51 protein-coding genes, 7 tRNA genes and 1 CRISPR repeat array (1 of these 59 running past the window's edge) are annotated in these 57,671 nt (G+C 50.3%); of the genes, 49 read left to right on the plus strand and 9 right to left on the minus strand.

The window, feature by feature from the left end:
• Positions 1–803 precede the first annotated feature (803 nt).
• The 8 genes from QW71_RS08720 to QW71_RS08755 all read left to right on the plus strand — a co-directional run bounded on the left by QW71_RS08720 (position 804) and on the right by QW71_RS08755 (position 11,281).
• Positions 804–3,125, plus strand: coding sequence for a CRISPR-associated helicase/endonuclease Cas3 (locus QW71_RS08720; protein WP_047013691.1), 2,322 nt, complete (start codon positions 804–806; stop codon positions 3,123–3,125).
• Between the two features lie 22 nt (positions 3,126–3,147).
• Positions 3,148–3,813, plus strand: coding sequence for a type I-C CRISPR-associated protein Cas5c (gene cas5c, locus QW71_RS08725; RefSeq protein WP_039296294.1), 666 nt, complete (start codon positions 3,148–3,150; stop codon positions 3,811–3,813).
• A 1-nt stretch (position 3,814) separates the two neighbouring features.
• The gene (gene cas8c / locus QW71_RS08730) at positions 3,815–5,713 is read left to right on the plus strand and encodes a type I-C CRISPR-associated protein Cas8c/Csd1 (protein ID WP_052769938.1); all 1,899 of its coding nucleotides are present in this window, start codon (positions 3,815–3,817) and stop codon (positions 5,711–5,713) included.
• Positions 5,710–6,573, plus strand: coding sequence for a type I-C CRISPR-associated protein Cas7/Csd2 (gene cas7c, locus QW71_RS08735; protein ID WP_039296296.1), 864 nt, complete (start codon positions 5,710–5,712; stop codon positions 6,571–6,573). Before cas8c ends, cas7c begins: the two co-directional genes overlap by 4 nt.
• An 11-nt stretch (positions 6,574–6,584) precedes the next feature.
• Entirely contained in the window at positions 6,585–7,259 is a 675-nt protein-coding gene (gene cas4 / locus QW71_RS08740) for a CRISPR-associated protein Cas4 (protein WP_083442474.1), read from the plus strand.
• Between the two features lie 8 nt (positions 7,260–7,267).
• The gene (gene cas1c, locus QW71_RS08745; RefSeq protein WP_039296299.1) at positions 7,268–8,296 is read left to right on the plus strand and encodes a type I-C CRISPR-associated endonuclease Cas1c; all 1,029 of its coding nucleotides are present in this window, start codon (positions 7,268–7,270) and stop codon (positions 8,294–8,296) included.
• 16 nt (positions 8,297–8,312) lie between these two features.
• Positions 8,313–8,603: a CRISPR-associated endonuclease Cas2 gene (gene cas2, locus QW71_RS08750; protein ID WP_039296300.1), complete on the plus strand. Its 291-nt coding sequence runs from the start codon at positions 8,313–8,315 to the stop codon at positions 8,601–8,603.
• A gap of 171 nt (positions 8,604–8,774) precedes the next feature.
• A CRISPR array of direct repeats spans positions 8,775–9,867; the repeat unit is 32 nt; unit sequence GTCACTCCCCGTGCGGGAGTGTGGGTTGAAAC.
• 280 nt (positions 9,868–10,147) lie between these two features.
• Positions 10,148–11,281, plus strand: a complete 1,134-nt coding sequence (locus QW71_RS08755) for a diguanylate cyclase (protein WP_235441427.1) — start codon at positions 10,148–10,150, stop codon at positions 11,279–11,281.
• Positions 11,282–11,284: 3 nt separating this feature from the next.
• Here the strand turns inward: QW71_RS08755 and QW71_RS08760 are convergent, their stop codons facing one another.
• A complete protein-coding gene (locus tag QW71_RS08760; protein WP_039296304.1) occupies positions 11,285–11,860 on the minus strand; it encodes a CGNR zinc finger domain-containing protein in 576 nt (191 codons plus the stop codon).
• Positions 11,861–12,131: 271 nt separating this feature from the next.
• Here QW71_RS08760 and QW71_RS08765 point away from each other — a divergent pair, with 271 nt between their 5' ends.
• Positions 12,132–12,626: a DinB family protein gene (locus QW71_RS08765; protein WP_039296306.1), complete on the plus strand. Its 495-nt coding sequence runs from the start codon at positions 12,132–12,134 to the stop codon at positions 12,624–12,626.
• Positions 12,627–12,750: 124 nt separating this feature from the next.
• Positions 12,751–12,918, plus strand: coding sequence for a hypothetical protein (locus QW71_RS40890; RefSeq protein ID WP_197074337.1), 168 nt, complete (start codon positions 12,751–12,753; stop codon positions 12,916–12,918).
• 113 nt (positions 12,919–13,031) lie between these two features.
• Here the strand turns inward: QW71_RS40890 and cmpA are convergent, their stop codons facing one another.
• Positions 13,032–13,169, minus strand: a complete 138-nt coding sequence (cmpA, locus tag QW71_RS39750) for a cortex morphogenetic protein CmpA (protein ID WP_099052445.1) — start codon at positions 13,167–13,169, stop codon at positions 13,032–13,034.
• 127 nt (positions 13,170–13,296) lie between these two features.
• Positions 13,297–13,656, minus strand: coding sequence for a hypothetical protein (locus QW71_RS08770; RefSeq protein ID WP_039296308.1), 360 nt, complete (start codon positions 13,654–13,656; stop codon positions 13,297–13,299).
• A 121-nt stretch (positions 13,657–13,777) separates the two neighbouring features.
• Here QW71_RS08770 and QW71_RS08775 point away from each other — a divergent pair, with 121 nt between their 5' ends.
• Positions 13,778–14,263, plus strand: coding sequence for a SprT family protein (locus QW71_RS08775; RefSeq protein ID WP_047013692.1), 486 nt, complete (start codon positions 13,778–13,780; stop codon positions 14,261–14,263).
• Here QW71_RS08775 and QW71_RS08780 read toward each other — a convergent pair.
• Positions 14,260–14,901: a pentapeptide repeat-containing protein gene (locus QW71_RS08780; RefSeq protein WP_039296312.1), complete on the minus strand. Its 642-nt coding sequence runs from the start codon at positions 14,899–14,901 to the stop codon at positions 14,260–14,262. The two genes, QW71_RS08775 and QW71_RS08780, sit on opposite strands and share 4 nt — an antisense overlap.
• A gap of 227 nt (positions 14,902–15,128) precedes the next feature.
• On the opposite strand from QW71_RS08780, the gene QW71_RS37855 reads away from it, so the two are divergent.
• Positions 15,129–22,121: an S-layer homology domain-containing protein gene (locus QW71_RS37855; protein WP_052769939.1), complete on the plus strand. Its 6,993-nt coding sequence runs from the start codon at positions 15,129–15,131 to the stop codon at positions 22,119–22,121.
• 1,083 nt (positions 22,122–23,204) lie between these two features.
• On the opposite strand, the gene QW71_RS08795 is transcribed toward QW71_RS37855, so the two are convergent.
• Entirely contained in the window at positions 23,205–23,633 is a 429-nt protein-coding gene (locus QW71_RS08795; RefSeq protein WP_039296316.1) for an Lrp/AsnC family transcriptional regulator, read from the minus strand.
• A 133-nt stretch (positions 23,634–23,766) separates the two neighbouring features.
• Between QW71_RS08795 and QW71_RS08800 the strand changes: the two genes are divergently transcribed.
• From QW71_RS08800 to QW71_RS08880, 16 genes are all read left to right on the plus strand, one after another.
• Complete coding sequence (locus tag QW71_RS08800) at positions 23,767–24,519, plus strand: MBL fold metallo-hydrolase (protein WP_039296317.1); 753 nt, start codon at positions 23,767–23,769, stop codon at positions 24,517–24,519.
• Positions 24,520–24,623: 104 nt separating this feature from the next.
• Positions 24,624–24,699 (plus strand) — tRNA-Asn (locus QW71_RS08805).
• A 142-nt stretch (positions 24,700–24,841) separates the two neighbouring features.
• A tRNA-Ser gene (locus tag QW71_RS08810) sits at positions 24,842–24,930 on the plus strand.
• A 442-nt stretch (positions 24,931–25,372) separates the two neighbouring features.
• Positions 25,373–26,377, plus strand: coding sequence for a Gfo/Idh/MocA family protein (locus QW71_RS08815; protein WP_039296319.1), 1,005 nt, complete (start codon positions 25,373–25,375; stop codon positions 26,375–26,377).
• Between the two features lie 42 nt (positions 26,378–26,419).
• Positions 26,420–27,337 carry a helix-turn-helix domain-containing protein gene (locus QW71_RS08820; protein WP_039296322.1) on the plus strand — a complete coding sequence of 306 codons (918 nt, stop codon included), beginning with the start codon at positions 26,420–26,422 and terminating at the stop codon, positions 27,335–27,337.
• A gap of 18 nt (positions 27,338–27,355) precedes the next feature.
• Positions 27,356–28,438, plus strand: a complete 1,083-nt coding sequence (locus QW71_RS08825) for a Gfo/Idh/MocA family protein (RefSeq protein WP_039296325.1) — start codon at positions 27,356–27,358, stop codon at positions 28,436–28,438.
• A 473-nt stretch (positions 28,439–28,911) separates the two neighbouring features.
• On the plus strand, positions 28,912–29,817 hold the full coding sequence (locus tag QW71_RS08830) for a branched-chain amino acid ABC transporter permease (RefSeq protein ID WP_039296535.1): 906 nt from the start codon (positions 28,912–28,914) through the stop codon (positions 29,815–29,817).
• A gap of 39 nt (positions 29,818–29,856) precedes the next feature.
• Complete coding sequence (locus QW71_RS08835; RefSeq protein WP_039296538.1) at positions 29,857–30,798, plus strand: branched-chain amino acid ABC transporter permease; 942 nt, start codon at positions 29,857–29,859, stop codon at positions 30,796–30,798.
• Positions 30,767–31,549, plus strand: a complete 783-nt coding sequence (locus QW71_RS08840; protein WP_039296327.1) for an ABC transporter ATP-binding protein — start codon at positions 30,767–30,769, stop codon at positions 31,547–31,549. The genes QW71_RS08835 and QW71_RS08840 overlap by 32 nt, the downstream gene beginning before the upstream one ends.
• A gap of 4 nt (positions 31,550–31,553) precedes the next feature.
• Positions 31,554–32,255, plus strand: a complete 702-nt coding sequence (locus QW71_RS08845; protein WP_039296330.1) for an ABC transporter ATP-binding protein — start codon at positions 31,554–31,556, stop codon at positions 32,253–32,255.
• Positions 32,256–32,330: 75 nt separating this feature from the next.
• Positions 32,331–33,527: an ABC transporter substrate-binding protein gene (locus QW71_RS08850; protein ID WP_039296333.1), complete on the plus strand. Its 1,197-nt coding sequence runs from the start codon at positions 32,331–32,333 to the stop codon at positions 33,525–33,527.
• A 231-nt stretch (positions 33,528–33,758) separates the two neighbouring features.
• Positions 33,759–34,895: an alanine dehydrogenase gene (gene ald, locus QW71_RS08855; protein WP_047013693.1), complete on the plus strand. Its 1,137-nt coding sequence runs from the start codon at positions 33,759–33,761 to the stop codon at positions 34,893–34,895.
• Between the two features lie 169 nt (positions 34,896–35,064).
• Positions 35,065–35,139: transfer RNA gene (locus tag QW71_RS08860), tRNA-Glu, on the plus strand.
• A 4-nt stretch (positions 35,140–35,143) separates the two neighbouring features.
• Positions 35,144–35,226 (plus strand) — tRNA-Leu (locus tag QW71_RS08865).
• A gap of 118 nt (positions 35,227–35,344) precedes the next feature.
• Positions 35,345–35,427, plus strand: a tRNA-Leu gene (locus QW71_RS08875).
• Between the two features lie 131 nt (positions 35,428–35,558).
• Positions 35,559–35,996 carry a DUF3788 domain-containing protein gene (locus tag QW71_RS08880; protein WP_039296336.1) on the plus strand — a complete coding sequence of 146 codons (438 nt, stop codon included), beginning with the start codon at positions 35,559–35,561 and terminating at the stop codon, positions 35,994–35,996.
• Positions 35,997–36,013: 17 nt separating this feature from the next.
• Here the strand turns inward: QW71_RS08880 and QW71_RS37860 are convergent, their stop codons facing one another.
• On the minus strand, positions 36,014–36,658 hold the full coding sequence (locus tag QW71_RS37860; RefSeq protein WP_052769940.1) for a hypothetical protein: 645 nt from the start codon (positions 36,656–36,658) through the stop codon (positions 36,014–36,016).
• A 36-nt stretch (positions 36,659–36,694) separates the two neighbouring features.
• On the minus strand, positions 36,695–36,892 hold the full coding sequence (locus tag QW71_RS41255; RefSeq protein WP_076242814.1) for a Rha family transcriptional regulator: 198 nt from the start codon (positions 36,890–36,892) through the stop codon (positions 36,695–36,697).
• 149 nt (positions 36,893–37,041) lie between these two features.
• On the opposite strand from QW71_RS41255, the gene QW71_RS08890 reads away from it, so the two are divergent.
• The 11 genes from QW71_RS08890 to QW71_RS08940 all read left to right on the plus strand — a co-directional run bounded on the left by QW71_RS08890 (position 37,042) and on the right by QW71_RS08940 (position 47,464).
• Positions 37,042–37,410: a helix-turn-helix domain-containing protein gene (locus QW71_RS08890; RefSeq protein ID WP_039296338.1), complete on the plus strand. Its 369-nt coding sequence runs from the start codon at positions 37,042–37,044 to the stop codon at positions 37,408–37,410.
• A gap of 119 nt (positions 37,411–37,529) precedes the next feature.
• Positions 37,530–37,612 (plus strand) — tRNA-Leu (locus QW71_RS08895).
• A 40-nt stretch (positions 37,613–37,652) separates the two neighbouring features.
• Positions 37,653–37,735, plus strand: a tRNA-Leu gene (locus tag QW71_RS08900).
• Between the two features lie 1,096 nt (positions 37,736–38,831).
• Positions 38,832–39,494, plus strand: a complete 663-nt coding sequence (locus tag QW71_RS08905; protein ID WP_039296546.1) for a GntR family transcriptional regulator — start codon at positions 38,832–38,834, stop codon at positions 39,492–39,494.
• 74 nt (positions 39,495–39,568) lie between these two features.
• Complete coding sequence (locus QW71_RS08910) at positions 39,569–40,906, plus strand: extracellular solute-binding protein (RefSeq protein ID WP_039296341.1); 1,338 nt, start codon at positions 39,569–39,571, stop codon at positions 40,904–40,906.
• A 75-nt stretch (positions 40,907–40,981) separates the two neighbouring features.
• The gene (locus QW71_RS08915; protein ID WP_039296344.1) at positions 40,982–41,881 is read left to right on the plus strand and encodes a carbohydrate ABC transporter permease; all 900 of its coding nucleotides are present in this window, start codon (positions 40,982–40,984) and stop codon (positions 41,879–41,881) included.
• Positions 41,881–42,750, plus strand: a complete 870-nt coding sequence (locus QW71_RS08920) for a carbohydrate ABC transporter permease (protein WP_047013694.1) — start codon at positions 41,881–41,883, stop codon at positions 42,748–42,750. Before QW71_RS08915 ends, QW71_RS08920 begins: the two co-directional genes overlap by 1 nt.
• A gap of 42 nt (positions 42,751–42,792) precedes the next feature.
• A complete protein-coding gene (locus QW71_RS08925) occupies positions 42,793–43,848 on the plus strand; it encodes a DUF6282 family protein (RefSeq protein ID WP_039296347.1) in 1,056 nt (351 codons plus the stop codon).
• Between the two features lie 50 nt (positions 43,849–43,898).
• On the plus strand, positions 43,899–45,299 hold the full coding sequence (gene allB / locus QW71_RS08930) for an allantoinase AllB (protein ID WP_039296350.1): 1,401 nt from the start codon (positions 43,899–43,901) through the stop codon (positions 45,297–45,299).
• Between the two features lie 47 nt (positions 45,300–45,346).
• Positions 45,347–45,688: a CdaR family transcriptional regulator gene (locus QW71_RS08935; RefSeq protein ID WP_039296352.1), complete on the plus strand. Its 342-nt coding sequence runs from the start codon at positions 45,347–45,349 to the stop codon at positions 45,686–45,688.
• Between the two features lie 882 nt (positions 45,689–46,570).
• Complete coding sequence (locus tag QW71_RS08940; RefSeq protein WP_160311789.1) at positions 46,571–47,464, plus strand: polysaccharide deacetylase family protein; 894 nt, start codon at positions 46,571–46,573, stop codon at positions 47,462–47,464.
• A 135-nt stretch (positions 47,465–47,599) separates the two neighbouring features.
• Here the strand turns inward: QW71_RS08940 and QW71_RS08945 are convergent, their stop codons facing one another.
• Positions 47,600–48,079, minus strand: coding sequence for a glutathione peroxidase (locus QW71_RS08945; RefSeq protein ID WP_039296358.1), 480 nt, complete (start codon positions 48,077–48,079; stop codon positions 47,600–47,602).
• Between the two features lie 187 nt (positions 48,080–48,266).
• On the opposite strand from QW71_RS08945, the gene QW71_RS08950 reads away from it, so the two are divergent.
• The 3 genes from QW71_RS08950 (at position 48,267) to QW71_RS08960 (ending at position 49,774) form a co-directional block, all read left to right on the plus strand.
• The gene (locus tag QW71_RS08950) at positions 48,267–48,686 is read left to right on the plus strand and encodes an organic hydroperoxide resistance protein (RefSeq protein WP_039296551.1); all 420 of its coding nucleotides are present in this window, start codon (positions 48,267–48,269) and stop codon (positions 48,684–48,686) included.
• 283 nt (positions 48,687–48,969) lie between these two features.
• Positions 48,970–49,248 (plus strand): hypothetical protein, encoded by a 279-nt coding sequence (locus QW71_RS08955; RefSeq protein ID WP_039296361.1) that lies wholly within the window; start codon positions 48,970–48,972, stop codon positions 49,246–49,248.
• Between the two features lie 127 nt (positions 49,249–49,375).
• Positions 49,376–49,774: a thiol-disulfide oxidoreductase DCC family protein gene (locus QW71_RS08960; RefSeq protein ID WP_039296554.1), complete on the plus strand. Its 399-nt coding sequence runs from the start codon at positions 49,376–49,378 to the stop codon at positions 49,772–49,774.
• Positions 49,775–49,881: 107 nt separating this feature from the next.
• On the opposite strand, the gene QW71_RS08965 is transcribed toward QW71_RS08960, so the two are convergent.
• On the minus strand, positions 49,882–51,072 hold the full coding sequence (locus QW71_RS08965; RefSeq protein WP_039296364.1) for a copper amine oxidase N-terminal domain-containing protein: 1,191 nt from the start codon (positions 51,070–51,072) through the stop codon (positions 49,882–49,884).
• A 294-nt stretch (positions 51,073–51,366) separates the two neighbouring features.
• Between QW71_RS08965 and QW71_RS08970 the strand changes: the two genes are divergently transcribed.
• From QW71_RS08970 to QW71_RS09000, 7 genes are all read left to right on the plus strand, one after another.
• Entirely contained in the window at positions 51,367–52,524 is a 1,158-nt protein-coding gene (locus QW71_RS08970; RefSeq protein ID WP_039296366.1) for a hypothetical protein, read from the plus strand.
• Positions 52,521–53,792 carry a CpaF family protein gene (locus QW71_RS08975; RefSeq protein ID WP_039296368.1) on the plus strand — a complete coding sequence of 424 codons (1,272 nt, stop codon included), beginning with the start codon at positions 52,521–52,523 and terminating at the stop codon, positions 53,790–53,792. The genes QW71_RS08970 and QW71_RS08975 overlap by 4 nt, the downstream gene beginning before the upstream one ends.
• A 62-nt stretch (positions 53,793–53,854) precedes the next feature.
• On the plus strand, positions 53,855–54,646 hold the full coding sequence (locus tag QW71_RS08980; RefSeq protein WP_039296556.1) for a type II secretion system F family protein: 792 nt from the start codon (positions 53,855–53,857) through the stop codon (positions 54,644–54,646).
• Between the two features lie 18 nt (positions 54,647–54,664).
• Positions 54,665–55,537: a type II secretion system F family protein gene (locus QW71_RS08985; RefSeq protein WP_083442478.1), complete on the plus strand. Its 873-nt coding sequence runs from the start codon at positions 54,665–54,667 to the stop codon at positions 55,535–55,537.
• Between the two features lie 13 nt (positions 55,538–55,550).
• On the plus strand, positions 55,551–55,739 hold the full coding sequence (locus QW71_RS08990) for a Flp1 family type IVb pilin (RefSeq protein WP_039296374.1): 189 nt from the start codon (positions 55,551–55,553) through the stop codon (positions 55,737–55,739).
• Entirely contained in the window at positions 55,736–56,401 is a 666-nt protein-coding gene (locus tag QW71_RS08995; RefSeq protein WP_039296377.1) for a TadE family protein, read from the plus strand. The genes QW71_RS08990 and QW71_RS08995 overlap by 4 nt, the downstream gene beginning before the upstream one ends.
• Before the next feature lie 338 nt (positions 56,402–56,739).
• Positions 56,740–57,671, plus strand: partial view of a hypothetical protein gene (locus tag QW71_RS09000; RefSeq protein ID WP_052769941.1) — the 5' portion only. The gene runs 1,144 nt beyond the window's last position; only the first 932 of its 2,076 coding nucleotides appear in the window; it begins with the start codon at positions 56,740–56,742; its stop codon lies beyond the right edge, outside the window.

Consider the following 57,671-nt stretch of genomic DNA (forward strand, 5'->3'; position numbering starts at 1 on the left):
GCCAATACAGGAGCAACGGCAGGCACATACACCGTCGCTCCCCGTGCGGGAGTGTGGATTGAAACCATGCTGTTCACCTCTTATCGTTATTAGTTTTTGTCGCTCCCCGTGCGGGAGTGTGGATTGAAACATCACATCCCGGGTCAATCCGAACCTCTCCTGGTAGTCGCTCCCCGTGCGGGAGCGTGATTTGAAACAGGTTAAAGGCCTTTTTGTCGATGCCTACTTCGAGGTAGCTCCCCATGTGGGAGTGCAAAATTTGCGCTGCACTTAATATAGAGCGTCCCCTCACTGGGCGTGAATCTAACTGCCAGTCCGTTCTAACATCCAAAGGCTGCTTTCAAAAAGGCATAAAAAAAAGCTATCCCCAGAATGAATATGGAGATAGCTTTTTTGTGCAAACCTTTAACCACAAGTTTCAATCCACGCTTCCTTACAAGAAGGGAGCGACAATAGTACTTCACTTATATTATACGGAGGGGTGAAAGGTTGCAAGAAATCACGGTATGGGATATTTCGGATTATATTGGATTTTTATGTATACACCAGATTGATAATGAGTTAAGATGAATTCGAAGATAAAAAATATTAAACTTTTAAACACAAGAAGATGTTAATTCAAAAGGCAGGATATTCTTTATTGCTTTTCAATATAATATGATTTTATTTTATTTGGCTTCTTTAGACACCACTCAACAACTTGTTCAACAAAATGATTATATTTATGGAAAATAAAGCTAGGATATTGAAAACTATTGGAGTATTAGTAAAGATAGTTCTTCTAGCATATAAGGAGGTGAATAATGTACTACGCGCATAGCACGGATACTACGGATAAGAGCGATTGGCAGTTGTTGTTAGTTCATTTGAAGGAAGTTGCAGTACTGACAGCGGAATTTGCCCAGAAGTTCGGAATGGATCAGTGGGGCTATTTAGCCGGGTATCTGCACGACCTTGGGAAATACTCTGAGGAGTTTCAGCGGAGATTGGAGGGGACGAGCAAAAAGGTAGATCATGCAACAGCAGGAGCTAAGGAAATCATGAAGTTTGGATCTAATCAACGAATGGCTACAATCTTATCCTACATCATCGCTGGTCATCACAGTGGATTGCCTGACTATGGTACGGTTTCTGGAGCGGATGCTTGTCTTTCACGCAGATTGGAGAAAAAGCTGAAGGATTATAGCGCAGCTTTTAGTGAGATCAAGATTCCGGAATTGCCGGTACAGTTTTCATTGCAACCGGGAATATCAGCATCTTTTCAGATGTTTTTTCTGACACGAATGCTCTTTTCTTGCCTAGTCGACGCGGATACCTTGAACACAGAACGCTTCGCTAGTCCCAGCCAAGCGAATAAGAGAGGAGTAGCGGCTAACTTTCCTGTCCTGCTTAAACGGTTTCATAATCATATGGCGAATCGATTCTCTAAGCCCAGCAAGCGGATAGATTATTACCGGGCAGAAATATTCAACGAATGTATGGGCAAAGCCAAACTGTCCAGAGGTTTATTCTCGTTAACCTTACCTACCGGCAGCGGCAAAACATTAGTTTCACTGGGCTTTGCTTTGGAGCATACAGTCCAACATCCGGAGTTACAGCGTATTGTGTATGTTATTCCGTATACGTCCATATTAGAGCAAAATGCTGCTATCTTCCGTGAGGTACTTGGAGAAGAAGTTGTGCTGGAACACCATTCCAATGTTCAGCATGAGACAGATGAGTCAGAAGAAGATGTAGATGACGAGAAGGCTGCTCACAGGCTACGTGACTTAAGAAGACTTTCCGAAGAGAATTGGGACATGCCGGTTATAGTAACGACAAATGTGCAGTTTTTTGAATCGCTATTTTCCCATAAGCGGTCCAAGGCCCGCAAGCTGCATAATCTTACAAACAGTGTCATCGTGCTGGATGAAGCTCAGATGATGAATGGAGCTTTTTTCAAACCTTGTATGTACGCTCTGGAAGAACTGGTACGAAATTATGGATGTACAGTGATCATGTGTACTGCTACTCAACCACCAGCCTCGGGTATCTTAAATAATTCCCGTGGGAGGCATGAAGTCAAGGTTAAGGAAATTGTGACTCAACCGGAACTGCGATTCCAGCAGTTTGAACGTGTGCGAGTATCCAGCCGGGGGATTATGAGCTTAGATAGCTTAGCAGGTGAGTTGAACAATTTATCTCAAGCGTTATGTATTGTTAATACTCGTAAGACAGCCCGTGAGCTATTCGAGACTTTGCAGCGACTACAGGACAGACCGTCAGATGCTTTTGAAGGATTGTATCATCTAAGTGCGAGAATGTGTCCTAAACACAGAATGGATATTTTAAAAGAAGTCCGCAAACGCCTTGAATCGGGCCAGCCTTGTCTGGTCATTAGCACCCAATTAATTGAAGCGGGAGTAGACGTAGACTTTCCAGAAGTGTTTCGTGAACTGGCTGGACTTGATTCGATTGCTCAGGCGGCTGGGCGATGTAACCGGAATGGAAAACTGTCTCATGGGGAAGTGCGTGTGTACGGGAAAGTGCATGTGTTTGAGCTGGAAAGGGGACTACCCAAGGGTTGGATGAGTTTAACAGGCAATTTAGCCAGAACTATTCTAAATGATAGTTTGAATAAGGGACTTGATCCACTATCCATCTCCGCAGTTAAGAGTTACTTTGCCGAGCTCTCCTCGTTTCAGCACATCGGCAGTACAGATTCTACGGATGGTAAGGAGATTATTGCCAAGATTGAAAGAGAGGGTAGGCAACTCGCTTTTCCTTTTGCTGAGATTGGCCGAGAATTTCGGATGATTGATGAGCAGTTGGAGCCAATCATAATTCCTTATAAGACTGACGAGGAAAAAGAGAAGGGCGTAGATGAAGATAAAACTGCATTCTCAATCCTGCTTAATCGTATTCGTTATGCTCCTCATTTAAGCAGAGAACTCCTGCGGCAGCTTCAGCCTTATACGGTACAACTCTATGTTTATGAGTACAATGCCTTTAAGCACGCCGGTGAATTGACAGAGATTCGTGAAGGAATCAGAGTGCTGGAACGGCCTGGAACATGGTATAGCCAACAAACCGGAGTTAAGCCTTATTCTGCTGAGTGTGCTGCGAGAGAAATTTATATTTTATAGTGGATGTAAGGAGGTGAAGGTTATGGGATATGGTATTAAGCTTCATGTGTGGGGAGATTACGCGTGCTTTACACGACCAGAAATGAAGGCAGAACGGGTCAGTTACGACGTTATCACGCCTTCGGCGGCTCGTGGTATCCTGGAAAGCCTGCACTGGAAGCCAGCTATCCGCTGGGTGATTGATCGTATCCATGTGCTGAACGAAATTAAGTTTGAATCCATTCGCCGTAACGAGACGGAATCAAAATTATCTGCCGCTACTGTAAAGTCAGCTATGAATGGCAAAACAAGCAACGTGCGTCAGATCGTGACGGAGGAACGACAGCAGCGCATGACCTTAATGTTGAAGCAGGTAGGATACATTATAGAGGCGCATTTTGAGATGACTTCTGAAGCTGGGGCTACGGACTCTCCAGAGAAACACTATAATATTTTTCTCCGGCGCGCCCGTTTAGGGCAGATGTTTCAGCAGCCGTATTTTGGCTGCCGGGAATTCCCGGCTAACTTTCAATTGATTGAAAGCGAGCAGCCGTTGCCCCCATCTGATTATGCAGGGACAGGGGAACGAGATTTACAATGGATGCTCTGGGATCTCGATTACAAAGCTAATATGGAAGCAAAGTTTTTCCGTGCTGTAATGAAAGATGGTGTTATTGAGGTGCCTAATTTGAGCAAAGGAGGGAAATGAGATGATTACCCAGTCACTGTACAAGCGCTATTTACAACTCTCCCAGGACCCGAGCTCGGATATGGCCCCACCGGGATACAGCACAGATAAGATCTCTTTTGTGCTAGAGCTTTCTGAAGATGGACAACCTCTTCGAATTCTTGATATTCGGGATAATACAGGCAAACGGCCGTTATCTATACCAATGAATGTACCAGAGCATGGAGCACGCTCCAGCGGGGTGAAACCATACTTTTTATCAGATAAAGCCGAATATATTTTGGGCCTGATTGAAAAAAGCGGAGTTCGCTCCACCTCGCTCAAGAAGTTTGAAGCCAGCCGCGAACTGCATCGTTCTCTGCTGCGTGATTGCCATTCACCTAACGGACTGGCCGTTCTGAATTTTTTTGAACGCTGGAATCCTGAAGAGCCGGAGGGGGATGAATTCTTTCAATTGGATCTGAACAATGTTCTTTCCGGTACAGACAACAACTTTATCTTCAAGCTACAAGGTAGCGATGCCTACGTTCACCAATCACCTGAGGTAGTAAGCATCTGGGCTAACTCCCGAAGAGAAGCCAAGGAAGGAACGGTATATGGGACTTGCCTGATCTCCGGTGAAGCCAATCGTCCCATTGCCCGCACTCATGAAATCAAAATCAAAGGGGTTGCGGATGCACAATCGATGGGGGCGAATCTGGTATCCTTTAATTTCCCTGCACTCCTGTCTTATGGAAAAGAGCAAAGCTATAACGCACCCGTGAGCGAAGAGGCTTCTGCGGGCTATGCCAAAGCATTGAATCATCTGCTTGCTTCCCGCGAGAACCGGCTAAGAGGTGTCGGTGATATGACTATTGTTTTCTGGGCGGACCGCCAGCCGGGGCAGGGAAAGGAATGGGCTGCTCAAGAGGAAATGTTCGGAAACTTTTTTGACAACGAGCCGGACGAGCAGCCGAGTGAAGATTCTCAAGGAACAGAACAGCTTAAGGACATTATGCTTCGTGTCCGCAACGGAATGACAGTTTCAGAAGATATGTTACCCGCTTCCCAAACATCATTTACCGTGCTTGGGCTATCACCGAATGTTGCCCGTCTGGCTGTTCGCTACTATTGGCAGGGGAGCTTTGGTTCACTCTTCGTAAAGTTAGCACAACATACTTCGGATATGGCAATGAGTCGACCTGGCGACAAACTGCCAGCACTGCCAAGTCTTTTTCGGGTAATGCGCGAAACGGTTCATGCAAATATGGATTCAGGCAAAATGAAGAGTGCAACTGCTTCAATGGCAGGGGCTTGGTTTCGTTCGGTGCTTCAAGGGAGTGCCTATCCTTACTCTGTATATGCGGCAATCATCGGACGGGTAAGGGTTGACGGAAGAATATCACCTTTCGGCGAGACTTCCGGGAGTGCATGGATTCGTGCTTCTGTCATTAAGGCGTACTTACTGCGGTATGCACGAATTAATAACAATGATGTTCTGAAAGGAGCACTGACGATGGAACTTAATGAGAATACAGAGACACAGCCGGTGGCGTATAGACTTGGTAGATTATTTGCTGTCCTGGAACGGGCACAGATCGAGGCCTCGGGGGGATACGGTAAATTAAACACGACGATTAAAGACCGGTACTTTTCTTCAGCATCTACTACTCCATTGGCCGTATTTCCGAACTTAATTCGTTTATCACAAGCACATATTTCTAATCCAAAGGCGAAATACGGGAAGTTCAGAGACCGGGATATCGGCGAGGTACTGTCCGGCGTTCCCAAGTTTCCAACCCATTTGAATCTTGAAGAACAAGGGCTGTTTATTCTTGGCTATTATCACCAGGCGCAGCATACCGGAAATAAATCAAGCGGTTCTGAAACAAGATCCATTACTATACCAGCCGAAGAAGAGAAAGGTGAGGATGAACAATGAGTACTCCTATTAACCGCCATGAATTTACGATCTTTTTTGATGTTAAGAATGGTAACCCGAACGGAGACCCTGATGCTGGAAATATGCCGAGAATTGATCCAGAGACAGGGCACGGAATCGTTACGGACGTATGCCTTAAGCGCAAAATTCGCAATTATGTAGAAGTTACAAGAAACGGACAAGAAGGCCATAATATTTATGTTTCTGAAGGTGCTGTACTCAATGAGCAGCATCGTCAGGCTTATCGTGCTTTGCGCGAAGAGGATACAGATAAATTGAAAGAGTTGAAACCTGCGGATAAAGCCGAAAGCTATAAACTTACCCGCTGGATGTGTGATAACTTTTTTGACGTTCGTACTTTCGGGGCAGTCATGACTACCAAAATCAACTGCGGACAAGTCCGTGGTCCTGTACAGTTTACCTTCGCCAGAAGCATTGACCCTGTATTTTCCCAGGAGTTAACCATAACTCGTCAGGCTGTCACTCAAGAAGGTGCCGATAAGGATCGGGAGATGGGACGCAAGCATATTATTCCCTATGGACTTTATCGTATGGATGGTTATATCTCGGGGCATTTGGCTCAACAGACAAACTTTACTTCAGAGGATCTGGAATTGCTGTGGGCTGCTATTGAGAACATGTTTGAATATGACCGTTCTGCCTCCCGTGGACAAATGGCACTTCGCAAATTGATTATTTTTGAACACAGTTCTGTTCTTGGTAACGCACCTGCTCATAAACTGTTTGAACGTATTCATGCGGAAAGTGTTCCCGGTGTACCAGCCAGAGACTATAAGGATTATCACATCACTATTGATAATGCGGATTTGCCTGAAGGCGTAAGTTTGATTGAGAAATAAGGCAGACAAGAATGAGCAATTATCCTGAAGATGAATATTTAATGCTGTCAGGCATTCAACACTTTGCCTTTTGCAGACGTCAATGGGCACTAATCCATTTGGAACAGCAGTGGCTCGATAATGTGCGAACCTACGAAGGGGATCTTCTGCATCGCAAAGCAGATAATCCATCGCTCCGTGAGACTAGAGGTAAGATTCTAATCTCAAGGGCAATGCCGCTGGTATCTCATGTTCTAGGAATTAGCGGGATTTCAGATGTAGTGGAGTTCCATGCCGAGGAGCCTTCAGATCGTTCGAACTTAGTCGCCAAGCTTCCAGGTCGAAAAGGCAAATGGAAGCCGTATCCTGTTGAATACAAACGCGGCAAGCCCAAGGCGGATGATTGGGACGAGGTGCAGTTATGTGCGCAGGCGATGTGTCTGGAAGAAATGCTTGATGTTACCGTAGAGGAAGGGGCTCTCTTCTACGGTCAACAGGAACGAAGGCGGGAAGTTGTGTTTAACGGGCAGCTAAGAGGGCGTGTGGAATATAATTTAAAGGAGATGAGGGCCTGCTTCGCTGAAGGATTAACACCTGCTCCAGAATACACCAAGGGCTGCCTCTCCTGTTCACTTTATGATATTTGTCTCCCAAAATTGAAAAGGGCTAACGTGGAACGTTATATGGGAACATTCTTTGAGGAGTAGGTGATACCATGAGAAAGTTGTTAAATACGCTGTATATCACTTCTCCCGATAGTTATTTATCCAGAGACGGAGAGAATGTGGTTATGCTTACAAATCAAAAAGAAAAGTTCCGTATTCCGGTACATAACCTTGAGGGAATCGTGACTTTCGGCTATACCGGAGCCAGTCCTAGTCTACTCCATTTATGCGCTGAGCGTGGAGTGGCATTATCATTTCTGAATGAACACGGAGGATTCAAAGCACGAATTCAAGGGAAAACCTCTGGGAACGTACTACTTCGGCGCAAACAGTATCGTTATGCTGACGGGCAGGAGGCTGTTCATATAGCCAAACGATTCATACAGGCCAAAATTATCAATTCCAGAAGTGTTGTCAACCGGGCGCTTAGAGATCATGGGGAACAGGTCAATAAAGAACTGCTATTGGATGTCTCTTCCGCTCTCAAACGATTGGCAGCATCTACTTCAAGAGTTAGTAATGCTGATCAGCTTAGAGGTGTGGAAGGGGAAGCGGCCAAGTTATATTTCAGTGCCATGAACGAGTTCATTCTGGTTGAGAAAAAAGCATTTCATATGGCAACACGAAATCGTCGTCCCCCAAAAGACCGCATTAATGCGCTGTTATCATTCTTATATACGCTGCTTCGTGTTGATGTGCAATCAGCTTTGGAGACTGTTGGATTAGATCCGGCTGTAGGTTTTCTGCATCGAGACCGCCCCGGTCGTCCTGGACTAGCTCTTGATTTAATGGAGGAATTGCGTGCTTATATGGCGGATCGACTAGCGCTGTCTCTGATCAACCGCAAGCAAATAACCGCCAAATCTTTCATCATTAAAGAAAACGGTGCGGTTATCTTGACAGAGGATGGGCGCAAGGAAGTACTTGGTGCTTGGCAAAAAAGAAAAATGGATGAAATAAAGCATCCATATCTGAATGAATCCATATCACTTGGTTTGCTCCCATATGCACAGTCTCTGCTTCTGGCAAGATACATCAGGGGTGATCTTAGCGACTATCCGCCATTTTTATTTAAATAGGAGGAAGCTGCAGCAAATGATGGTTCTAATTACGTATGATGTTCAAACCTCAACACCTGGAGGTCGCAGAAGGTTACGGCGAATCGCCAAGCATTGCCAAGATTATGGCCAGCGCATACAGAATTCCGTATTTGAGTGTGTTGTTGACCCAGTCCAGTTTAAGCAGCTAAAGCAAAAGATAGAATCAGAGATGGATAAAAGTAACGATAGCATCCGCTTCTATATGCTTGGAGCTAATTGGAAAAGAAAAGTGGAGCATATCGGAGCCAAAGAGAGTTATGATCCTGAAGGTTTTCTCCTCCTCTAAGAAAAGTGCGAACCCCAAGCGCACATGAAAATGCCGGGCGGTTCGCACCTCTTATGGGATAAGGGATTTACCTCATATTCTTAATCTTGATAAATGGTATTGGCAATTAATAAAGAGGTTCGCACTTTTGTGCCCTTTAACCCTTATGTAGCAAGGGATTATTGGGCATCTGTCACTCCCCGTGCGGGAGTGTGGGTTGAAACTCGTTCATGTCATACAGGTTATCGGCGTATTCCGCGTCACTCCCCGTGCGGGAGTGTGGGTTGAAACCTCCTGCTGTTCCGGTTGTTCCGGCTCCGCTATTGTCACTCCCCGTGCGGGAGTGTGGGTTGAAACTCTGTTATTGGCACTTCATACGATCCATAAAGCGTCACTCCCCGTGCGGGAGTGTGGGTTGAAACAAACTCTTGCTTCTCTTGTGCGGTCATTTCTTCAATGTCACTCCCCGTGCGGGAGTGTGGGTTGAAACCAGCGAAGATTTTTGAGCACACGGCCCACAAAGGTCACTCCCCGTGCGGGAGTGTGGGTTGAAACCAGCCGATTATCGACCAAAACCTTGAGAGGATTAAGTCACTCCCCGTGCGGGAGTGTGGGTTGAAACGCAGTATTGTAAATCTCATACCACGTACCTGTGCCGTCACTCCCCGTGCGGGAGTGTGGGTTGAAACCCGGCCCGGATCGGCACTGGCTAGATCCGCAGCTGTCACTCCCCGTGCGGGAGTGTGGGTTGAAACACAAACATCCTTGGAACCGGTAATAAGGTCTTCGTCACTCCCCGTGCGGGAGTGTGGGTTGAAACACCGGAACGTGCCCTTCCAGGTTCTTTTTGGCGGTTACTCCCCGTGCGGGAGTGTGGGTTGAAACATCTTTGCTCTCCAGTTGTTCCACAGTTTCCCTTGTCACTCCCCGTGCGGGAGTGTGGGTTGAAACTAGTCTAGGGCAATGATGACTTGAATGTCCCTGAGTCACTCCCTGTGTGGGAGTGTGGGTTGAAACGGTCAGGTGTTTGCTTTTAAAGCGGACAGCAAAGGGGCATTCCCTGTGCTTGAGTGTGGGTTGAAACGTATCTCATAGCCTCGTTTCTTGCTTCTGTCATAGTCACTCCCCATGTGGGAGTGTGGGTTGAAACTGCAATTGACCGCCCAAGCCATGTGTCTGGAAGAGTCACTCCCCGTGCGGGAGGTGTGGGTTGAAACACAACTATTACCAGACATTCACAGCAAAGAGGCGTGGGCACTCCCCGGCCGCCAGAGTGTGGGTGAAACAGAATCGTAAAATATTATCGGTGATGATCCCGTGTCATTCCCCTTACGAGAGAGAGCGTTAATTAAAAAGGGAGGGTAAAGGAAGGTTTTTTGATATAGTGGCGACCCTCCAAACGTAGTAAATCAATTCAACTCGAGCCCCAATCACCACGTTCCATGTGACTTGCTCAGATACCCAAAAAATCAGTACATATCCCACAAGTGAGTATCGTACCAGATCCATACATGTTAAAATAGTAGAAATGTGTTGATCAAATCTACATGCAGCGGGTGAATGGATTGAGATTAAGAGATTTCATGGGCCCCTCGGATACTTCCGCACAGCGGCAGGCCAAGTGGATCAAGCGTTTTTTGCGTACCTATTGGCTCGTGATTGCTCTGCATTTTGCTGCGCAGCTCTGGGCTTTTCTGTTTCTTTCATACCCAATGGGCCCGCATGAATTTTATTATGATGTCCTGCTGTATCCGACGCTGCTAATGAGTGCGGTTGTCGGGGCGACCCAGTTCGTTGATGCGATTGCGCCAAAATATTCCTTTGTCCTGCTGTTTGTGTCCGGGACCATTATTGCCATGATGATTATCCATCTGAATATGGATATCCGGATTATCGGGGCGCTGATGCTGCTGCCGATTTTTGCGTCGGCGATCTTTTTCCGGCTGGATCTGACCTTATTTACGTCTGCCCTGCAGGCGGCTGCGTTCTTCATTCTCTACCGCTGGGATTACTGGTTCAAATATTATCTGAATGATTTCGATCTGATTGCCATTCCGCTATTTCTGCTGGTGGGCACGCTGGTAGCCGGCATTATTATTATTAACGGGCGGGAGCTGGCGAGTGATCTGGAAGCGACACTGACCGCCAAGCAGAATCTGATGATCGAGAATGCGGTGATCCGCAAGCTGTCCACTACGGATGCACTGACCGGCCTGTACAATCATATCTCCTTCCATGAGTTCTACGACAAAGCGCTGGAGTACGGAAATCAAGGTGCGCCGTTTCATCTGGCCTTGATTGATATTGATAATTTCAAGCGGATTAACGATAAATACGGCCACCGTATCGGCGATGCAGTGCTGGCGCGGGTCGCGAAAGTGATTAAAGACAATATCTCTCCAGCGGATATTGCCTCACGTTATGGGGGCGAGGAATTTGCGATTCTGTTCTTTGAGAAGACATCCGAAGAAGCCTACGAGCTGGCAGACAGGGTACGTCAGCAACTGTCGGAGACTCTACATGAAGAGTTGGAGAATACTGCAGTGACCGTTAGTATCGGACTCAAAAGCTACTCCGAAGGAGCCACCAAAGAACAGCTGTTTGAGGAAGTGGATAAACTGCTCTATACTGCCAAAAAATCAGGCAAAAACACAACATTGACTCCCCTTCAGCAGACCCGTCATCTGCATTCTGTATAAAAGCTAGTCCGGCAGATTCCCTTCATCCTCCGCAGCCTTCTTGCGCGCCCGGAACCGTCTTACCTTCATCAGATTGCCGCACATCTTGTCATCGCAGTAGCGCTTTGAGCGGTTGCGGGTATCGTCGTAATAGACCCAGAGGCAGTCGGGATTCCCGCAGATGCGGAAGCGTGAGGATTCCTTCTCCAGTAATGCCGCGGCAAAAGAAGCGGCTATCTCCGCCATAATCTGCTCCCAGTCTGCACGCTGGGGAAGCAATGAAATACCGGCTTCGCCGCCGGTACCCCAGACTACTTTCCGCAGAACAGGCCCGTTGCTCATATATACATTCAGCTGTTCCAGCAGAGCTCTTTCCGTAGGTTGTCCCTGCACCAGCCGTTGTACCTCGTCCCATAATAATCCGCGCAGCTGCTTCAGCCGCTCCAGTTCAACCGGCAGAATCGGTGCTGCCGCAGGTAATTTCTGTGCCGCCAGCCATTCTGCCAGCCACTCCGGTTCATCCAGCCTATCCCGGTCCTTGCTCCGGTCGCCTGTCCGCCAATTCCGCCAGTAGCTGTTAATGAAATCCTCCCACAGCAAGCTGCATCTTTCCTTTCACCACGATGTTTCCTTTGATTGTAACAGTTAAAAATAAGTTTTGCTAGTTACTTGAAGCGCTCCGGCAAATATGCTACATTTCTAATGTAACCTTCATTCAGGTTGTTTAACCGTTACGGAATTCGGATTTTCTAAGCTCTGTAATCAGGGAGCGAATGCTCCGAGAAACGAAGCCGATGCTTTCGAAGCCTGCCTTACTGCGAAGAAACTCGAGGTGCATAGGCTCCGCAAAACTTTTTTAGGAGGGTGAAATATGCAAAATAAGATTAGCGATGTTCTGGTGGAGAACTGGGATTATGTGATGGATGTTGAGGATTGGCAGCCTCCGCTTAAGGACGCACTCGAAGGTGTGACTAGTGAACAGGCAAGCTGGAAGCCGGAGGGGGCAGCGGGCAATTCCATCTGGGAGACCGTCAATCATCTGACTTATTATAAGGAACGTCTGCTGCGCAAGCTTAAGGGCCTGGAGAAATTGCCTGACTTGGAGAGCAATGATGCTACGTTTACGGTAACGGAGAGCGGGGAAGAGGCGTGGAACCAGGCAGTTGCGAAGCTGAAGTCCGTTCATGCCTCTTTGCGGGAGATTATTGTAGCCCTTGAGGAAGGCGCTTATGAATGGGGCGGCTCCGGGCATGCGCCGGGCGAAGAAGTAATGAGTCTGATTCTGCATGATTCTTATCATACCGGACAGATCGTACTGGTCCGTAAGCTGCAGGGCTCCTGGCCAGGCCAACGCAGTTTTGACTAAAAGCTGATTTCCAGCAGAAACGGACGCTGTCCCTCAGGGCGGTGCCCGTTTCTTTTTGTTTCAGTCCGAAAAACCCGGGTTAATGGATGACATACAGCTAACGAACCGAGAGGAGAGATTGAAGATGGAACCGAATTACAAGGACAGAAGTGTTGAAGTAGAACGGACAGAGGTGCACAAGAAATCGGATTCCAGTCTCGTCGCATCCACCTTTATTAAATACGCCGCATATATCATCATCATTTTTGGACTGCTGTTCTTCCTGGTGAAATATGTATTCCCGATGTTCTAAGCAACAGAATCCGGCCGGGATATATATGTTAAAGGGAGTGCCCCACAGCCATGAATTCTACGGCTGCACGGGCACTCCCTTTTGGCGCTTACGGTTATAATGCGGAATAATACCTATACGTCTTTGGTGATGAATTCACGGGTTTCGGCAGAATTCCGGTAAAAGAACCAGCATTCATTCAGCAGTTTGATCTGACGGCGGTCTTTCTTGAAATAAGCCTTCATGAGCTGTTGGCAAAGCCACTGCGGCAAGGGTACCCCTCCTCTGGCATGCATCCTATGTACAGATAGCATATGGAGAAGGACGCCCAAAGGTGCGGCAGCAGCATTCATTTACATGTGGTAATTAGCCGTACAGCTCCATCCATACAACTGCCAGCTACTGCACACTTTCCTCTTCCTCTTCGTACCACTGCTCAAGCTGGGCCTGCAGCGCGCGGATTTCCGTTAATAACGAGATCAGCGGATACTCAGTCTCTTGTATAGAGGCAAAAGCATTTTCCAGACGGTTGATATATGCCAGCCCGGACTCCAGGTGATGCTCCTCACGCAGCAGCTCCAGGGAATCGCACTCGGCAATCGCCCGCGGCAGACCGGGGACATTCTCCGCAGTCAGCTTGTCAATTTCTTTATTCAGGCGAAGATTGAGGGCGCTCAGCTGGTAAGCATACTCCTCCGGCATCTCCACGAACTGCAGTTCCTGATCCTGCTGCAAAATTACATACCGCATTTTCGGCATAACTCATTCTCCCTCCGGACTTGTCTTCCTTCTTGACAGTGTAGCCTATGGGCAAGTTACAATTCAAGTAGAGATCTTATTTCCTTAAGGAGAGGAGCCGTGAAGGAGCGCTATGATAAGTATGAGCAACGAAGAGCTGCAGCAGTGGATCGAGCAGGTGTCACTGAACAGCTTCGGCGTGCCTTTCCGGCATACAGCCAGCTTTAACAGCAGACTTACGACAACGGGCGGACGATATTTTACCAAAAGCCATAATATAGAGATCAATCCCCAGCAGCTTGCCATCCACGGCCGTGAGGAAACGGAGAAAATTATTAAGCATGAGCTCTGCCATTACCATCTGCATCTGGCGAAGCGGGGATATATGCACCGGGATGCCGATTTCAAAACACTGCTCGCCCGGGTCGGGGGCAGCCGCTACTGTCAGACTCTGCCGGGAGCCAAGGCGCGGAAGCCACAGCCTTACCGGTACAAGCTGGTCTGTACAGCCTGCGCCATGGAATATCCGCGTAAGCGCAGAGCCGATCCGAAGCGTTACCGCTGCGGGAAATGTTCGGGCAAGCTGAAGCTGGTCACCCTGGAGGCAGGTGCGGGTCCGGCTACTTAATATTTAATCACCAGGCCCAGCAGTCCGGCAAAAGAAGCCGCCTGCTCCGCGGAGATTACACAGCCGTCCAGATCCTGGAGGTCAACCACGAGGCCGGTGAACTCGCAATCGCTCAGATCGATATCCTTCAGCTTGCACCCGGCCAGTGTGGCCTGATCCAGATTGCATTCCGAGAAATAGAGGCCGTTTAAGGTGGACTGATAATAATCCGCGCTGACGAGCGAGCTACGCTCGAAGGAGGCTCCTTTGAAATTAGCAAACCGGAACACCGCGAACTCCCCGATGCACCCGGTCACCGATACATTTTGAAACCTCGCTCTCGTGAAGTCCGTGCCAATCAAACGGCAATCCCTGAATGCTGTCCGGTGCATGAAGGCATCGCTGAAATCGACATTGGACAGGTCACAATGATCGAAGATGACATCGGTTAGCTCAATGCCGTGCAGAGAGGATTCAGTGATCGTCACATTTTTGAAAATAACCTTATCAAAGGACACTCTGGCAGCATCCTGGTATTCAATTAGCGCTCCGGAAATGAGGCAACGGCTGAATTCGTCCTTGGAAGACAGGGAATGAATCTGCTGCGGCAGCAAAAGCTCCGGTTCCGGGATTCGGGGTTGTTCGATCTTGTTATTCATGAATGCCTCCGTAGAATTAGTTCCATCCGTTCAAGTATGGACAACTTGGCGGCTGAATGAGTTAACTATCCTGCGAACCGGAGCTTTTGTCAATTGCAGCGGCCGCAGCCCGCCTTAAGCATGTACGTACAAATACACCTGTGGATGGATAAAATCACACATCGTTTTGTAAGCGTTACCAAATTAAGATGGAAAAGAAGTCCATTTTAGTTAGAGGGGGCGCACTTATGAAACGATTCAGGTCCGTGATCGCGGGTCTGCTGGCGCTGTTGCTTATTTTTCCGAACCTGTCTCTGGCGGGAGCCGGAGGTTCCGTCCATGCAGAGGGTACCCAGGGAACAGGCGCAGCGCAAATTCCAGCGGGTACTGTTCTGATTAAGAACAAGTGGAAGAGCAATTTTTTGTATGAGACAAGCGAAGGCGTTGTCCGCTACGGAATGACGAATCCGGCGGATACCTCTTCCCATTGGAGCGTGGTCACGGAGGGCGGCTTATCACGGATTCAGAATGTGAAGACCGGCCACTTCATTACGCTTGAAGGCAATGCGGGCAAAGAGGATTCACTCAAGGCAGCTGCTGCCCCGGGCGGGGGGAGCACCGCTGACCAATGGCTGATAGATACTTCAAACAGAGCCGGCTATATGGTCATCCGCAGTGCGACGGCTCCGGAGGGCAAGCTGGTTATTCATGAGGAGAATCAGCTGGGTTATGCCCAGGTCAGCTCGGATATTAACATTACGTATGAGAGCCCGCAGTGGGCTTTTATGAGTCTTAATGCAGCTCCTGTCCGGCTCGAAAGTGTGATGCGTCCGGGCAATGTCATGTTTGAAAGTAAAGGGAAAGTAATGCACGGTGCACAGCCGCTTAGTAATGAGGAAGCACAGTGGTTTCTGGAACCGGGTACGGATAACGGAACGCTCTTGATCCGCAACCGGGCGACCGGACACTATATCAAGCAGAATGAAGATCCTAGATATGGCGTCTTCTCTGAAGAGATGGATCCGGCCAAAGCAAATCTGAGTGAGTGGGTCCAAGAGCCGGCACCGGGTACCCCGGAGGCAGGGCTTGTAACCTTCCGCAATCAGGGTCTGACCGACGGCGGGAATTCATTATGGCTCAATCCCCAGTATGACGGTGACAGCGATGTACGCTCCAACAATTGGCCGGGCTGGGGAGGTAATCCAAGTGCCCAGTGGCGGATCGTCACGATTAGCGAGCTGCAGCCGGTGCGGATTACCACCTATACCGATGCGCAAGTAGCAACCGATTTCCTGTATGAAGCTGCAGGCGGCGAGCTCCAGCATGGGGGTATCGCTCCGGATGCAGCCGATGAGAGTAAATACCTGTGGTTTGTAGAGGACTATGACGGACATAAACGCATCCGCAATGCAGCAACAGGACATTACCTTAACTATGCGGATGGTGCCGCTGCTGCCGTAACGATGAATATAAGTCTGCCTTCCGATCAGTGGGATTTCAATGAATCGGATGATTTTGATGACTACCAGACGATTGAGAATGTAGGGACTCCTGGAAACTATCTGTCCCTGCTGGGAGGCGGACATGCCGGCGCAGGCTCTGATGCAAGCTCGCTGTCTGCCCAGTGGCAGCTGCTTGACCCGGACATCCCGACAGATGGCTCCCTTCATTATTACCGGATTCAGAATACCTGGCAGTCCTTCTACTGGTATGAGAGCAGCGACGGTGTGCTGAAATACGGCAATATGCAGGAGGACGGGTCAGACCAGTGGCTGATTGAGAAGTACAACGGCCGCAAGCTTTTTCAGAATAAAAAAACAGGCCACTACATGAATGTAGCGCAGATGCCGGATGGTCATATTTCAGTGGCTCCGCTTGGCAGTAAGGATAATGTGGACCCGGCGTACATCTGGACCGGCAGAAATACCGGCGATAGCACGTATGTGATCGCCAATGTGCTGGATAAGGAGCCGAATAAGCGTCCGCTGAAGTATATTTCTTTGCAGAATCTGACCAAATATGCCGAATATGGGGTGATCAATCCCGATTGGGGCAGTCCCAAGTGGAAGTTCATACCCGTAACCGAGAAGAAACATGATTTGTTCCGCTTCAAGCTGGATGGAGTGAACGGGGCTGATCAGTATCTTAAGGATGATGCTGTTCCTGCTCCTGTGCTGAAGGTTACGCTTCCGGTTAATGACGGTACAGTTACAGCGGATGTGTATGATCCGCAGGATCAGGCTGGCGGAGACCTGGAGGATATAGCGGAGAAGGCTGCTAAAGAGGAAGAGGCATTGCTCGCTCTGGATGCAGGTGATACTGCAACTGCCGGTGCGGGTACAGGTGCTGCGGCTGATCCCACGGTCGGTCAGGCTACGTACGGAGAGCTTATTCCCGGAGACGATTCCTTTGTCTGGCAGCTGATCGATATACCCGGCAGTAATGGTGCGGTCAAGCTGAAGAATCGAGGCACCGGAAGGTACATTTCCCTGGAGAGTCTGGCAGCGGTCATTGAACAGGAAGAGCCCGCGGGCCCCGTCCGGACGGAGCAGACGGTATATGACGTCTGGGCAAGCATCAGGTGGATAGTTGATATGCAGGAATCCGGACGTACTACCTTCAAAAGTGCCTGGGCAGGCCATTACCTGTATGGCGCCGCTGATGATAACGGCTATCCGGTAATTCGGATTAGCAAGGCTGCGGATTCCGCCACCAAAAACAGTGCGCAGTTTACTGCTGAACCTGTTTTCGAACCGGTACCGCCTCTTCCAGTCGCCCCTGTCCGGTTCAAAAATGCAGGCACCGGAGATTACCTGTACGAGAACGAACACGGCGTGGTCCTATACGGCCAGCCTGCTTCAGATAACGGCTACTCGCACTGGAGCATCGTTACGGATGAAGGGCAGCAATATATCGTGAATCGTGCCACGGGCCACTATATTACTCTAAATAGTGATTACTCATTCCTGGAGAGTACCGGCGGTGATCCGGCGGATACCGGCGCTTCAGCATGGAATGTCAGTCTCGCTGCAGATGCGAAGCATTACACCATCCGCAGTCTCTACGGTGAATATAACGATGAGTACATCAATTTGCAGAATAAGACGGGGTATGCTGAGCGCGCATTGCTGCTGGACACTGAGGCGTCATTGCAGTGGACCCTGGAAGCTGTGCCGCAGGACTTCAGCATGCCGGAAGGCGAAGCCAGAAACACGGATACGGCTACACCGGTTCAGAACGACACGAATATCATTACCATCGCACCGCAAGGAATGGACGGCACGATAGTGGCGGAAAAGGACGGCAAGCTGGTTTATGCCGATGCTTCTACAAGTCCGGCCCAGGCGCAGTGGCTGGTGCAGGATTTCAATGGCCGTAACCGGGTGATGAATGTTCAGACTGGTCATTATCTTGCGCGCGATCAAGAGGGCGCTGTTGTCCTCGTGGATTCAGGTGACAAGGAAGAGTCGCAGTGGAGTATCCAGGATAAGCTGGGATACCGGCTGCTGTTAAGTGTGGATAAGCAATCTGCGCTTATTTATGGGGACGCAGGAGTTCAGCTTGGAGCGGCTGGAGCACAGGCTGCGCTATGGAGCTTCGTTCCCGTAGCTCAGGATGCTGTGTATGCCGGGACAGAGGCTTTTCATGGGGACGGGGTGCTGCGGTTTGCCGTGAATGCTGATGTAGCGGGGGAATACGACGTTGTGCTCCGTTACCGGAATACTTCCGCCGCTACGGCTGAGCTGGAAACCCGGGTCAATGGCCTTAAGCAGAGTGAGGTAAGCCTTGCTGCCAGAGCCTCCGCTTCCGTATGGCAGACGGCTGAGCTTACGCTGGACCTGCGGACAGGAATCAATACGATTTCATTCAGTGGCGCAGAGGCGTCATGGAGCGGAATGACTATCGATAGCCTGACTGTCAAAGATAGCATCAATAAAACCTACCGCGGAGCTACGCTTCCTTATATCAGCTATGAAGCGGAGGATGCCGTTACGAATGGAACGCTGGTCACGCCTTCACGGAAATACCGCAGTCTGGCTTCGGAGGCTTCAGGACGCGAAGCAGTCCTCCTGAAGAACACCGGCGACTATGTGGAGTTTACGCTGGCCAAACCTGCGAATTCAATAGTACTCCGTTATTCCATACCGGACAGTCCGGATGGGGCGGGAGCGGAGGAAACATTGTCGCTCTTCGTGAATGGGGAACATCAGGTGCTTAACCTCACGTCAAAATACGCCTGGGAATATGGCAGCTACCCATGGTCGAATGACCCGCGTCAAGGCAGCGGACACCGCTTCTATGACGAGATTCATGCGCTGATCGGTGAGGCTCCGGCAGGAGCAGTAATCCGCCTTGAAAAGGGTGCAGAAGACACTGCCGCCTCTTATGTAATCGATCTGGCGGACATGGAGCAGGTTGCACCTGCACTGGCTCAGCCTGAGGGGTTCCTGTCTGTCACTGATTTTGGAGCCATTGCAGGGGATGATGGCGATGATACTGCCGCATTTAAGGCGGCACTTGCCGCAGCTGGAGCTCAGGATGCAGGCGTCTGGTTCCCGGAAGGCAGCTTCAATGTCGGCAGCGGACTGCTGGATCTGGACGATGCGGAGATCCGCGGCGCAGGCATGTGGTACACGACGCTGAACGGCGCCAAGTTCTACGGGCACGGCGGCAAGATCGGCGTATACGATCTGCTGATTGAGGGCGGCATTAACTTGCGCGATGATGAGGCGGTTACGAATGCTTTTCACGGCGCCTTCGGTCAAGGGTCTGTCATTCAGAATGTATGGATTGAGCATACCAAAGCAGGCTTATGGCTGACCCAGCCCAAAGGGGAGAAGGCGCGCACCAATGGCCTCTATATGGCCGGGCTGCGTATCCGCAACCTGATGGCGGACGGGATCAACTTCGCTGTAGGCACAGGGAACAGCATGATGGAGCAGAGCGATATCCGCTATCCGGGCGATGATGGTATCGCCATGTGGTCCTTCACCGATGCCGGGCTGAATGATGTCAACGGCAGCGAGCGGACGCCAAGCTTCAATAATACGGCACGCTTTAACAATGTATCTCTGCCGTGGCTGGCTGATAATATCGTCGTGTTCGGCGGCAAGGATAATAAGATCCAGGATAATATTGTGAAGGACACGGTGACGAACGGAGCGGGGATTGCCGTATCTACACGCTTCAGCGCAGAGCCGTTCCAGGGCACAACTGTTGTGGAGCGCAATACCCTGCTGCGGACCGGCAGCAATGATTCCGGCTATGGTGTGAATCTGGGGGCAATATGGCTCTACGCCGGTGAGAGCAATATTAACAGCAATGTGCTGATCCGCAATAACATCGCACTGGACAGCACCTATTCCGGGCTCATCGTCCACGGCAATCTGAATATGGAAGGAATCACCCTAACAGATAACGTGATCGATGGAGCCGGCACTAACGGAGTAGAGATTACGAAGGAAATGAGAGGCAGTCTGCTGGCCGATAACCTGATTATCCGCGGGGAGCGGATGAATCTGGTGGCGAACACCTCTTCCGCATTTACGATTCAGGAGAAGAATCAAGGCATCGCAAGCAGCGTCAAGCCATTCTCGATCAAGCTTGGGGATGGACAGACCGGACCTGTGGTATTAAAAGAAGGAACAGGCTCCAAGCTGCAGGTACTGGATCAGAAGGGTACAGATATCACTGCACAGGCAGTCATCAGTATTGCAGGCGGCAGCCTTGCCACTGTGGAAGAAGGGAAGCTGCAGGCAGTTGCTAAAGGGAACACTACCTTTACCGTGTCCGCCCTTGGCAGCACAAGAGTGTATGATCTTGTGATATCGGCTGCTGACCCCGTAGACCCTGTCGACCCCGTAGACCCCGTAGACCCCGTAGACCCTGTAGACCCTGTAGATCCGGTGGACCCGGTAGACCCGGTGGACCCAGTCGATCCGGGAACTCCAAGTCCGAATCCGACTGCGGCTCCAAGTCCGACTCCAAGTCCGACTGCGGCTCCAAGTCCGAATGCGAACCCGAACCCGAACCCGCAGGCAACTCCTGCGGCTACCCCGGCGCCCGTGATTGTGCCTGCGGCTAATAACGATGCGCAGCTCAAGAGTGTTGCCGCCGGGCAGAAGGTAATTGAAGTGGCGGCTAATGCAGAGGGTACCGCACGCTTCAGCGGGACTGCTCTGCGGGCAGCGGCAGCGGCGAGTCCAGACGCTGTGCTGGTGGTGCGGAGCGGGGACGCGTCCTACCGTCTCCCGCTGGCCCTGGCAGACAGCGTCCTGAAGGCTGCGAAGCTGCCTGATGGAACGCTGGAGTTCAAGCTCGCGCCGCAGACAGGCGCGGAGCTTGCGGGGCTGCTTGCCGCTGCAGGCAAGCAGAACTATAAGGTGAAGGGAACGCCGGCAGGCTTCACCTTGAATGTTACGGACGGTAAGACCTCAGTGCCGGCCGGAAGCTTCGGCACTGTACATGTCGAGCGTACATTCACCATTAACGAAGTAATGGACGCCAAGACAGCAGTGGCGCTGGTCTATAATGCCAAGGACGGAACCTTCCGTTACGTTCCGGCATTATTCGAATCCGGGGCAGGTGTGACCCGGATTACCGTTAAGAGCAGCTTGGCCGGAGGTGTAATGGCCGTTGCCGTGAATCCGGCAAGCTTCGGCGATATCTCCGCCCACTGGGCCAAGGATGAGATTAATCTGCTGGCCAGCAGATTGATTGTGAAAGGGCAGTCGGCCGGTGTCTTTGCGCCGCAGAGCACCGTCAGCCGGGCGGAATTCGCGTCCATGCTGGTCCGCTCGCTTGGCCTGCAGCCGAATGCTCTACCAGCTGCAGCCGTCGCTTTCCGCGATGTGCCGGCCAGCTCCTGGTACGCCGCCGATGCGGAAACCGCTGCATTGTTGGGGCTGGTTCAAGGCTACGCGGACGGTTCCTTCCGTCCGGATGCGCCGGTCACCAGAGAGCAGATGGCGGTCATGGCCGCCAGAGCCTGGAAGCTGCTTCACGCCAATGCAGCAAATAATGAAGCTGGTTCTGCGTCAGCACTGCCGGGGCCGGGTGCATTTAAGGATGCTGCCAGCATCTCTGCATGGGCTAAGGAAGCTGTGGACACATTAACCGCCACCGGCATTATGAACGGCCAATCCGGCGGACACTTTGCGCCGGGCAGCAACACCAGCCGTGCAGAAGCCGCCGTTATTCTGACCCGCCTGCTCCGCGCAGGCAAGCTGCTGAACGAGTAGCCGCTAGTCGTCACGGCTTAACGAACAACCCACAAGCCGCCGCAAAGGAACGCGGGATTTCCCCCGTCTTCCTTCGCGGCGGCTTATTTTTATCTAGGCCAAGAGGCCGTGTTTTTTAACTCGCTCGAAGTGGACTAAAGAGGAAACGGAAGCGCAGATGTGTCTTTGATATCGCTTAAAGTCGGCAGATTGGAGGGGAGGAGATGCAGAAGTGTTGTTGATCTCACTCGAGGTAGGAGATTGGAGGGACGGAGGCGCAGACGTGTCTTTGATATCGCTCAAAGTTGGCAGTTTGGAGGAACGGAGACGCAGAATTGTGTTTGAATAAGCTGAAGTCAACAGAATGGAGAAAAGGAGAGACGCAGAAGTGTGTTTGAAAATTAGCTAAAGTTGGCAGAAGGGAGTGAGGGAGGTGCAGAAGTGTGTTTAATATCGCCCAAAGTCGGCAGATTGGAGGGACAGAGAGGTGCGAGACGGCAGAAATCTTGCAGAAAATACAACAATGTACGGTTCAAAACTACCCACTTGCCAGAAATTCTGCAGAAAATACAACAATTTGAGGCTCAAAACTGCCAACCCGCCAGAATTCTTGCAAAAAGTACAACAATGTGGATTCACAACCGCCAAACCGCCAAAAATCTTGCAAAAAGTACAACAATCCCGGATCTGAAGGTAACAATTCTCCAGTAATCCCGCACATATAGGAAGAGTAGCTATAATTTCACCCAAAGTCGGCTGAGCGGGGCATACAGAGTGGAGAGTGTTTATAATTTTCATCTGCAGTTGCAAATAATATTTTCGTCGATGTTTTCGCTGAAGTTTTCGTAGGGGTCCACTGCTGGTTCCATAGCTACTCCCGCTGCCGTTCTTATGGATGATTCCATACGTTGTTTCTATTGTGAGCACATCGGTGGGTGCAACTCCTAGAGAACCAATTAATTTGCAGCCCGGATAACTTGTTTCTAACTATGACTTTAACCTCGCCCCCTATCCGCAAGGAAGGCAATCCTTACAAAAGGTTCGCTCTGTTTGCCTTCTGCTGCCCTCTGCCTACCCTATACTTGCCCTCAGCCTGCAACAGAACTACTTGATCTGGCCCATGTCCAGGTTGACCCGGTAATTGCCGTACCTCAGCAGCTCATCGAGAAAAGCGGTCAGCGCTTCCTGATTCACGGTGCGTACACGCATCCAGTAGCAGCCTTCCCCGCTGATGCGGTACAGCTCGGTAACACTCGCATGATTCTTCGCAAAGTTCTGAAAGGGCAGATGAGCGGCGTTGGTGCTGAGAAAAACCGTAATAAAAGCATGCATATTCTGCCCGATCCGGAGCGGGTTCCAGCGGATGGTGTAGCCTTCAATAATCTCAAGCTCCCGCATTCTGCGGATACGCGCGCCTACGGCTTGACCGGTCAGGTGGACCTCAGCTCCGATATCTTTGTGGCTTAATGTAGAGTTTTCAATTAGAAGCTGTAAGATACGGTAATCCGTATCATCGATGAGGTAGGGCGTCATAAGTGTAATTTCCTTTCTGGGTGAAAGTAGAACAGGCTAATCTCTTTCGCGGCACAATGTATTCTTATCTGCGGCCGATTTATAATTAATTGTAGCAGAACCCAAGCACAAGTATAAGGAAGAGGTGTTTATTATGAAAATCCAACTGATCCGCCACGCCTCATTATGGCTGGAATACGGCGGCGTAACCTTTCTGGTTGACCCGATGCTGAGTGCACAGGGAGTCAATCCGCCAATTATAAATACCACGAATGAGCTGCGGAATCCGCTGGTTCCTTTACCGGGGCCTGTAGAGCAGTGGCTGGAGCCGGATGCTGTGCTCGTGACCCACCTCCACCAGGATCACTGGGATGCAGCGGCGGCAGGGCTTTTGTCGCATGAGCTTCCGGTATTATGCCAGGAGGGAGATGGTGAGAAAATTACAGCGCAGGGCTTCGCCCAAGTTACAGAGATTAAAGACAGTACGGCAGCTTCTGTGCGTGGAGTAACCCTGACGCGTACTGATGGCCGCCATGGAACGGGAGAGATCGGGGAGAGAATGGGCAAAGTCTCCGGTTTCATATTCCAGGCGGAAGGAGAACCCGATCTGTATCTGGCGGGAGACACAATCTGGTGCGGCGAAGTCCGGCAGGTACTTGCCGAGTATCACCCGGAAGTTATCGTCGTGAACGCTGGAGGGGCAAGCTTCGTAAGCGGAGGACATATCACTATGAATGAACAGGATATTGTGGATGTATGCCATGCAGCCCCGGAAGCATCCGTGATTGCCGTTCATATGGATGCCATTAACCACTGCCACGTTACCCGTAAACTGCTGAAGCTCCGCCTTGAACAAGAGGAACTGCTTAACCGTGTCGCTGTACCATTGGACGGAGAATGGGTGTAGTCCCAAGGAAATTTGTATAGTTTGAAAACGTTCTTACAATCTCTTTCTCTAAGCTTGACTAACCTAAAGAATCATGATAAATTAATCCTTGTTCATGTTAATGTTCCCTGATAGCTCAGTTGGTAGAGCACTCGACTGTTAATCGAGTTGTCACAGGTTCGAGTCCTGTTCGGGGAGCCATTACTTGGAGAGATACCCAAGTGGCTATAAGGGGACCCTCTGCTAAGGGGTTAGACTGCGTAAGCGGTGCGAGAGTTGGTAGAGCACTCGACTGTTAATCGAGTTGTCACAGGTTCGAGTCCTGTTCGGGGAGCCATTACTTGGAGAGATACCCAAGTGGCTATAAGGGGACCCTCTGCTAAGGGGTTAGACTGCGTAAGCGGTGCGAGGGTTCGAATCCCTCTCTCTCCGTTGATTTACTTCCCTGTTAGGGATGAGAACCCTCGGTGGTTCGTTGGAGCATAAGCTTCGTAAGGGATTCTTCGCAATCTCTCGCGCAGCGAGAGTATCCCTCTCTCTCCGTAGATTTACTTCCCTGTTAGGGATGAGAACCCTCGTTGGTTCGTTGGAGCATAAGCTTCATTAGGGATTCTTCGCAATCTCTCGCGCAGCGAGAGTATCCCTCTCTCTCCGTTCCTACAACTATTCATACGTATTAATACAGAAGGAGCTCATTTTGAGCTCCTTTTTTTGCGTTCATCCAGTCAGGGCGATGTGAAGCCTTGAAGTAGGCGGGTTCCTTTTGATGTCGTAATTACATATAGTTATTGTCGCATTTATCTACTAAAAAACCTGCATATTATATGATACCTTATAGTTAATGTCAGAATAATATATATGGAGGTGCAAGAGAATGAGCATTAGGATTGGCAAAATCAGCTTTTGGCATGTGCATGCCTGGGATTATACGAAGCAGGCTCAGGAACATAGTGATACTGCAATCGCTGCGGTGTGGGACGAGGATGCGGAGCGCGGCAAGAAGGCTGCTGACAGCTTGAATGTTCCGTTTTTTGATTCTTTGGATGACCTGCTTGCGCAAAAGGATATAGATGCCGTTATTGTCGACGCGCCAACCTGTTTGCACCGGGAGATCATCATTGCGGCTGCCAAAGCCGGCAAGCACATCTTCACCGAAAAGGTTGTGGCTGCAACGTTGAGTGAGGTCAATGAAATCCTGTCAGAAGTCTCGGATCATGGGGTGAAGCTAACGGTTTCCCTCCCGCGTCTAAATGATGGTTATACTTTATCCGTTCAAGAAATTCTAAACCAGGGACTGCTTGGAGAAATAACGTATGTCAGAGTCCGCTTATCTCATAATGGTGCAACTGCAAGCTGGCTTCCCGAGCATTTCTTTAGCTTGGAGCAATGCCAGGGCGGTGCCTTAATTGACCTTGGCTGTCATCCCATGTACCTGACCAGGCTCTTTCTGGGTCAAGAGGTGACCGGTGTAAGTGCGAACTTTGGATATGTAACGGGCAAGGAAGTGGAGGACAACGCGGTGGCGACGCTCTATACCGATTCTGGGGCTATTGGTGTGGTGGAAGCCGGGTTCGTGAATAGCTACTCACCGTTTACGATCGAGGTGCATGGAACGGAAGGAACCCTTTTATACGGAACGCCTGAAGAGAAGCTGCTCGTTAGAAGTACTAAAGCGCCAGACAAAGGGGATTCCTGGATAGATATGCCTCTGCAAGGCCACCGGGAAAGTGCATTTCAACAATGGGTCACCCACATTCAGAACAACACGCTTGCTGCCGAGAATATTCAAATCGCAACTGAGCTTACAAGGTTAATGGAGGCGGCGAATCTCTCCGCGAAGGCAGGCCGTGTTATCCGGTTAGCCGAATTGAACGCCTGATCCCTCATCCATGAAGAGCTTAGCTCAAGCAGGAGGATTACAATGAGCCATTTTCCCTTCGGGATTATGTTTGAGAAGCAGGATATGCTTGAAAGACTTGATATTTCAATCCTGTGGGGACATTATGAAATTTCTGTTCTCCGGTTTCATTTGACCTCTTTTCCGCCGGGAAAGGTCATTGATTTCCATAACCATGCTGAATTTGAATTTCATTTCATTCCGCGGGGCAAGGGAAAGGTCATTCTTGGCGATCAGCGGTATCCTTTATCGGAAGGAATGCTCTACTTAACCGGACCGGGAGTGATGCATCGTCAGGAAGCGGACCCGGAAGAGGCGATGGATGAGTTGTGTCTGCATGTCAATATTGCGGAAAAGCTCAGAGAAGATGCGGATTCATGGGAGGTTGCGGAAGCCGAGGAATGCGTTGAGAAGCTGAGGAAGCTTCCCCCTGTACCTGCGCAGGATTATCACAGGGCTATGAGATGCTTTCTCGAAGCCTATGAGGCCTGCGACGGCAAGCTTACGGGATATTATACTTCTATTAAACATCTCGTGATCAGTATTTTATTGAAGGTAACCAGAGCTTATGATGCAGGCGGGATGGGAACCTCGGCACCGGTCCGGGATATGTTGGCCTACCGCTATCAATATGCCATTCAATACATGGAAGCGAATTCTTCAGCAACCGTGACCCTGGAGAATGTGGCTGAGAAGCTGAATATCAGCTCCAGGCAGCTGCAGCGAATATTTAAGCAGATTGATCCGGATAAAACCTTCAGCCGGGTTCTTGAAGATATAAGGTTAGAGGCCGTATGCAGCAAGCTTGAGGCTAGCACTCTGCCGATCGAACAGATCGCTGAGTCCGAAGGGTTCACCAATGCGACCTATCTGCATTCGGTTTTCCGCAAGCGGCTCGGGATGACCCCGGCGGCCTACCGCAAGTCCAAAAAATTAAATTAAAAGTGAGGATGAGAGGATATGAGCAAAGTGTATCGTGTTGGAGTTATCGGATGTGGAGGCATTGCGAACGGGAAGCATCTTCCGAGCTTGAGCAGACAGGATAAGGTCCAGGTGGTTGCCTTTTGCGACATTATTAAGGAACGGGCGGAGTCGGCTGCAGAACAATATGGAAACGCGGATGCTGCTGTCTATACGGATTATCTGGAATTATTGAAGGATGCTTCTATTGATATTGTCCATGTGCTTACTCCAAATGATGCGCATGCGGATATCTCCATTGCGGCATTAGAAGCGGGAAAGCATGTGATGTGTGAGAAACCAATGGCCAAAACAGCGGCAGATGCCAAGCGTATGGCCGAGGCGGCGAAACGTACAGGCAAGAAGCTGACGATCGGGTATGACAACCGGTTCAGACAAGACAGCTTGTATTTGAAAAAGATTTGCGAAGCAGGGGAGCTTGGCCATATCTATTATGCGAAAGCACATGCGATCAGACGGAGAGCGGTTCCGACCTGGGGTGTTTTCCTGGATGAGGAGAAGCAGGGCGGAGGCCCGCTTATTGATATCGGAACCCACGCGCTTGATCTGACGCTCTGGATGATGGACAATTATAAGCCGAGGGTTGTACTGGGTACCAAATACCATGAGCTTTCCCGGAAAGAAGAGGCTGCAAATGCCTGGGGACCATGGGATCCGAAAAAATTCACCGTGGAAGACTCCGCCTTCGGGATGATTGTGATGGAGAATGGCGCAACGATTACGCTGGAAGCTAGCTGGGCGCTCAATTCGCTTGATGTGGATGAAGCCAAGTGCAGCTTAAGCGGGACGGAAGCGGGTGCGGATATGAAGAATGGTCTCAGAATTAACGGGGAGAAGCATAGTAAGCTGTACACGAATGAAATTGAGCTCGATGCCGGAGGAGTAGCTTTCTATGAAGGAAAAACAGAGAAGGCTACGGATGTGGAATTGAGAAAGTGGATTGAAGCTATTGAAGAGGATAAAGATCCGGTCGTGACTCCTGAACAGGCTTATGTGGTCTCACGGATTCTGGAGGCTATCTATGAATCTGCACAGACGGGTAAGGCGGTTTATTTGGACTAAACGTTAAACGGTCTGCAGAGTATATCAGGCAAATAAGCTGGACCTCCCGGTGTAAGAGGTGCCGGCTTATTTGCTTTCCAGACAAATAACGACAAAAAGTCTGCTGGTTCAACCCGTTACCCCTTTAATAAATTGAAGGAGTGATGCTGTAAAGAGACAAATGTTATATTAATTGCGTGAAAATAAAGTATTGTATAAGAAAAGGAAACAAATCCTAAAACTATCCTGCTTTAAAATCCTCTGTTTTACTCCCGTTTTCTACGAATTTTTCGAAAACTAACAAAAACCTACCAAATACTACACATACCATGTAATGTAACATAACATTAAATCTTGAATTTTATATTAATTCACATAAAAATTAGTGACGACACCCAACCCTTGTGTTAATATAAATGACATCATAAAGAAATAAAAGAGAGGCAAGGCAGAGAAAGGGGAATTTTGATTATTATGGGGAAAAGGGGATGGCGATGGAGTACTTCATTCAGCAACTAATTAACGGGATTTCCGTAGGCAGTATCTATGCTCTGATCGCCCTTGGTTACACTATGGTTTACGGTATCATCAAACTGATCAATTTTGCGCACGGCGATGTATTTATGGTAGGTTCGTTCATCGGACTCTACAGTGCCAAATATCTGGCGAATGCCGGATTGCCGCCCATCGTTGTCCTGCTCTTGTCGCTGATCATTTCGATGACCATCAGCGCATTGCTCGGTATCACAATAGAGCGTCTGGCTTACAAGCCGCTTCGCAAGTCAACCCGGATTGCCGCGTTGATCACTGCGATTGGTGTATCCTTCCTGCTTGAATATACCGGAGTATTGATTCTTGGGCCTCAGGCTCAAGGCTTCCCGGATATTATGGAGAAGAAGCAATATCATCTGTTCGGTTCTTCCATCCAAGTGGAATCCAATCAGATAATGATTCTGCTAACAACGATTATTCTAATGCTTGTCCTGCAGTATATCGTCCGTTATACCAAAACCGGTAAAGCAATGCGGGCGGTATCATTCGATGTGGAAGCGGCGCGATTGATGGGGATCAACGTAGACCGCACCATTTCAGCTACATTCGCAATCGGTTCAGCGCTTGCTGCTGCTGCCGGAGTCATTTTTGGAATGACCTATAACTCAGTCGATCCTTTGATGGGCGTTATGCCTGGACTCAAAGCTTTCGTAGCTGCAGTGCTCGGGGGAATCGGAAGTATTCCTGGTGCCCTTGTAGGCGGATTGCTGCTGGGAACGGTAGAGACAGAGATTTCTTCACTCGGTTTCTCCTCATGGCGTGACGGCGTGGCATTCGCGGTACTGATTCTGATCCTTATCTTTAAACCATCCGGACTGTTTGGCAAGAATGTCCGGGAGAAAGTGTAGGAGGGAACTGCCGTGAAAAATATAAATAAAAAGTTCTGGATGGGCATAATTGTTGCCCTTGCGTTCTATGGAGTCGTTAAAGTTCTTCTAACAACGGGAGTACTAAGTGATGTAAACCAATCTATGCTGCTTCTAATTGGTGTTAACATCATGCTTGCCGTATCGCTCAACCTGATTACCGGGATTACCGGGCAGTTCTCCATTGGTCATGCCGGATTTATGTCCGTAGGTGCATACACTTCGGCGATCCTTACCCTTGACTACAACGTGCCATTCGTTCCAGCCATTATTGCAGGGGGACTCCTGGCAGCGGTATTCGGCGTATTGATCGGAATGCCTACCCTCCGGCTTAATGGTGACTATCTTGCCATCGCCACACTGGGGTTCGGTGAAATCATCCGGATTATCATGCTGAATACAGAATTCGTCGGCGGAGCTTCAGGGCTCAGCGGCATTCCAGCCAAAACAACGTGGACGATGTTATTCTTCTTCACCCTGATTTCTGTGGTTCTGATTAATAACTTCATTAGATCCACACACGGCCGGGCGTGTATTGCTATCCGTGAGAATGAAATTGCCGCAGAGGCTATGGGGATTAACACCACTCGTTACAAGATCATCGCTTTCACCATCGGTGCGTTGTTTGCCGGGATTGCAGGCGGGCTGTCAGCTCATACGTTCTACGTTATTACACCGGGCAGTTTCAATTTCCTGAAATCATTCGAGATTATCGTTATGGTTGTTCTCGGGGGACTTGGCAGCACGGCTGGTTCCATCGTCGGAGCGGTATTTGTTACCCTGCTCTACACGTACCTTCGGGAATTCCCGGAATGGCGCATGATTATTTACTCCATCGTACTCATCCTGATGATGATCTTCCGCCCGAGCGGCCTGCTGGGCACAACCAAATTCTCATTCGGCAAGTTCGGTAAAAAGGAGGCTAAGGCAAATGACACAATCGAAGGCAGCAGTGCTCCTTGATGTTAAGGAGGCCAGCCGATCCTTTGGCGGACTTAAGGCGGTCAGTGATGTTTCCCTTCATATTGATAAAGGTGAACTGATCGGTCTGATCGGACCCAACGGCGCCGGCAAAACAACATTATTCAATCTGCTGACCGGGGTGTACCCCCCTTCATCAGGCAACATTCTTCTAAATAACGAATCCATTGGCGGTATGAAGCCTTATAAAATTAACCATAAGGGTGCCGCCCGTACTTTCCAGAACATCCGCTTATTTACGGCTATGACTGTGCTGGAGAATGTCAAAATTGCTTTTCATCAGCATGCGAAACACTCGTTATTCTCGTCTATGCTCCGTTTGCCGAAGCATTTCAAAGGAGAGGACGAAATTACCCGGAAGGCGATGGATATTCTCAAAATATTCAATCTTGCCGATCAGAGTCAAGAGGTAGCCAGCAATCTGAGCTATGGTAACCAGCGCCGACTTGAGATTGCCCGGGCGCTTGCGGCCGGACCCAAGCTGCTGCTGCTCGATGAGCCGGCAGCCGGAATGAACCCGAATGAGACGCGTGATCTGATGAATCTGATTGCCTGGATCCGTGAGGAATTTGACCTTACCATTCTGCTGATTGAGCATGATATGTCACTGGTTATGGGTGTCTGCAACCGGATTTACGTCCTGGACCGCGGAATCCTTATCGCTGACGGAACTCCGGTGGAAATCCGGAATAATCCGAAGGTTATCGAAGCGTATTTGGGACAGGAGGCGTAGAACTATGCTTACAGTACAAGGAATCAATGTTTATTACGGAGCTATTCATGCCTTGAAGGATCTCAGCATCAACGTGAAGCAGGGAGAGATCGTTACACTGATCGGTGCCAATGGCGCCGGCAAGTCAACGCTGCTCAAGACGCTTTCGGGGCTGCTTAAACCCAAGACAGGAAGTATTGAATTCCTGGATAAATCGATTGCCAATCAAAGTGTTCAAGCGATTGTTAAGGAAGGGCTGATTCATTGTCCTGAAGGACGCCGCGTCTTCGCGAACATGTCCGTTGAGGAGAACCTGGAGCTGGGTGCTTATCTGCAGGATTCCGGCAGCCTGGCAGCTGACTTTCAGAGAGTCTACAATACTTTCCCCCGTCTGCTGGAGCGTAAGAAGCAACAGGCCGGAACGCTGTCCGGCGGGGAACAGCAGATGCTTGCCATGGGGCGGGCGATTATGGGACACCCCAAGCTGCTGCTGCTGGATGAACCGTCCATGGGGCTGGCGCCGCTGCTGGTCCAGGATATTTTCAAAATCATCAAAGAAGTCAATGACGCCGGAACCACTGTGCTGCTGGTTGAGCAGAATGCACATCAGGCGCTCAAAATCGCCGACCGTGCCTATGTTCTGGAGACAGGCAGGGTAGTACTTGAAGGAGACGCCAAGGAATTGGCCGATTCCGATGAAATCAAAATGGCTTATCTTGGTCACTAAACAGATACGCCTAACTACAGCAGCATCACAGAAACAACATATAAAAATTAATTAATCGGGAGGCTGGGAGAAACAATGAAGAAAATTGGGGCCATTATTTTGTCGACAGTACTGACTGCGGTATTAGCATCGGGCTGTGGCAACAACACAGAGAACAGCGGTAACTCTGCAAGCGGCGGAAATGCTGCCGGAGGCACAATCAAAATCGGGGCTGACCTTGAGCTCACAGGCGGTCAAGCTTCTTTCGGCGACTCCGCATCAAAGGGCGCGAAGCTGGCTGTTGACGAGATCAATGCTGCAGGCGGGATCCTGGGCAAACAGCTCGAGCTGGTCATAGCTGACAACGCTTCGAAATCTGAAGAAGCTACACAGGCGGCACAGAAGCTGATTACCAATGATAAGGTTGTTACAATCATTGGTGCTTCCACTTCTACCAATACGCTGGGTATCGTTCCGGTTGCTACCGAGAAGAAGATTCCACTCGTTGCAGTAGGTGCCACCAACCCTAAAGTTACTGTAGATGAGCGCAGTGGCAATGTGAATGAATATGTGTTCCGGGCGGCCTTTATCGATCCTTTCCAAGGTGAAGTGATGGCTAACTTTGCAATCGACTCCCTGAAAGCCAAAAAAGCAGTAATCTATACAGATACTTCGAGTGACTACTCCAAAGGTCTGCAGAAGTTCTTCGAAGAGACCTTCAAAGCTAAAGGCGGCGAAGTGCTGAGCCAGGAATCCTACCAACAGAAAGACTCTGACTTCAAAGCCGTTCTGACACGTATCAAAGCAGCTAACCCGGATGTAATTTACCTGCCGGGATACTATGAAGAGGTTGGTAAAATCGTGAAGCAGGCCCGTGAAATGGGCATCACCGTTCCATTCCTGGGCGGAGACGGATGGGATTCCCCGCAGCTGGCTGAAATCGCCGGTGCAGAAGCCTTGGAGAACACTTACATGTCCAATCACTACTCGCCTGAAGATACAGCTACTGAAGTAACCAGCTTCGTTGAAGCCTACAAAGCAGCTAACGGCGGTGCAGTTCCGGATGGTATGGCTGCCCTTGGTTACGATGCACTGAAGCTGGTGGCTGATGCCATCACCCGTGCCGGTGAAGCTGATCCGGCCAAAATTACAGAAGCTTTGGCAGCAACCAAAGATCTGCAGCTCGCTACAGGCAAAATTACCCTGAACGAAACACATGACCCGGTTAAAGCGGCTGTCGTTCTGAAATTCGTTGACGGTAAACAGACCTTCGAAACAAAGGTTAATCCTTAAGAAGGAAATCCGCATATACTAAGGTGAAGGGAATTGGGGTTCTAAACCGCAGGAGGCCGTGCGGCCTCCTGCATCACCTTAGCTGAGAAGAGAAAGGCTCAATTCTGAGCCTTTCTTTTCGCATATCACAGGAAGGCTATGCTCACCAAACTAAGCCTATGCTTCCGAAGCGAGTTTGCCGATGTTATATCAAGGAAGGTTATGCTCACAAAACTTTGAGGGGGAATCAGCATGATTGTTGGCGTACCCGCAGAAATCAAGAATAATGAGAACCGCGTCGCCATAACCCCGGCCGGGGTAGAAGCACTCCGGAAGGCGGGACATGAAGTGTTCGTCCAGGCCTCTGCCGGCACAGGCAGCGGCTTCGATGACCAAGAATACCTGGATAAAGGTGCTGAAGTTCTGGACACCGCTGCGGAAGTCTGGGGCAAGGCGGAGATGATCATTAAAGTGAAGGAGCCTCTGCCGGAGGAATATGCTTATTTCCGCAAAGGGCTGATTCTCTTCACATACCTGCATCTGGCGCCGGAGGCGGTTCTGACCAAGGCGCTTGTGGAGGGCGGGGTGACAGCGGTAGGGTATGAGACCATCCAGCTTGAAGATGGCTCCCTGCCGCTGCTTATCCCGATGAGCGAGGTTGCCGGACGGATGGCTGTGCAGATCGGTGCCGGGCTGCTGGAGAAGCCGCAGGGCGGCAAGGGCATCCTGCTGGGCGGTGTGCCGGGAGTTCAGCCTGGAGAGGTAGTGATTGTCGGCGGCGGTATTGTCGGCACCAATGCGGCGAAGATTGCCCTGGGGATGGGGGCACGCGTGACAGTCCTGGATCTGAATGCGAACCGGCTGCGGGCTTTGGATGATATTTTTGGCGGTAGGCTCATTACGGTGATGTCGGATTCTTATCATCTTGAGCAGGCTGTCCGCAAAGCCGATCTGCTGATCGGGGCTGTACTGATTCCCGGTGCCCGTGCGCCGAAGCTGGTCAAAGAGTATATGGTGCAGCAAATGGCAGAGGGTTCTGTGATCGTGGACGTGGCGATTGATCAGGGCGGCTCGATTGAGACCATCGACCGGATTACAACCCATGAGAACCCGACCTATGTGAAGCATGGCGTGGTGCACTATGCGGTGGCCAATATGCCGGGGGCGGTCGCCCGGACCTCTACACTGGCGCTGACCAATGTGACGATCCCCTATGCGCTGCAGATTGCCAATCATGGCATTCATGTGGCTGCGGTCAACAATGCGGCGCTTGCGCGCGGCCTGAATGTGGTGGCTGGACACGTAACGAATCCTGCAGTAGCGCAAAGTCTGGGCTATGAATGCGCGGATGGAATCCGCGTACTAGCTGCCGCTGGCGGACGCATTTAAGAATGAGAATATAGTTTCGGCCTCGCGGGAAGGCGGGGCTGGGATGGGGAGAAGCGGAAGCTGCACGCCCAACTCTCCCTGATATTTTCTTGATAAAATAAAGCTTGTCAAATTCATTAAGGTTTGATATACTCATTTTTGTTGTGACAAACACACAAACTTTTCATCTGGCTCGTTGGTCAAGGGGTTAAGACACCTCCCTTTCACGGAGGTAACATGGGTTCGAATCCCATACGAGTCACCAATATGCGGTAGTGGTGGAATGGCAGACACGCTATCTTGAGGGGGTAGTGGGTGTATACCCGTGGAGGTTCGAGTCCTCTCTACCGCATACATAAGTAATGAAGAACGGAAATCCTTAGCGATAAGGGTTTCCGTTTTTTTTGCAATATGACACCTCCCTTTCACGGAGGTAACATGGGTTCGAATCCCATACGAGTCACCAATATGCGGTAGTGGTGGAATGGCAGACACGCTATCTTGAGGGGGTAGTGGGTGTATACCCGTGGAGGTTCGAGTCCTCTCTACCGCATACATAAGTAATGAAGAACGGAAATCCTTAGCGATAAGGGTTTCCGTTTTTTTTGCAATATAATGCTACAATATTCATAATGACAGCCTGTTAATGCTTGCTTTGGATCATAAATTCAGGGGAGTGTAGGTATGAACAGTGACCGGTTTATCGATAAAAGCCTAATGCCAACGGAAGACGAGGTGTATTCATCGCTTGGCAGTGAAGCGAAGGATGCCTGGGCCGGGTTAATGAGCTTTGCAGCGGAGAATTACGACCATGCAGCAGAATGGAACTACGGCGGGAAGAATTACGGCTGGAACGTTAGGTACCGTAAAAGCGGAAAAACTCTATTTTGCATGTTCCCCGAAAAAAAAGGCTTTACCGTCCTGCTTGTCCTTGGAAAAAAGGAGATTGAAGTATATCGGGACAGATGTGCAGAGTTCGGCGGCTCTTTCCGTTCAGTGTTTGATACTGCAGCCCAGTTTCATGACGGAAGATGGTTATGGATAAGGGTCGAAAATGCCCTCCAGCTTGAAGATATTCAAAGAATGATCCTGATTAAGAGGAAAGCGAAGATACGCCAATGAATTGGAGGGGGAACGTGTCACCACTTCAGAGCCGCGGCGTATTTCGGGTACAGCTCGCGGATGCAGTCCGGGCAGATATCATGGGTGAACTGTAAAGAGAGCTGCAGCTTCAGGAAACGTTCAATGGTGATCCATTCCTCCTGGCTGCTGCGGACTGATTTGCAGGCTGCACAGATGGGTACGAGCTGGGGGCTTGGGTGTAGATGGACGACGCTGGAGCACTGGGTTACAAGGGCAGGACCGGCAGATTCCTCTGCATTAGGGGAAGGTCCAATATCACGCAGTGTAAGGACGGCAGTCTGATGCGCGGGTGCTTGTTGTTCAGTAAGGAGCGGGAAAATATCCAGGTGAAATATTCTGCTGCCGTTATTCCCGGTCAGTAGTGTTAGCTGAGCGCTGGCAACAAGGCGGATTCCCTTGAAAATATCACACAGCAGCTGCTCGAGCTTCACCATCCCGTCCGGATCAGCCAGCTTTTGCCGAAACAGCTCCAGCACATTCAATTCGAGCCAGTCCCCAGCACTTGAGAAGCCGTACAGCCGGTTAAAGTCTTCCCAGTGATCGCTGGCGAAACGGATGTCTCCAGTGCTGCCGATTACCAGCGAGTTATGCTTCATGGCATTCAGGGATTGAATGATGGAAGAAGAGATACTATCCGGCAATGGTAATCGCTCCTTGGGTGGTGCAGGAATGACAAGCTAGGATGGCGGGAGGTTCAGCAGTTCGGCGACTTGGCGGCGGTAGCGGTCGGCTTTGCGTGTGCCGTGAATAAGGTTGGACAGCCGATAGGGTGGGATGCCGTGTAACTCACAGAATTTCTTCTGGTCCAAATGCAGTTCTGTCAGACGCTGTTTGATAGCCCAGCCATATGGAGTAATAGGTCGTTTGCTGTTCAGATCACTCACCTCTTATCGACTATCCAGCCGCTATGTTATAATTAGGAAAAGACATAATAATAGTTAATTATATACTTTTTTACGTCATTTTACAATAAAAAAATAACGTTTTTACGTATAAAACATTTTGGCGGAAGGCGGGTTACCGAATGCACTCCATTTACGAACGAATTGAATCTCTGATCAAACGGCAAGGACTTACGAAGAAAGCTTTCTGTGAGCAGCTGAACATCAGCACCGGGAACATGGGGGACTGGAAGCGGGGCAAGTCGACGCCCGGCACGCATAAGCTGATTGAGATTGCCGCATTTTTTAATGTCAGCCTCGATTGGCTGATTCTGGGCAAGCGGAATGTGGACACTGTGAAAGAAAGCGGAGAGGATTATTTTTTTGGCCAAATACGGCAATTGAATTGCCAAACGGATGAACTGCTGCAGAAAGAGAAGGAGTTTATCAAGGAATACATTGAATTTACAGAGTACCGTAAGCGCAAGGAGGATGACGGGAATTCTATTTGAATAAGGGATGCTCTGACAGGAGTGAAAATTCTTAAAAGGGCATCTTTACTTTTTGCGGCAATGGATTTATAATATTGAATGTTGGCCTCAAACAAAGCTTTAACATTTGTACACACCGCGCGGTAGTGGTGGAATGGCAGACACGCTATCTTGAGGGGGTAGTGGGTGTATACCCGTGGAGGTTCGAGTCCTCTCTACCGCATAACTTTTAATGAGCAAAAAAAAACATTTGTACACACCGCGCGGTAGTGGTGGAATGGCAGACACGCTATCTTGAGGGGGTAGTGGGTGTATACCCGTGGAGGTTCGAGTCCTCTCTACCGCATAACTTTTAATGAGCAAAAAAACCTTGAGGTTTCAAGGTTTTTTTTGCTTTTATTATTTAGCGTGCCCAGTTAAGCACTCATCATCTAGCCGGTGAGAGTCCGGTCGTGGGAGGGGCCAAGCCCCCACGAGCCAAAAGAGATTAGCCAAGTTGGATTGGTATATTCTGCAGCGATTAACCTGGTGGTACACCAAGAATAGACAACACAGAAGATGGTTGGGGTCACTGAAAGAGGTTAAATATATTGCCGTCCAGTATGGACCAAAAACGCTGTTGTAAACTGCATGCCCATGAATGACGAACATCGGAAAGCCGTATGAGGGAAAACCTCACGTACGGTTTGATGAGGAGGGGCTGAATTTGTTCAGCCCTTTACTCTAATGTCAAAGGCTGTTGTAAACTGCATGCCCATGAATGACGAACATCGGAAAGCCGTATGAGGGAAAACCTCACGTACGGTTTGATGAGGAGGGGCTGAATTTGTTCAGCCCTTTACTCTAATGTCAAAGAACTGACATTTGCGAGTCTGGTTTACCTTTGTTGACGAATTGTTGACGGATATTTATCTAAGGGGAAATGAAAGCTCAACTGCTAAGGGTATTTCAATAATACCACTACTTGACGTAACTGATTTTCGAGCTTTTCCGCAAGCTTGATTAACCCGGGAACAGGCATGATGGTGGATGGGCTATCCAAGAGGCAGCACTCGCTTGCCGGGGAGATGTACCGGCGGTTAACAAAATGACACGGTTCTCCAATCGGGACGGATCGTTCATAACAATAAGATGCAACAAATATGAAAAAACAATCCGATTTCCCGGATTGTTTTTTCATATTTTTGTCGCGTACATCCATGTGAGGTTAATATCAGGTTTTGTATATATGACGGAAACATTCAGAATTATATGTTAGGTATTATACGTTTTATCAATTCTTTTTCTTTAACACGGAGCTTTTATGAAGTTTTATTGTGCATTTTTACGAAAATATGTCACATATATTGACGTTGATGTACATTAAAACTATCATTGTATTCAATTAAGAATCCATTCTTGATTAGTTTGTATCTCTAATGAGAGACGGAGTGATGCCGGATATGACTAAAAGAAAGGAGATGGAGATCTACAGGGACATTAAACTCGCGATCACGCAGCACAAGCTGCTGCCGAATACACAGCTGGTTGAGGATGCGCTTGCTGAAGCCTTTCAGGTCAGCCGTACGCCTATAAGGAATGTGCTGAGAAGACTGGCGATGGAGAAGCTGGTTACAGTCATTCCATATCGAGGGGCCTTTGTCTCTTGTCCCAGCGTTGATGAGGCAAAAGAGGTCTTCGAAATGAGGCGGGTCATCGAAACCTCAATGGTCCGGAAGCTGTGCACGATCGTGAAGCCGCAGCAACTTGGCCCGTTGGAGATACTTATTCGGGAGGAGCACCAGGCTAGTCATGTAGGTGATATTGTCGGTGCACTGGATGTCACAGTAGATATACATCTAAAGCTGGCGGAGCTGGCGGATAACTATTATTACTATCATTTTTTGGAGGAGTTGATCTCGCTCACCTCGGTTATTATTTCCCTGTACGGAACGAATCAGAGCTTCTGCCATGATCATGAGGAGTTATTAGCGGCCATTCTACGGCAGGACGGAGAGCGGGCTGCCCATATTATGGAGGAGCATCTCTGGCAAATCGAACGCTCGCTGAATTTTACTGAAACGACGACAAATGTCCTGAATTTCAAAGAGATTTTTCAGAGATGATTTTTTTTGGGCAGAATTGTATCCAATTTCGGATTCTAAACAATCAGAAGATGCATACAAAGGAGTGGGGAGATTTGAAAAAATGGGCAATCATGCTGGGTATGATGACGGCGGCAACAACTGTACTGAGCGCTTGCGGAAGCGAAGCCAATGAGGGAGCAGCGGCTGAAAGCGGCAGCACCATCACGATAACACTGATGCACAGGTACCAGGAGTCCAATATCGGCAAAAGCCCGGAGGATACTGCAGTGCTTGACGGGCTGAAGCGGTTCCGTTCAGATTATCCGAATGTCAAGGTCGTTGAAGAGCAGCTTCAAAACGAGGATTACTCCATCAAGGCCCAGGCGCTGGCCGCGGCCAACGATATGCCCGATGTATTCATCGTCCCCGGCTCATGGATGACAAATTTTGTGGATAACGAAATCGTGCTCCCCCTGAACGCCGAACTGGACAAGCGTGTGGAGTGGCGCGACGGTTACCGGGCAGGAACACTGGATGCCGGAACACGCGAAGGTCAGGTGTATGGCATTCCAATTGCTGCTGGGCCTACCCATCTGATCTATTACAACGCAGATATGTTCTCTGAGATCGGATACGACCAGTTCCCGGCGACCTGGCAGGAGCTGATGGACGCCGGCGGAAAGCTGGCGGAGAAAGGCATTAACCTATTCTCATACGGGGACAAGTCCAAAGGATATGCGTTGTCCAGCTGGATCAGCGCCTTGACCGACCGGATAAGCGGACCGGAATGGACCGAGTCCATCCTGACAGGAGGCGGAGCGAAATTCACAGACAAGGGCTTCGTACAGGCTATCGGTATAATGAGTGATCTGGCCAAGGCCGGTTACCTGAACAAGGATCTGAATTCTATTGATTCCGATACTATGGTGAACTATTACTTCGAAGGCCGCTCCGCGGCATTCGTCAGCGGCATCTGGTCAGCGATGAACGTTGTGAACAATGCACCGGCAGAAATAACTGCAGCCACACGAGTTGCCGTATTCCCCGGTGTCGACGGGGGACTTGGTAATCCGCTGAGTTCATCCGGAGGTGCCGGCGTCTATTACAGCGTCAATGCGGGCGTACAAGCGGGTGAGAAGCTTGATGCCATCATGACCATGCTTGATTATATGACCGGTTCCGGCAGCGCCAAGTTGATGGCGGAAGTCGGAGGCTTCCCGGCCTTTGATCCCGGAGCATTCGATACGGCCAAGCTGCATCCGGTAGCGCTCGCGGCTTATGAGGCCAGTGCGGCAGCCGACGCAACTAAAATCTTCGACCTCTGGTTCGATGCCTCGATCGTTGAAGTCATCAATACCGGAATTCAAGGCGTTATGGCAGGTTCCAGTACGCCGGAACAGCTGGCCCAGGAAACCCAGAAGGCTTATGATACCTTCTTGGCCAATCCTTAAGCGGAACTAAGATACCGTTAGGGCCAGACTGGGATAGAGCCGGATTCCAGAGATTATTTTTAGAGGGGTGAGGAAATGGGCAAGGCGCTGCGCCCGAAGGGATGGGTGCTTCTGGCATATCTACTTCCGGGACTTATAATATATTCCTTTGTCGTGCTGGTTCCGATACTTGCCGCTTTCCGTTACAGCTTTTACTCATGGACGGGTGGACCCAAAAAAACGTATATCGGCATAGAAAACTACATGGAAATTCTTCAAGATGATGTGTTCTGGCATTCATTTATGAACAATGTGCTGATGACGGTGTACGGGCTGATTGGACAAGTAGGGTTTGCCTTTGTTTTTGCTCTGCTGCTGATGTCCAAAATGGTAAAGCTAAAAGGGCTGCACCGGACGATGAGTTATTTTCCATCCACACTGGCCCCCGTAATCATCGCATTCCTGTGGATGCTGATCTACAATTATAACTACGGACTCCTGAACGCCGGACTGATTAAGCTTGGTCTTGGTGACCTGGTGCAATCCTGGCTCGATCTGACAGGTCCGATTGTCCTGCAGGTATCCATTCCTCTGTCCTGGCAAAATATCGGATTCTTTACACTGCTGATGCTGGCGGGACTATCGTCGATTAACAAGGAAGTTTTGGAGGTTGCCGAGCTGGACGGGGCTACGGGTATTCGTAAGGCATGGTATGTCATCATTCCATTGGCCAAGCCAACCTTGGTCGTTGCTTCTCTGCTCTGCATCGCCAATAATATGCGCGGCTTCGAGCATATCTACGCACTGACCGGAGGCGGTCCGGGCAATGCATCCTCAGTGATGGCGTTGTATGCGTACCAAACTTCGTTCATGCGCTTCCGTTATGGATATGGTTCTGCGCTTGCTATTGCCATTATTGCACTCACTATGCTCATGATCCTGCTCTGCACACTGGCGCTTCAGCGCCGGGAGAATCAAAAGGGAGGTGCGTACTAATGGAACTCCAACTGGAATTAAAATCGCAGCGTAGCTCCCGCCGATTGCTTCCGGGTCCGGCCAAGCTGGTGGTGAACGTATTAATGCTGCTCTTTACCGCCAGCTGCATTATACCGCTTCTCTGGATTGGTTATTCATCCCTGAAGACACAGGCGGAATTCGCCAATAACATTCTCAGCCTGCCTAGTGCGCCGCAGTTCGGAAATTATCTGGAAGCCATCAAGATTACAAATATGCTCCAGCTGTCATGGAACAGCGCGAGAGTGACATTCCTGGCGGTTATCGGCATTACGGCGATTTCGTTCGTAACAGGTTACATCACAGCCCGGCTCGACTTCAAGGGAAAGAAAGCAATGATCTTCTATTACCTGTTTGGCATACTGGTGCCGATTCATGCGCTGCTTGTTCCGATCTATCTGTTGTTTAAGAACTTTGGCTTGGCAGACGAGTGGTATACGCTGATCATCCCGTATATTGCCTTTAACCTGTCTCTTCCAATCATGCTGGTTAGCAGCTACGTGGTCAGCATTCCGAGAGAGATCGAGGAAGCTGCTTCCATCGACGGCCTCAGCTTCAGCGGAACCATGTTCTGCATTATTTTCCCGATCGCCGTACCGGTGCTGACCACGGTCGCGATTCTGCAGTTTTTCTCCTGTTGGAACGAATTTTCTTTTGCACTGGTGCTGCTCAAGGATGAGTCGCTGCGGACAGTTCCGCTCGGAATGTCGTATTTCAAGTCGCAGCACAGTACCAACTATCCGCAGCTGATGGCGGGAATGGTCCTGTCCATGCTTCCTGTCACCGTTATATATTTTGCATTCAGTTCGCGTATTATCGCCGGCGTCATGTCCGGCGCAGTCAAGGGATAAATCGCACGACCACCTTAACTTCACGCCAATGGAGGGAATAATATGCTGAATAATGATCACAATCAAGAACAACCACAACTGCGGACACCCGACCGTTCGAAATGGAATGAATCCTTTTACCGCAGATCGATGGAGCTGCCGGATGAGCTGCTGATCGGTGCCATTGACAGTCATGTGCATGCCGGTCCTGTGCTGAACTCGAACCCCGGGCATCTTGATCCGATCCAGGTGGCACAGGAAGCAGCTGCTGCAGGCATGAAAAGCATTGTGTACTATGATGTCTTTGGTTGGGCCTCAGGAATGGCCTGGGTCGTGAACCGGCATGTTCCAGGCATTCATACGTATGGAGGTTATCTGATGAATTCCTGCCATGGCGGCATGAACCCGCGTTCGGTGAAAACTGCACTGCATATGGAGGAGGGCTGCCGATTCATCAGCTTCGGATCGCACTGTACCCGGCATTCCGCCGAACGGGAGTCTACACTTATCGACGGGAAGCTGGTTCCGTTCAAGGACGCTTTTCCGAAGTTTGCAGAGAAAGAGCTGCCTGTGGCGACATCAATCCCGCTGGAAGGACCTGTTCCGGAAGCGTTGGACGAAATTCTGAGCATGGTGGCTGAACATCCGGAGGTGTACCTGAACACGGGGCATGTATCTGTCCCGGAGGCGCTCCGTCTGCTGGATCTTGCGGAACAGTATGGCATTGCGAAGGTGCTGATCGCCCATCCGGTGCGCGGCCAGATGACCATAGAGGAGCAGAAAGCGGCGGCGGCCAGGGGCGCTTTTCTGGAAGCCTGCCTTGTGGACTGGCTGTATCCTGATGTTCCCCGGACGCATTACTATGTGGAACGGGAATACATGGATATGGGTGCGGAGCTCGGGCGCTTCTCAAATGCGACAAAATGGATGAAGACCATCCGCGAAGTCGGAATCGACCAGTTCGTGCTCGGCACCGACTACGGCATCCGCGCGGCGTCAACACCGGTACAGGGAATGAGGACAATGATCGCCAGCATGCTGGATTATCAGTTCTCCCCGGATGATATTTACCGGATGGTAGCCACCAATCCGGCAAGGCTGATCGGAATCCAGTCGTAGGGTGCTGCGGGTATACGCGGTTACATTCAGCATGAACAGGAGGAGAGGGCATGGAATCCGCGACATCGTATGATCTCGTCATCACCGGAGGATCTATCGTTACGGAAGTAGCTGTAGAACGCAAGGATCTCGGCATTGTAAATGGAGTAATTGCTGAAATCTCGGAGAACATCGATCCGGCAGGAGCCACGGTAGTGGATGCCCGAGGGTTGACGGTGATGCCTGGTGTAATTGACTCACACGTGCATTTCAATGAGCCTGGACTTGAATCCTGGGAAGGATTCCGGACGGGGTCAGGCGCGCTTGCAGCCGGCGGGGGAACCTGCTTTTTGGATATGCCGCTCAATGGCATTCCTCCGACCATTACCCTCAGGGCACTTCAGCGGAAGAGGGAGTGTGCGGCAGGTAGAACTTATACCGATTACGGCTTCTGGGGCGGACTGATGCCCGGCTATCTAAAGGAGCTGCCGCTGCTGGCGCAGGCAGGAGTGATCGGGTTCAAGGCATTCATGTCCTCTCCGGGTGACAAGGACAAGGAAGCGTTCCGACGTTCCGACGACCGGACCCTCAAAGAAGGGATGAGGATTATCGCTGAGACGGGAAAGGTACTGGCACTCCATGCGGAGCATGAGTCTACCGTATCACGCCTAACCCGGGAAGCCCGCAGCCAGGGACGTCTCGGTGCGGAGGGCTATACCGCTTCCCGCCCCATAGAGGCGGAGGTGGAGGCAGTGGAGACGGCGCTGCGTTATGCGGCCGAAAGCGGATGCCGTCTGCATTTTGTCCACATCAGCAGCGAGTCTGCTGCGGGACGCATACGGGATGCCCGGAAGTCGGGACTCGATGTGACGCTGGAGACCTGCCCCCACTATCTTTGCTTGACCGACAGAGACTTCGCAGCCATAGGCGCGGTGGCTAAATGTGCGCCTCCCCTGCGTGACGCGGAAGAGCAAGCCCGGTTGTGGAACAGATTACAGGAGGGCTGGTTCGATTTCCTGGCTTCCGATCATTCGCCCTGTCCGGCAGAGTTGAAGACCAGCCCGGATATGTTCGAAGCCTGGGGCGGCATCGCAGGTGTACAGAGCACACTTGAGCTAATGCTGGATGAAGGACATCTGAAAAGAGGCATTCCGCTGCCGCAGCTGGCACGCCTGATGTCAGGGGCTCCCGCCGAGCGGTTCGGACTGGCCTCGGTGAAGGGACGCATCGCAGTAAGCTGCGACGCCGATCTGGCGCTCGTCGATCTGAACGCCTCATATACGCTGCAGGCATCGGACCTATATCAGCAGCACCGGCATTCACCGTATATCGGCCGCAGGTTCGGTTGCAAGGTAAAGAAGACGCTGCTGCGGGGCCGGATGATGTATAGCGAAGATGAAGAGCTTCTAAATCCAGGGGACGGAAGGGAACTCAAGGCAGTATATTCGGGAGCTACGAATATAAGCCTGTGATGAGGCTGATGGTAAACGGCACAGGTCCATTCGAAGGAGGGAAAGCGATGATGGCAACAGCCGGCGGATTGTCCGCCGTTCAAGAAGATCTCCTGTTGCTTATCCACGGGATTCCCAGAGAGCAGATGCGGCTATACGTCGACCGCTATCTCGGCAGCCTGCTGGCAGGGGATGGGTACGATCCTGAACTGCTGCTGACACTGGAAGCGTATGTGTCCTGCAACGGCCACATGAATGAAATGTCCTCCCGGCTATACATCCACCGTAACACGGCAGCATACCGGCTTGAGAAGCTGGAACGGCATCTGGGCATTCCGCTTAGAGAATCCGAAAACCTGCTGCTGCTGAATATGGTATTTCTGTTCCGGCACCTGCTTGATGCTAATTAGGCTTATTGAATATATTAAGGTTAGCACTCGACAGTCAGGGAGAAAGGCGCCTTCGGGTGCTTTTTTTTTGCCATGTATTCTAAAATGGGGGGCCTGATATTCTATTTATTGGAGCGAGATGCTTTTATTGATTGGATAGTATGGTTTTCAAAATCTACTTCCGATCATTCTAGAACTAATAATTCCCCTTGTCCAAATCCCTCAAGGATAGCGCGAATGCAGAATAATCTCCACATGAGAGGTGCTTTATAAAGAAAGGTTATTATAACTGCAGCCTCTTACTCTCATAAAACTTTAGCTTCTGCAGGGTTGCTTTTGGCTTTTTAATGGATTCCAGGACTTTTGGTAAGTATGCCTCAATCCTTAGCACGATTTTAGATATTCTTCATTATGTGATAAATGTACTCAATTGTTCCACTTGAAAGTGTTCCATCCAATTTGTCTGTTCTTGCACCAGGCTTTCAAGTTAAAGATGGCCAACTGCTGGCAATATATGATTTTTAAATGATGGTGGTATGTTTTCAGCGTTATGAAGAGAGATCAGCCTATGCATTTTTAGTTTTGCATTCTACAACAAATTCAATCAAGGTCAATTTTGAAGGGGGATTGTAAATGCCGCTTTCAAGTAGGTAAGGGTTAGGTCCACGTTTTTGTAAGTTTGCTTGATCGGAATGCATCAAATGTAACCCCAACCTTGAGGGGGGAGTGGGTGTATACCCGTGGAGGTTCGAGTCCTCTCTACCGCATAACATGTAACAGCAGAAACCTGAAATTCCGAATAAGGGATTTCAGGTTTCTGCTGTTTATTTGGGTTTGCAGCTGCATGGAGTGGAGTCAAATAGGAAGGGGATGAGGATTGTGCATAAGGAACGGAGTGAAGACTTGAATAAGCGACGGTGTACGAATGGGCGTTATTTGATTATTACTGCGGATGATTTCGGCATGTGCCATTCTATGAATGAGGCGATTATGGAGCTGTGGGAGGCGCGTACCATTACTTCGGCTATGATCATGGTGCCGGGTCCCTGGGCTAAGCAGGCAGCTGACTATGCCGCACATAACCGCGAAGCGAATATCGGTGTGCATCTTACGCTTACTTCCAGTTTCCCGCAGTATAAGTGGGGGCCGGTGACGAGAGATGGAAGGGTTCAATCGTTAATCACTCAAGAGGGGGACTTTTGGGGGACATCAGCTGAAGTGGAGCATCAGGCTGCTGAAGAAGCAGTCAGGACTGAAGTACGCAATCAGATCGAAGCCGCCATACGGATGGGGATTGATCCGACACACCTGGATAGTCATGAGGGCAGTCTTTTGGGACTGGCGGGCGGACGTGATTTTCTGGAGCTGGCCTTCGATTTGTGTGAGGAATACCGGCTGCCGTTTAAGCTACCGCGCAATATTGTGAACCAGCCCTTCTTCACCTCGCAGCAGCGGGAGTTATTCCGGGCACGGATTCATTCGGCAGACCGCCGGGGAATCCCGCTGATTGATGATTTAATCATTCTGCCTTATGAGCATGAGCAGGGGGAGGGGTATCCTGATGTGAGGCGGCAATTATCGCAGGCCATCCAAGAAATGAAAGCAGGAATAACGGAGCTGGTCGTGCACCCTTCAAGGGACACTGCCGAAATGCGCACCCTTACCCCCTCTTCGGCCAAAAGAGAGATGGAATATAACTTGTGTATGGACAAGGAATTCAGACAGCTGCTGGTGGACGAAGAAATCCGATTGATATCCTGGAAGGACGTACGTGAACAGATGCGCTTGGCTAGATAAGGTAAGGCTTGGCCGGGGCTAATGACAGATAGCTTACCGGTGAGCTTATGATGAAAAAAACACCCTTCACACCCGGCATTCATTCGGGCAGTAAGGGTGTTTGTATTTTGCGGCAGACAGATGAATTAGGTCGCTCTACTCCAGCAGCTTGGCGATGTCTGCTTCAATCTGGTCCGGTGTGGTTTGCGGTGAGAACCGCTTCAGCACGCGGCCTTCCTGATCCACCAGGAATTTAGTGAAATTCCATTTCACGCTCTTCGAGCCGAGTACGCCGGGTGCTTCTTTGGACAGATATTTGAACAGGGGATGAGCTTCGCTGCCGTTAACATTTATTTTCTCATACATAGGGAAGGTTACACCGTAATTAATCTCGCAGAACTCGGCGATGTCTTCGCTCTCACCCGGCTCCTGTCCGGCAAATTGGTTGCTCGGGAACCCGAGGACTTCAAAACCGCGGTCTTTGAATTTATCGTACACTTCCTGGAGACCCTTATATTGAGGAGTGAAACCGCATTTGCTGGCTGTGTTTACGACGAGCAGTACTTTACCTTTGTATTTGGAGAGTGATTCTTCCTGGCCCTTAAGGGTGTTGGCTTCATAATCATAGACACTCATGGATAATTCCTCCCGTACATTGATTTATCACAATTTAATTGTACACTATTCACCGTCAGAAGCAACCCTCCAGGTTGTGACAACATTGCATAATCGTTTCAAAATGCAGGAGATGTTTAAGTTAAAGGTATGTGTCCGTACAAAATCCGCTTGAAAAAGGAGAAGATCAAAGATGACTGCAGTGCACCTGAAGGCGTTATATACAGCTACAGCAACGGTTCGCGGGGGCCGCGAGGGTTCAGTGGAATCATCGGATGGAGCCCTTAGGCATGACCTCAAAATTCCGAAGGAGCTGGGCGGTCCCGGCGGTGCCGGTACGAATCCTGAGCAGCTGTTCGCGGCGGGATATGGTGCCTGCTATGAGAGTGCGCTAGCCAACATTGCCCGTAAGGAGGGCGTGAAGCTGCAGGATGTGGAGATCACTTCCAACGTGCTGATTGGCAAGGACGAGAGCGACGGAGGCTTCAAGCTTGCGGTTAAACTGGATGTGAAGCTGCCGGGTATTGAACGGTCTGTAGCGGAAGATCTGGCGAAGAAAGCACATGATTTCTGCCCGTATTCGAAGGCGACCCGCGGAAATATTGAGGTTGAATTGAACGTACTGTAAGGTATGGTGTAGTTATATCATTGAAAATGATATGTTCCAATATAAGGCCGGACAGCCGATGTCCGGTCTTATACTATGTGGAGCCGCAGAAACAACGGGTAGGAATGAACAAAGCTGGGAATAATGGCTAAATAGAGTCGGAGAAGGTTAGAAGTGCAATAAATAGCGGGCGCGAGCTTGCTGTTTGGTTGACATCACCCCGGAAATTCTTTAATATGTCTAAGTATCTGTTAATGTCGCGTGTGCTATTAACTACCAAAAATTTAAATAATGGGTGATGAAGATGTCTTACAGACCGAATATTACGAATGTGACCAAAGCCAGCAGCAATGATAAGGAAGGATTGTACGAGTTCATTATCAAGCTTGCTGACGGAACGGAGTGCCGCGCGTTCTACAATCGGTTTCCGGAATGGAAAATGACGAACATCAGCCGCCTGCTCAAGACGCCATGTCCGGTATGCCGCAAAGATTTCATCTGCAGATGCATGGATTCCTTCACAGCTGATTTCGAAGGGCAAATGATCGGGGACGAGTGGATTAACAAGGCAATTGCTGAATAATTACACGTACGGACGTTGTAGGCGCGGGAGCTATCCCGCGTTTTTTGTTTTTTTTCAGAAGAGGATATGAAGGGTACACTATGATTAAGAGGAAGGGGGCGGCGAAGTGGCTGAAGAGTACAAGGAAATGCAGGGTAAATCCATTGTGCTGATTGATGGAGTCTGTCATCTGTGCCAGGGGCTGGTCCGGTTTATTGTTCCCCGTGATCCCCGGGCGAACTTCATGTTCGCCTCCTTGCAGAGTGAGGCGGCCAAGGAATTGCTGAGGGCTGGCAGCCTGCCCGGCAATCAGTTAAACACAGTGGTGCTTGTGGAGAACGGCAGCTATTATACAGAGTCGGCTGCAGTGCTGCGGATTGCCCGCAGACTGCGGTTTCCGTGGCCGCTCGCATATGTGTTCATCCTGGTGCCGAAACCGCTGCGTAACGCCTTGTACAGGCTTGTGGCAAGGAACCGCTACCGCTGGTTCGGCAGGGATGAGCAATGTCTGCTCCCGTCACCGGATCTGAAGCGGAGATTCCTGTAGCGGGAAACCGGGTTTAATAAAAAGCAGTGCCGCCTCTCAGAGGACGGCACTGCTTTTTGGTAAGAAGATTTTGACACAGATGAATTCCGTGCTTCCTGAACGGGGCCTTACGGCTTCAGAGGTTCTGTCTTAAGCATATAGCTCTGGGAAAGCTTCCATTTGCCGTCAGCAGACTTCTTCAGGGTTGTCACAGTGGTGGAGCGGCTATCCGGTAACGCAGGACCGCTTAGTTTCTTGGTCGTCTGCACCAGATATAAGGAGGCTTCATCGGCTGTATAATCAATGATCTTGGAAGAATCGATAGCGGAATCCAGATCATAGACCTGGAACATCTGGGCATACACCTGTTTGGTCTGAGTATATGCGGGAGAAGTCTCGTCAATGGTCGAGAGCAGGCCGTCCAGGTTCTCTTTGTTGGTATAATCAAAATTAGCCTGAACCACAGCATTGATCAGATCTTCGTCAGCTTTGGGGACCGAAACTGCTGCTTCGAGTGTCCCCTCCGGAAGGGAATACTCTATTGCTTTGATCTGCAGATTGCTGATCTGCCACTGTGTGCTGCCGGTACTCCGGGTCAGGGAATAGATGTACTCAGCTTTGCTGTTCAGCATAAAAGCACCGCCGAGCTTCTTGCTGGTTTCGATCGTCTGCACAGTTGCTTCACTCTTCTGCACATCAATAATGTTCAGCTGCTCAATGGTGGTCTTGGTATCATACTCCGCCATTTGTTCCTCAAGCTGCGGACCAATCGCGGTTAGCGGAGATTGCGGATCGATAAGCGACACGAAACCTTTGGCATTCTCATTATTCAAATAGTCGGCATACTTATCGAAGAGGGCTGAGATTTCTTTGGTGGATGCAGCAGTGTCTACTGCGCTGGTAATCGCTACGGTATTAGCTTTGGCATCCCAGCTCACCTGGTTGCCGGTAGCTTCACTGACGAAGCGCAGCGGGACATACGTCACATTATTAATCATCCGGGGAGCGGATACCAGCGACTTGACCGTTCCATTCACGCTGGCTTTTTTGCTGCCGATCTGCAGCTTGATGCTCAGGCCTTCCTTACTGGCGGTGACGGTGCTGGTCTTGGCATCCCAGGTAAGCTCCAGGCCCAGCTTCTCGAAGATCGGGCGCATAGGCACGAGGATAGAATCGTTGTCTTTGACCGGCGAGCTGGAACTCAGGTTCAGCTTCTGCTGATCAATCAGGACTGTAATAGGTTGTTCTGCTGCGGCAGCGGATAAGCTGACTGCACCGGATAAGGCAAGAACGGCAAGGAATCCGGGAATTAGTTTCATAATTGTGAAACTCCTCTCTATAATCTGGACTAACTTATGTATGTACGTATGTATTATAAAGGTACGCGGAGAATGATCACATATCCCTTGCAGGACATGTAAGGTAGGGGGATTCTGGGGGGTTCACTCGGATATTGGTAAAAAAGATATTGCTGAGCTCTTATATATATGCTACTATAGCTGTAAATTATAGGAACAGTAACGGAAGCACCGTTCAATGACCGTATCCCACGGTTATTGGCGGTGCTTTTTTTGCTGCCATTTTTGCCAATATTCTGAGAGGAGAGTGATTTCATGACGGCAAGAATTGTACTTGCAGTCCGGGAGAGCGAGTACATTGAACCGCTGCTGCATTATCTTCACCATAGTGAGTATGGGGAAATGCTGCGGATCACAGCGTTCAGCAGGCTGGACACTTTTATGGAATTTATGAAGGGAGACGAGATTCCGGATGCCGTTGCCGGTGACCCTTCCTTCATTGAAGCCTGGCTGGTGGAAGGAAGGAGCACGGTTCCGTGGGCAGTGTTGAGTGATGCGGGAGATCTGCCGAATGCCGGTAATGTGGCAGGAGGAATGAGGATTGCCAAATACCAGGCGCTTCCCTCGCTGCTGGAGTCCGTTCTCCAGCTGTGTGATCTGAAGCGGGTCAGGACTGCTGCTGCTCCCAAGGAGCAAACACTGCTGCTGGGGGTTGTCTCGGCAAGCGGCAGCAGCGGCAAAACAACGCTTGCCCTGAATATGGCGAAGCAGCTTGGTGCACTCGGCCTCTCGGTGTTCTACCTCAACCTGGAGAGTGTGGACAGCAGCGGATTATATCTGCGGATGCCGGGCGGTAACGCTCCGGGCTTTGAACGCCTGCTCTACGAACTCAAGGCTGGGGGAGAGAACAAGGGAGGGAGGGGGAAGCCCTTATGGAAGGATTATGCGTTCAGGCATGATAGCCTGCGTTGTGATGCATTCAGACCTGTGGAGAATTTCAGGGAAATGCTCCAGATGTCACGGCAGGATACGCTGGAGATATTAGAAGGGCTGGCTGCGTCCGGAAGCTATGATGTGATCATTGCGGATACCGGAAGCATTGAGGAGGAGCGGGCTCAGGCTGTATTACACAGATGCGGACTCCTGCTGTGGGTACTGAAGAATGAACAGGTAAGCCGGCACAAGACGGAACGCTGGCTTACCTACTTCGACAGCCCGCATTCCGGCATGCCCCCGGAACTGAGAGCCAGGAGCAGATTCGTGATGAACTGCTGTTCGGATGCGGTGAATGACAACCCGGCGGATGCCCGAACCGGGCTGGCGGGTACACTTCCGTATATTCCTTCCTGGGGGATGCAGCATTACGGAGAGCTGTGCCTGAGCTCACCTCAATTCATAGCGGGAGTACAGCAGCTCTGCAGAAGCATAATTGAACCGGCTTTGCCGGGCGTATTTACCGGGAGTTCTGCATGAATGAAGAAATGTTCAGAGCACTGCGCAGCGACATCCGGGCAGGGCTGGACGTTACTTCGGCCATAGGAAACCATGAGCTTGCCGTTTTTATTGAACGGATTATTCTTGGACGGGACAATCTGCAATTTTTGACGGCCAAGGAGAAGCACGAGCTGGTGAAGAAGCTGTTCGACTCCTTCCGGGGGCTGGATATCCTGCAGCCGCTGATAGATAATCCGGCCATTACCGAGATTATGATCAACAGCCATGAGGAGATCTTTGTGGAGGAGGACGGCATGCTCCGCAGACTGCCGCTGGCATTTGAATCCAGAAGCCGGCTGGAAGATATTATCCAGACTGTAGTCTCAGGCGTTAACCGGGTGGTGAATGAGTCTTCGCCAATTGTAGATGCCCGGCTGCAGGACGGTTCGCGTGTCAATATCGTGCTGCCGCCTGCTGCGCTAAGGGGCCCGGCAATGACTATCCGCAAGTTCCCTGAGACGCCTATGACCATGGGCGAACTTGTGAAGCGTGAAGCGCTCAGTCAGGAAGCCGCAGAGCTGCTGCAGATTCTGGTAGCGGCCAAGTACAACATCTTCATCAGCGGGGGGACAGGCTCAGGAAAGACTACCTTTCTGAATGCCCTGTCGCAGTTCATACCGCCGCAGGAGCGTGTGATTACGGTAGAGGATTCTGCGGAGCTGCAGATTGTCACGGTCCCGAATCTGGTCTCGCTGGAGACCAGAAATGCCAATACGGAAGGAAGGGGCGAGATTACCATCCGCGATCTGATCCGCACTTCACTGCGGATGCGGCCGAACCGTATTGTTGTTGGTGAGGTGCGTGGAGCAGAGTGCCTGGATATGCTGCAGGCGATGAATACCGGCCATGACGGGTCGTTATCAACAGGCCATTCCAACAGTGCGCATGATATGGTCAGCCGGTTGGAAACTATGGTCCTCAGTGCCGCGGAGCTGCCGGTAGCTGTAATCCGTCAGCAGATCGGGTCAGCGATTGATATATTCGTACATCTCTCACGGCTGCGGGACCGTTCGCGCAGAGTCATGGAGATTTGTGAAGTTGCGGGTCTGCGAAGCGGAGAGGTCGAGCTGAATCCGTTATATGAATTTCGGGAAACCGGAGAACGGGATGGCCGGGTACTGGGCGGCCTTGCCGCCTGCGGCAATCCGCTGCTGCATACAAACAAACTGCGAATGGCCGGACTCAGTGATTATTCATTGATGCGCTTCAGCGCAGCCAGCCGGAAACCAGAGGAGGTTATGTCCTGAATGCCTTGAAGAACAGAAGCCAGAGTGTACCCAAAGCGGATAGAAGGATATTCGGGAAAGGAATAAAGCCGGTTCAGCCGCCTGGCGGGTCTGCTGCGGGCGAACAAGCGGTGCTTCCGGATTATACCCGGTACGAATTGAACGCCATGCAACGAATTCTGGTCATTGTGACGGGTGGTGTACTGTTATTTGGCCTTGGTTACCTGTTCTATCATCATCTGCTTCTCTCTGTGCTGCTTGTGCCGGGCAGTGCAGCCGGCCCACGCCTGCTGCGCAAATACCTGCTCCAGCGCCGGCGCTCAGCGCTTAATCTGCAGTTCAAGCAGATGCTTTTCTCGCTCTCTTCATCGCTATCCGCCGGACGGTCGGTAGAGAATGCATTTCGCGAGGCGGTGCTTGATCTGCGGATGCTTGACCCGGAGGGCAGCGGTGACATGATCGCTGAGCTGAATATTATCTGTACCCGCATGGAGTACGGGGAGCCGGTAGAAGAGGCACTGTATGATTTCAGCAAAAGGGCAGGCATGGAGGATGTGGAACGTTTTGCAGATGTATTCATGGTCTGCAAGCGGACGGGCGGGGATCTCGTGGAGATCGTGCGCCGCACTTCTACAATTATTGGAGAGAAGCTGGATATTCAGCAGGATATTGCGGTCAGTATTGCCCAGAAGAAATTTGAGGCCAAGGCCTTACTGGTCTCTCCGCTGATGATGGTGATGTTCATGAGCCTGACAGCGGGAGACTATATGCAGCCGATGTATACAGGTGCTGGAATAGCGGTCTCCACACTGGCGCTGATTGCCTTATTTCTCTGCTATCTCTGGACCTCCAAGATCATGGATATTCCATTGTGAAGAGGAGGGATGGTTGACATGTCACTGTTATGTGCTGCAGTCATGCTTATCTTCACCGCCGGCTGGATGATTCTGCGCTTCAAATGCGGCGGCCGCTACGCATCGCTGCGTGAGCTGCCCATGGCAGGGCTCCGGCTGCGGTGGCTGGGCGAGCCTATCCTGCTGCTTGTGGAGAAGGGGAAGGTCGTTAGCCTGATCCCGGCAGTAATGTTCAAAATTCAGCGCTCACTGCAGCGGATCTACGGCATGCGCCATAGCGCAGAAAGAACTTTGCTTTTCATGGGAGAGATGTTCAGCTACAGCTGGCTGTTGATCACAGGAGGCAGCGCACTGACCTTGTTTACGGGTGAGCAGGCGGGAATCTCAATTGGCGGCCTCTTGGCGGTGCTACTTCCGGTTGCGATGGTCAGTGACCTGCACAAGAAGGTGCGGCTGCGGGAGCAGCTAATCCTGCTTGAGCTGCCGGAGCTGCTGAATAGTTTAGTCTTGCTTGTTGGTGCCGGCGAGACGGTGCAGCGGGCGATTCTCCGCTGTGTCAACAGCCGCCTGGGAGACAACGCCCATCCGCTGTATGCTGAACTGCTGAAGATGACAGCGGAATGGGAAGGCGGCTATTCGTTCCAGCAGGCGTTTGAGAACTTCAGTAAACGTTGTGCGGTGCAGGAAGTCTCCATCTTCACAACTACAGTACTGCTAAATTACCGCAGAGGCGGAGCTGACTTTGTTCTGTCGTTGCGTGATCTGTCGCGGATGCTCTGGGAGAAGCGGAAGGCTATCAGCCGGACACACGGGGAACAGGCTTCCTCAAAGCTGGTCTTCCCGATGGTGATTATCTTCTTAATTGTGATTGTGCTGGTGGGGACACCGGCGCTGATGATGTTAAAAATGTAGGAGGTAGAAGCATATGATGACGCTGATTGCAGAAGGTGTGAGGAGTTTTTGGAGAGATGAAGATGGACTGGGCACGCTTGAGATGATACTGATTATTGCGGTGTTGATTGCGGTAGTGCTAGTGTTCCGTGAAGAGATTGTAAAGGTAGTTAAGGACTTGATCAGTACTGCCGGAGATAAGAGTCAGGAAGTATTTGAGTGATCCCTCTGCAGGAAGAGGAGGGAAGCTTCACAATTGAGGCTTCGCTTCTGCTGCCGATCATTATGTGCATCACAATGCTGCTGCTGTTTTTCTCCCTCTACAGCTATCAGAAGTCGATGCTTCTGCAGGTGGGCTCAGCTGCAACCGAACGTGCGGCCTACAATTGGGAGAATAGCAACAGGGCGGTGGATGGGGAATTCGCGGCAGGCAATTATGATCCTCTGTACTGGAGAATCAGCGAAGATGGATTATTGGGGTCCTTGTTCGGAAAGGGTGCACAGAATGGTAGTACGGCAATTGTACTGCCTGATGAAGCGGGGGATGGGGGCGAATTGCCCTTAGTGAAGCTGCGGCAAGCTTCGAAGATTGTCCCGTTGAATCTGACGGGAGAGCTTAGCTACACTTACGGACTTACAGGCCGCAAGATCAGTGCTGAATTAAAGAAGGTGTTGAGTTTGCCGGTCTTGGATGAATTATTGGCGGATGAGGCGGTTCCCGAGGTTTCTGCCAGCTCCTATGTTACTGAGCCTGTTGAGTTTATTCGAACCGTAGACCTCATGCGTTACTACGGGTCCAAGTTCAAGAATCATTCATCCGGCAGCAAGGAGGACACTGGCATGGAGAAGAAGAATGCTGCCCTCATGCTGGACAAGCTGCACTAAGCTGCCCATAACTCAGCGGGACTGGTTCAGGGGATGGGGCTGGAGGGAGGTGATAACGGATGCTGCATTCCAAGGAATGCAAGTTATTCAGCAAGCTTCCTAGCCCGAGCCGCTGCCGGAATTACGCAAGGCGGAGCGGAACTAGGAACAGAAGTAGCAACAGAAGTAGCGATAGTAATAGAACCGGAAGGTTAGTGAGGTGTACTTTCAGATATCTGCATACAACTGAAGGATCTGTCTCTATTTTTTTGATTATGATATTGGCTTTCGTATTTCTTTTCACCACTGTGCTCATAGATTACGCGCGAATTGCGGCTGTGAATGTGCAGGAGGAACGTTTGGCGAGAGCCGCGATCCGCTCCGTGATGTCCTCTTATGATATTACTTTACGGGACCGGTACGCTCTGTTCGCCTTCGGCGGTAACGATGGAAATCAGCTGCTGTCCAAGGTGCTGAACGATAATCTGTATGAGAGCGGGCGGGCAGATGCGTTTAATCTGCTGCCGGTTAAGCTGGATTCCTCTTCGCTGAACTGGAGCCGGCCGCTTGGCAGCTATGATATCTTCAGGCGGCAGATTATAGAAGAAATGAAGTATAAAGCACCTGTTGATTTCGCACTGGAGCTGGCAGGAAAGCTGAAGCCCCTGTCTGCGGCAATGACGGAGGCTTCACAGACAACACAGATACTGGGAGACCTGCAGCCTTTATATACTCAGCGTGAGGAAGTATTGGAACTTATGCTGCAGAAGAGAAGGGAGGCCGCTGACAGTACAGTGAAACTGCAGAAGCTTCTGATGAATCCTCCTGCTGATCATATATATCCTACTGTGCTGGGCTCCATTGCCTCTGCAGCGGATATCCCGGCGATGTATAACGATTATTTCGCCAAATATTACGAGGATTTGTTCCGGGATACTAAAAAATCGCCGAAGTACTCAGGTGTTCTATCGCTGTATAGAAATCAAGTATCAGATTTGATCAGCCGGATACCTGGTGTTCTGGCTGAGGTTCAGGCAGACCATAAATCCCGGTTACAGGAGGCCAGATCAGCACTTACGAAGGCTGAGGATTTAAACCGGCAGATGAAAAGCATGCTCGATCAGTCAATGGCTGCCGCAGATACTGCCGGAAATGATCCTGCGCGGAACTGGGACATCCCGGAGAGCGCGGAAGAAATGAATTCAGAACCTCTCAGGAAGCTGAGGGAGCAAGCAGCAAGCCTTATTCTCCCATCATCCGAGTTCATTACTATGGACAATAATTTAGGGGA

Origin of the sequence: Paenibacillus sp. IHB B 3415 (assembly GCF_000802655.2) — a bacterium.
In the GTDB taxonomy this organism is placed as follows: domain Bacteria; phylum Bacillota; class Bacilli; order Paenibacillales; family Paenibacillaceae; genus Paenibacillus_AQ; species Paenibacillus_AQ phytohabitans.

Coding starts and splice junctions, on each gene's coding strand:
- QW71_RS08720 (WP_047013691.1), top strand. CDS start 804: ATGTACTACGCGCATAGCACGGATACTACGGATAAGAGCGATTGGCAG.
- cas5c (WP_039296294.1), top strand. CDS start 3,148: ATGGGATATGGTATTAAGCTTCATGTGTGGGGAGATTACGCGTGCTTT.
- cas8c (WP_052769938.1), top strand. CDS start 3,815: ATGATTACCCAGTCACTGTACAAGCGCTATTTACAACTCTCCCAGGAC.
- cas7c (WP_039296296.1), top strand. CDS start 5,710: ATGAGTACTCCTATTAACCGCCATGAATTTACGATCTTTTTTGATGTT.
- cas4 (WP_083442474.1), top strand. CDS start 6,585: ATGAGCAATTATCCTGAAGATGAATATTTAATGCTGTCAGGCATTCAA.
- cas1c (WP_039296299.1), top strand. CDS start 7,268: ATGAGAAAGTTGTTAAATACGCTGTATATCACTTCTCCCGATAGTTAT.
- cas2 (WP_039296300.1), top strand. CDS start 8,313: ATGATGGTTCTAATTACGTATGATGTTCAAACCTCAACACCTGGAGGT.
- QW71_RS08765 (WP_039296306.1), top strand. CDS start 12,132: ATGCAAAATAAGATTAGCGATGTTCTGGTGGAGAACTGGGATTATGTG.
- QW71_RS40890 (WP_197074337.1), top strand. CDS start 12,751: ATGGAACCGAATTACAAGGACAGAAGTGTTGAAGTAGAACGGACAGAG.
- QW71_RS08770 (WP_039296308.1), bottom strand. CDS start 13,656: ATGCCGAAAATGCGGTATGTAATTTTGCAGCAGGATCAGGAACTGCAG.
- QW71_RS08775 (WP_047013692.1), top strand. CDS start 13,778: ATGAGCAACGAAGAGCTGCAGCAGTGGATCGAGCAGGTGTCACTGAAC.
- QW71_RS08780 (WP_039296312.1), bottom strand. CDS start 14,901: ATGAATAACAAGATCGAACAACCCCGAATCCCGGAACCGGAGCTTTTG.
- QW71_RS37855 (WP_052769939.1), top strand. CDS start 15,129: ATGAAACGATTCAGGTCCGTGATCGCGGGTCTGCTGGCGCTGTTGCTT.
- QW71_RS08795 (WP_039296316.1), bottom strand. CDS start 23,633: ATGACGCCCTACCTCATCGATGATACGGATTACCGTATCTTACAGCTT.
- QW71_RS08800 (WP_039296317.1), top strand. CDS start 23,767: ATGAAAATCCAACTGATCCGCCACGCCTCATTATGGCTGGAATACGGC.
- QW71_RS08815 (WP_039296319.1), top strand. CDS start 25,373: ATGAGCATTAGGATTGGCAAAATCAGCTTTTGGCATGTGCATGCCTGG.
- QW71_RS08820 (WP_039296322.1), top strand. CDS start 26,420: ATGAGCCATTTTCCCTTCGGGATTATGTTTGAGAAGCAGGATATGCTT.
- QW71_RS08825 (WP_039296325.1), top strand. CDS start 27,356: ATGAGCAAAGTGTATCGTGTTGGAGTTATCGGATGTGGAGGCATTGCG.
- QW71_RS08830 (WP_039296535.1), top strand. CDS start 28,912: ATGGAGTACTTCATTCAGCAACTAATTAACGGGATTTCCGTAGGCAGT.
- QW71_RS08835 (WP_039296538.1), top strand. CDS start 29,857: ATGGGCATAATTGTTGCCCTTGCGTTCTATGGAGTCGTTAAAGTTCTT.
- QW71_RS08840 (WP_039296327.1), top strand. CDS start 30,767: ATGACACAATCGAAGGCAGCAGTGCTCCTTGATGTTAAGGAGGCCAGC.
- QW71_RS08845 (WP_039296330.1), top strand. CDS start 31,554: ATGCTTACAGTACAAGGAATCAATGTTTATTACGGAGCTATTCATGCC.
- QW71_RS08850 (WP_039296333.1), top strand. CDS start 32,331: ATGAAGAAAATTGGGGCCATTATTTTGTCGACAGTACTGACTGCGGTA.
- ald (WP_047013693.1), top strand. CDS start 33,759: ATGATTGTTGGCGTACCCGCAGAAATCAAGAATAATGAGAACCGCGTC.
- QW71_RS08880 (WP_039296336.1), top strand. CDS start 35,559: ATGAACAGTGACCGGTTTATCGATAAAAGCCTAATGCCAACGGAAGAC.
- QW71_RS08890 (WP_039296338.1), top strand. CDS start 37,042: ATGCACTCCATTTACGAACGAATTGAATCTCTGATCAAACGGCAAGGA.
- QW71_RS08905 (WP_039296546.1), top strand. CDS start 38,832: ATGACTAAAAGAAAGGAGATGGAGATCTACAGGGACATTAAACTCGCG.
- QW71_RS08915 (WP_039296344.1), top strand. CDS start 40,982: ATGGGCAAGGCGCTGCGCCCGAAGGGATGGGTGCTTCTGGCATATCTA.
- QW71_RS08920 (WP_047013694.1), top strand. CDS start 41,881: ATGGAACTCCAACTGGAATTAAAATCGCAGCGTAGCTCCCGCCGATTG.
- QW71_RS08925 (WP_039296347.1), top strand. CDS start 42,793: ATGCTGAATAATGATCACAATCAAGAACAACCACAACTGCGGACACCC.
- allB (WP_039296350.1), top strand. CDS start 43,899: ATGGAATCCGCGACATCGTATGATCTCGTCATCACCGGAGGATCTATC.
- QW71_RS08935 (WP_039296352.1), top strand. CDS start 45,347: ATGATGGCAACAGCCGGCGGATTGTCCGCCGTTCAAGAAGATCTCCTG.
- QW71_RS08945 (WP_039296358.1), bottom strand. CDS start 48,079: ATGAGTGTCTATGATTATGAAGCCAACACCCTTAAGGGCCAGGAAGAA.
- QW71_RS08955 (WP_039296361.1), top strand. CDS start 48,970: ATGTCTTACAGACCGAATATTACGAATGTGACCAAAGCCAGCAGCAAT.
- QW71_RS08960 (WP_039296554.1), top strand. CDS start 49,376: ATGCAGGGTAAATCCATTGTGCTGATTGATGGAGTCTGTCATCTGTGC.
- QW71_RS08965 (WP_039296364.1), bottom strand. CDS start 51,072: ATGAAACTAATTCCCGGATTCCTTGCCGTTCTTGCCTTATCCGGTGCA.
- QW71_RS08970 (WP_039296366.1), top strand. CDS start 51,367: ATGACGGCAAGAATTGTACTTGCAGTCCGGGAGAGCGAGTACATTGAA.
- QW71_RS08975 (WP_039296368.1), top strand. CDS start 52,521: ATGAATGAAGAAATGTTCAGAGCACTGCGCAGCGACATCCGGGCAGGG.
- QW71_RS08985 (WP_083442478.1), top strand. CDS start 54,665: ATGTCACTGTTATGTGCTGCAGTCATGCTTATCTTCACCGCCGGCTGG.
- QW71_RS08990 (WP_039296374.1), top strand. CDS start 55,551: ATGATGACGCTGATTGCAGAAGGTGTGAGGAGTTTTTGGAGAGATGAA.